Origin of the sequence: uncultured Photobacterium sp., assembly GCF_947502415.1 — a bacterium.
GTDB lineage: Bacteria > Pseudomonadota > Gammaproteobacteria > Enterobacterales > Vibrionaceae > Photobacterium.
In genome coordinates, this window is sequence record NZ_CANMZV010000006.1 from 1 (window position 1) to 55,408 (window position 55,408).

The following is a 55,408-nucleotide window of genomic DNA, read 5'->3' on the forward strand; positions in this document are numbered from 1 at the left end:
CTGAAAGTACTTTACAACCCGAAGGCCTTCTTCATACACGCGGCATGGCTGCATCAGGGTTTCCCCCATTGTGCAATATTCCCCACTGCTGCCTCCCGTAGGAGTCTGGACCGTGTCTCAGTTCCAGTGTGGCTGATCATCCTCTCAGACCAGCTAGGGATCGTCGCCTTGGTAAGCCGTTACCTTACCAACTAGCTAATCCCACCTGGGCTAATCCTGACGCGAGAGGCCCGAAGGTCCCCCTCTTTGCTCCGAAGAGATTATGCGGTATTAGCTATCGTTTCCAATAGTTATCCCCCACATCAGGGCATATTCCCAGGCTTTACTCACCCGTCCGCCGCTCGCCGCCCAACAAATCCCCCGAAGGTTCAATGTTGTCGCTGCCGCTCGACTTGCATGTGTTAGGCCTGCCGCCAGCGTTCAATCTGAGCCATGATCAAACTCTTCAATTTAAGATTTTGGTCGGCTCAATGAATACTGATAATTATCTATAAAAGATAAGAATTGACTGTGCCAAAATAACGTAAGCTATTTTGTATTGGTCACTCAGTTCACTGATGCCATATTTGCTTTCACTTCCCTGTTTATTTTCACTTTTAAAAGTAAAGACAAAAAGGAGTAAAAACAAAAGGTTTGACTAATCATTTCACGAGTGCCCACACAGATTGCATGGTCAAATTGTTAAAGAACAAACCATCAACAAGAAAATATTTGCTTTTCAGCATTTCACTCTCTTATTGACGAGGATGGCTATTCTAACCAATCAAGCTCCTGTGTCAAACACTTTTTAAACCTAATTGATTTAGCTTTTCATCCTGCCAACCAGCTCGCAACCCCTTGTTAGAAGCCGCTCTCCGTGTCGGTGATGCGGCATTATAGAGTGAAAATTACCATTAGCAAGCGACAACAAGAAAAAAAACATCAAGCGAACAACAAACGTACAACTCTCCTATTTCAGATTATTTGATCGACATCATTTTTAAAATATCACTTCCAGCGGCCTTCACTCTTCGCCAATCAGGTTGAAAGCAGCAAACGAATAATTCCTGACACATAGAAGTTAAGTAAGCTTTCCGGATGCGGTTATACTCCGCTTTGCCCGTTATCCACCGTAAATAGCCAGCAAGTAGTGCCAGCGGATTGTACTTTACCGCTCTTGAGTGTTTATTCAGGATCTGCCTCATTGCCTGTAGCCGCTTTTCATGATCACGACTAATCGCACCAGCCCTATCTGATGTGTAATGACAAAGGTTAGCTTTGATCACTCCTACCGGGCCCTGTACTGCAACTCTTAACCAAAGATCCCAATCAGATGCAGATCTTAAATTAGAATCAAATCCCTCGGTAGCTATTAACATCTGCTTCTTAACTATAACGGTACTGGTTCCAACTACATTTTCAGCAAACAAGATTGGTAAGAAATTAGTCAACACACTCAATCGCTGCTGTTTTTCCATTAATGCGTTAAAACGTGGCCAGAAGTCAAAACATCCAATAATAGATTCACCAGTGTCTGAAACATGCATATAGTCACTAAAACTAAAAACCACTTCTGGATGCACTTGATGCAATGCCAACTGTTGGGCCAACTTTCCCTTCATCCAATAGTCATCGGCATCAAGAAAAGCAACTAACTCATGGCTACAATGATGAATAGCCAAATTTCTGGCTTTTGAAGCCCCCATCCGCTGACTACAAATCAGTTTTATATCGCCTTGTTTCTCTAACCACTCTCTGGAGCCATCCGTTGAACCGTCATCGACAACAATAATTTCGGTATTCCCCCCCTGAATCCGCACACTTTCAATAGCCCTGGGTAATGTTTGCAAGCAATTGTAATTCGGAATCACCACACTAACGCTTTGAATCTCCTCCATCTCCAAACTCCTCAAATCACGATAATCCCTACGCTCAATGCAAGCACCACGCCAGACATTCTTGGCATCAAAATTGGAAGTACAAAAAGAATAAAAGAAATTGAAGATACAGATTAACCAGTCCTTGATAGGAAACCGCTATGAAAAAAATCGGTTATGTCATACCTAGCTTCCCAACCTTATCGGAAACTTTTGTGGGGGTCGAAATGCGTGCCATGATGGCACTCGGACATCAACTGCAACCCTATGCTTTCAATACCAATGAACACTTTCAGCCTGTCGATACCTATTTGAAAAGCTGCTGTACCTACCTGTCCGAAGCGCCAGTTTATCCTCTACGCAATATTTGGAAGCTTTATCGTTGCCATAACTTTATTTATAAACAGAAAGGATTCAGCTATCTATCTTTATTGCGACAAGGACTCCAACTGGCGTATCTGGCAAAAAGAGATGGCTGCGAACACCTTCATGCCCACTTTGCATGGCACAGCGCAGCAACAGCCATAGTGGCAGCCAAGTTATTGAACATTCCTGTCTCTTTCGTTGGCCACGGGGCCGATATCTACGCCGCACCGCAAGATCTTACCTGCAAACTACAAGCAGCTGACTTTATCTGTGCCGTCACAAAAGAAATGCAAAACGAACTGCAACTTGCAACAACAAAACCGGTATGCCACATCCCTTGCGGGATCCATGAGGCAGACTACCCACCACCATCTCCCCACTGGCACCCCACTAAAGACTTCTTATTCATCGGCCGTCTTGTCGAAAAAAAAGGGCTCGATACCCTTTTAAACGCTTTCAGCCTGCTACCTATGACAGCAACCCTGGATATTGTGGGAGACGGACCTTTGCTCACAGAACTAACCGAAATGGTCAAAGAGCTAGGGCTAAACAGAAGAGTGGCTTTCCACGGAAGTAAAGATGCCCATTGGTACCATCACCATGCAGGTGATTACAAAGCTCTTGTCGCACCTTTTACTATCGCACTCAATGGAGATAAAGATACTGGCCCTCTGGTTATAAAAGAAGCCATGGCTTTGGGGCTTCCTGTCATTACCAGTGATCTGGCTGGGTGCTGTGAAATCCTCGATGACAATAGCGGAAAACAAGTACCAATGGATGACCCCTACTCACTCCAATACGCAATGCAACAGCACCTTTCCCTGACTCCGACCGAATTGCACCAGCAACGTAAACATGCTTTTGAACGTGTCATAACCCTATTCGGAGCTTCTCGGCAAGCTTGTCTGTTATCAGCTCTAGTGGAGGCTCAATGAAACCTACACTGAACATAGCAATTTATGCTATCGGTCTTATCAGCAGCAAGCTGGTAGCCCTTGCTTTGCAACCTTTTGTCACCCAGTGGCTTGGCCCAGAGCAATTTGGCCGGTTAGATGTATTAATTACGCTTGGGATATTCCTTTCCCTATTCTTAGCTCTCGGGCTAACTGACGCTATTTACCGTTTTGCCCATGAAAATAAACACCAACAGGAAATCTTTAGCGGTGCATTATGGCTAATCATTCTATTTGGCGGCACCCTAACCCTATTGGCACAAATAGCGGCTCCAACTATTCAACAATACCTTCCCGGAAAGCCGCCACTTATTGCGCTACGTTGCCTACTCCTTACTTTATTTATTAATACGCTCTGCACCGTTCCCTTTGCCATTTTAAGGATCCGCGACCAGGCAAGGCAGTTTGTTATAGCCCAGGTTTTATTTGCATTAATTCAAGGCGGTGCCATTGTGCTGCTCGCTCCTAAATACGGAATCAGTGGCATAATGATCGCAGGGCTTGTGGCCCAGACTCTTCAGTTACTCATTCTATACAAGGTCTTTCCGACTCCGAAGCCTCGCCACCAGCAATTGATATTACGCTATGGCATGGCTATCACTGTATCGGGTGTTCTCGGGTTCATTACCCTTGGGGCCGAGCGCTGGGCTATCGCCCATTCACTGAGCCTTACAGAACTTGCTCCCTACGCCATCGCGATACAATGGGCAATGGCAGCCAGCCTACTCCTCGAGCCCTTCGCTCTGTGGTGGTTTCCCAAACGCTTTAGTCTGACGAGCACTAAGGAGGATCGCCAGAAAGCCGCTAACCTCAGTATCGTCGGCTGCCAGATCAGTTGCTTAATAACAGCCGGAGTCATCACTATCGGGCCGCGCTTCCTGACAGTTTGGCTTCCCCAAGACTTTCATGCCAGTGCCGACATTATCCCCTTTTTGGGAATAATGCTGATGTTCAAGCATGCTAGTACCTTGCTCAATATGGGCTGCTATCAACAACGCAATGGACAAAGCGTTATGCTCATCGGACTTATCAGTTGCATCATATCCCTGATAATCCTGTTTTTCATTCTGCCGAACTTAGGCCTCTACGCACTACTGTGGAGTGGGATCGTTTTACAGGTTTTACGTGTCATCCTCTTTTTCTTTTGGAGCCAACGTCGACTTTCTCTTCCTTACCCTTTGCCCCGACTTGGACTCAGCTATGCCCTGATAGCGCTGCTATTACTTACCCACGTTCGAGAAATGCTTATATATGAACTCATCATTTCCCTGATTCTCACCATCCAAATTACCTGGCCATGGCTCGGCAACAAACAAGTTCGTAAACTAATAAAAGTCTGACTCATAATGGATAGACAAAAACAGCTGCTCCTCGCCTTAACCAGCACCTTGCTAATATTCTTTTTCTGGATGAAGCAAGGAAACTTGGTGCTGGTAGTCAGCGTCTTGTTTGCCCTTCCTTTTGTCATAAATCAGGCATTCCTTATCTGTGTCGGCTTCATTATCTTTTCTTATTTCCGGATCCACGAAGCCTTCCCTGTTTTAGAACCACTTCGAATTCCGCAGCTACTGGCCTTGGCCAGCCTGGCTGGGCTCAGTTGGCAACTATGGCTGAAACGAGAAACTATCACCTGGCAGAAACTACATACCCAATTAGTTATCTTCAGTCTTTGGGTTCTACTCTCATGCATCATGGCCAGTAACCGAGGCGAAGCCTTCGCCAGCTTCAACGGCAATTTCATCAAAATATTTATCATGGTATTCGCCATCAGCTGGTTACCAACAAAAATTTCCCAACTCAAAATAATTCCGTTTTTTTTGTTATTTAGTGGGTTATGCATCGGGCTATTAGCGCTTTACAACAAAACCAACGGAATAGGGTTAGTCGAAGGTACCCGGGTAACCATCGGCCGGGACATTGGTTCAATGCTAGGCGATCCCAACGACCTAGCTCTCGTCTTACAATTTCCAGTATCCTTTGCCCTCGCCTACTCCTTCCATGGTAAGAAATGGCAACGAGGACTCACTGCCATCATATTGATCATTCTGATCATGAGCGTACTGGCGACCCAAAGCCGGGGCGGCTTGCTGGGCATCGCCTGTGTTACCTTTGCCATGACTCTAATAAAAAGCCGCTCGATCTTATTACCTGCCGTGATCAGCGGTATCGGTCTGTTCGCTTTAGTTCTACTTGCCGGGATCAGTGACCGAGCTTCCGGAGGGGCAGCCGAGTCCGGGATCGACGAATCAGCCATGGGGCGGATCTATGCCTGGCAAGCAGCTATCAATATGGCTATAAGCAACCCATTTACAGGGGTTGGGCTAAATAATTTTTATTATAACTACTACTTCTACTCTCCCCATTGGGACGGTAAGAACCATGCCGTACACAGCACCTGGCTACAAATCACGGCTGAAACTGGGTTGGCCGGGTTGGTACTGTTCCTGCTTATGGTGATTGGAGCCCTGAGAGTCAGCTTCCAGCTATTAAAACGATTAGAAAATCACGACATGAAGCCTCTCGCACAAGGACTGTGGCTCGGTATGCTGTCATTCTGCGTCAGTGGAACCTTCCTGACCCAAGGGACAACCTGGCCACTCTATATCTTAATAGGGCTACTGCTTGCCCTGGATCGATTGACTCTCACCCCGGAGGAGAACCATGCGCACCCTGATTAAACAGCACCTCAGCCAAAATCAAATTGCCCCGCTCAAAGCGTTGCTCCAGCAAATTCGCGGCTGGTATCTGCCTTCTATTCCACTCCTCCACCAAGGGCTATACCACCTGCACCTTGCGATCAGCCGCGGAATTCATTGCATTTTGCAAAAATGCTACTTCACGCCGATGTTCATCTCCCGACTCGAAAACCGTCCCCGGCAACTGCAGCTTGACTGTGGCATGCCGCAAATTCTCGGAGAGCTAAATATTCATTTAGGAGAACAATGCCGCCTTTCCGGTATCTCGACATTTTGTGGACGAGTATGGGGCAAACAAACACCACAACTAATTGTCGGTGACAATGTTGATATCGGCTGGCAAAACATTCTGGCTATTGGCACAAAAATTCAAATCGATAATAACGTCCGGCTGGCCAGTAAGATCTTCCTTGCGGGGTTCCCTGGGCACCCTCTCGAACCTCAGGCCCGCGCAGCCGGTAAACCGGATACAGAACAACAAATCGGGGACATCCACCTTTGTCGAGATGTCTGGCTGGGCACAGGGGTAATGGTTATGGCAGGCGTCACCATCGGAGCTGGCAGTATCGTTGCTGCGGGTAGTGTAGTGACATGCAATATCCCACCGGGAGTCCTTGCTGGCGGGAACCCGGCCCGGGTCATAAAAAAACTGGAGTACTGAAATGAAACATCTTGATATGGAATTTTTAGTCTTTGGTGAAGATTGGGGACGCCACCCCTCAAGCACCCAGCATATTCTGACCACTCAGTTCAAGAATTACGATGTCATCTGGATCAACTCAATTGGCCTGCGACAACCCACATTCAGCTGGCGTGATCTCAAAAGGATCAGCGAAAAAATACAGGCGAGTATCAAACCACCTTCAGACAAAGCCTTCACATCACTTCCGGCGCACAGCCTCAAACCGACAGCCATCATCAAGCCGTTAGTATGGCCCCTAGCCCAAAATGCTTTTGTTCAGGCACTCAATAATATGATTCTGAAACGCCAGCTTCGTCCCAAAAAAAAGGCTCGTGTTATCTGGGCCGCCTTACCCAGTGCCGTTGACTACCTAAAAATTTGCGACAGCGATCTGGTGATCTATTATTGCGGCGATGACTTTTCAGCCCTCGCCGACGTCGATCACGACTATGCAACCCAAGCAGAGCAAAAGCTTATTGCACGAGCTGATATTATCCTGGCCTGCAGCCCCTCTCTGAAAGCAAAGTTCCCAAAAGAAAAAACCTGGCTACTTCCCCATGGCGTATCATTATCGCAATTTGCAAAACCTGCTTCCAATCCCGAAGATATTGACAACTCACGCCCCAGCGTCGGTTTCTATGGCAGCCTAAATGACTGGCTAGACCAAGACTTACTGCTACGACTGGCCAAAGCTCGCCCTAACATCAACTTTTACTTACTGGGACCGATACAAACCAATACCTCTAAACTTCTTCAACGCCATAATATTCACCTGTTGCCAGCCAAGCCCCATCATCAACTTGCAAGCTACCTACAGCACTGGACGATGGCAATCCTACCTTTTAAGGACAACGCACAAATTCGCGCCTGTAATCCACTGAAACTAAGGGAATACCTCGCTGCCGGCTGCCCGATTATCAGTTCAGATTTTCCTGCTGTACGGTCATATCACCCCATTGCCAGTATCGCCACCAGCAATGAGCAATGGCTCTCTGCCATAGATCATTACTGTCACTTCAGTACCGATGAGCGACAAGCTTACGCCCAGCAGGCTCAAAATCGAGTATCTGAAGAAAGCTGGGAGCAACGTGCGAACCTCGTAACCCAGCTAATTAAAGAACAACTGATGTACAACAAATCAGACGTCAACTAACAATTATCCAAACTCTAGGCACTTTTTTTGCTACTACTCTTTATACGCATAGCAATAGAGAAACAACGCAATGAAAAGGATCACTAGCTTACTTGGCTGCCTACTCATCTGGGGATGTACCAGTACCAATCAGGTTCCGCACTCACTCACGCTATTCTTTAGCCCCGAGCAAATATCACTAACTGTCGAGCAACAAAGAAAAATCACAGATTACCTGAGCCAGAATCCATATCACCAGTTAACAGCCTTCGTTGCCCCGGCGGCATTGGACGATCCATTTAAAGCTCTAGTTCAGGGGCAAAAACGTATCCAAGCTGTTAGCAAACTGTCGGACGCCAGAGATATCCCACTGCGACTTGAATATGCGCCCCAGCAAACCGCTGATACGCTGATCCTGCAAAGGCAATAACCATTATGCGGCATAAATTATTTGCCAAGCTTTACCCGCTCCTCCACGCCTTATGGAGCCACAGGTACCTGATCCTGATTCCAGTGCTTGTCATGCCATTTCTAATGGCGGCGGGCGGTGCAGTCAAAGCAAAGCGATACTATGCCCAAACCACGATTCTGGTTCAGGAAGCGTCGATGCTGAACCCGTTTCTTGAAGATTTATCTATCTCAATGAATCTGAAACAGCGCATCAAAGCGCTACGCGTACTGCTTCATAGTCACTCTGTACTTGAGCCTGTGGTTGAAGAGCTGGAATTGGCACCAGTCAACAGCCGCGCCCAAGTTGAGCAAGTCATTAGCAAACTTAATAGCAGCGTGAGCGTAAATCTGGTAGGTAATGACGTTGTGCAGATTGGACTGAACTGGCCAACTCCCAAAGAGATGCCAGCGATACTCAACAAAATATCAGAAATCTTCCTCGATAAACTACGGGCTCCCGGACGCGCCTCCATTGACGGCTCTGAAATTTTCCTCCAAAAGCAACTTGAATCCACCCAACAAGATCTTGAAAAAGCTGAAAGCGAACTCGCCCAATTCAAGGCTGATAACGCCGATAACCTCCCCCAACTACAGGGGAGTAACGTCCAAAGTGATGCAAGGCTAAATGGTCTAATCCAGGAAACAAAACTCAAACTCCTGAATGCTCAAGCTAAACGCAACAACTTCTATCAACGCCTTGCCAGTACCAACCCTGTAGTCGGCATGCTGGAAGCAGAAATAGTCAAAGCAGAAGCCGAACTTGCCATGCTCCGTGCCAGCTATACCGATCGCCATTCATCCGTAAAAGCAGTGCTCCGCCGCTTAGGTCGTCTGAAGCAAGAGCGTTCTCGACTCGTCGAGCAGCAGCAATCCCTTAGCGCACAGGAAGTCAGTCAATTATGGCAGCGGGTTGCTAGCAATACACAAAGTGTTGATCGTAATAACCAGCCAATTTTACTAAGCCAATTCGAACAACTGCAATTGGCTGAAAGCCAGATCCAAGCACTAACCGAAGAACTGAAGCTTCTGGAGACCCAGGCCAACCTCCTTCAGGAACAGCGGGCCGAATTTGCCCAACTGGAAAAACAGCTCAAGATCCTGCAACGCAACTACGACGTCAAATCAAGGATCTATAACCAGCTTCTGGAACGTTATGAAATGGCCAAGGTCACCGGTCACCTTGGCCGCTTCGAAGAACCCGACAAGCTAAAAATCATTGACCGTCCCATCGAGCCAAGCAAACCACTAAACTGGCCCTGGTGGCTCAACTTTTTTCTAGGGATCGGGGCCGGGCTTGGACTCGGGCTTTCTCTGGCATGCGCTATGCAGCTACTAGATACCCGGTTATACCAAACAACCCAAATCACCCGGCTCACTAAAGCGCCTGTTCTGATCCGAGTGCCCAACTTCCCAGAGAGTTCGCCATGAATAACATAACTTTACAAGTCGTCCAGCACTTGCGCCCCGGCGGCATCGAAAGGCTTGTCCTCAACCTGCTACGCTTCGCCTCTCCTAACCACAATGTCTATGTTGTTGCACTGGAAGGTAAAAAAAAATCAGCTATAGAAGATTGGCCTGAATTACAACCTTTCAAATCCCAACTGTTTTTCCTTAATAAACCGACAGGCCGGGATCTGAAAACCGCTTTCAAACTCCGCTCCCTGATCAAAAGACTACGAGCCAATGTGGTCCACTCCCACCACCTGGGACCATTGCTTTATACTCGACTTGCTACCCTCGGCATGAAGCTTTCTCATATTCAGACTGAACATGACAGCTGGCATTTGCATAATGCCAAACAGCGCTATCTGACCCGCTGGCTTTTAAAAGGTACGAAGGTCAAATTAGTCGCGGATGCCCCACGGGTTGCAGATCAACTAGAGCAACTCGGGATCACAACCGATCGTGTCATTATCAACGGGATCGACACCGAACACTTCTCGCCAGGCAACCAACTGCTCTCACGCCAAATGAACCATCTTCCAACCAACAAGATCATCATCGGCTGTGCTGGCCGTCTGGTAACAGAAAAAGGAATTGATACACTACTCCAATCACTTGCCCTAATGCCTGACAACCTCCAGATCGCCATTGCAGGTCATGGGCCTGAGCTAAAAAACTTACGCCACATTGCCAATCAACTCGGCATCACCGACCGTGTTCATTGGCTTGGTCATTGCAGCAACATGCGAAGTTTCTATCGCGCTATCGATATTTTTTGCATGCCGTCACGTCAAGAAGGGCTACCGCTAGCACTACTGGAAGCCCAAGCCTGTGGCAAAACGGTCATTGCAACCAACGTCGGCGGAATTCCGGATTTACTCTGCCCGCAAAGCGGCAGCCTGATTGAGCCCAACCAGCCTGTTCGACTGGCCAGGGCCATTATGAAAGAGCTAAATAAAACAGCAGACCATAGCGAACAAAATGCCCAATACATCCGCTGCCTGGCAGATGTTCGGATAATGACTGCCACCTATGAAGCACTGGCGTATTAGCAAATGGAGGTATAACAATGGTTTTGCAATGGATGGTTCTGATTTTTCTTACTGTACTTATCATCTATCACCATGTCATCTATACCGGGTTGATGATCTGGCTTGGTCGGCGACAACCTGCAACGGCCAACGCCCAACAAGAAGCACCAATAGCACAACACCTAATAGGTCAAGAGCCAACTTTTCCGTCTATCGCTCTGGTTATGCCTGCTCATAATGAAGAAGCTTGTATCGAGGAGAAGCTGGCTAACCTTCTGATACAGGACTATCCGCCAGAAAAGCTATCAGTCTGGGTGTGCTGTGATGGCTGTAGCGATGAAACTGCCTCTATTGTCAAAAACTGGCAAAAACGATTTACAACAGCCGGAATTAAACTGCACTGTATTGAAGAAGAGATGAACCTCGGCAAGGTTGCCCGGCTCAACCAGATGATGCTCTTAGCCAAAGAGCAAGCAGAATTCATCGCCCTGTCTGATGTTTCAGCGTTACTATCGATGGATGCGTTAAGGCAGGCGGCGGCCAGCTTTATCAAACCACAAACAGGAGCTGTAACCTGTAGCTACCTTCTGGCCGAGGCAACGCAAGGAGAACAACAATACTGGCAGTGGCAAAATAATATCCGATATGCAGAATCCCGCCTGGGGAATGTTATGGGTGGCAACGGAGCCTTTTATATCATGCGCGCCAAACTCTTCGTCCCACTGCCCGAAGACACCATCAACGATGACTTCATGCTGCCAATGATGGTGATCAAACAAGGCTACCAAGTACAATTCAACCAACTGATCAACAGTATTGAACTGACTCCCTCCAACAACGAGCAAAACTATCAGCGTCGACAGCGCATTGGAGCCGGCAACTTACAACAGTTGATCCGCTGCCGCTTTATTTTCAAACGCCGCCACCACGGAGCCCGCTGGCTTTTTGCCTCAGGAAAAGGGCTGCGGACTCTGATGCCCTTTATTCTGCTAACCTACCTGCTGATCAGTGGTCAGATGGCAGCGCAAGGTTCATCGTTCGCACTCGGCCTTGTCACTCTCCAGCTCTCTGGGTATCTGCTAGCACTTCTACCAGCCATAGGCATCCGAACCCGACTGACGGATAAACTACACTATTTCATCAGCGGTTACGCGGCCTCGTTAATTGGTATGCTTCGCTACCTTAGCGGACAATTCCGCCACGGTTGGCGCCACCTTCCGCCACTAAGCCGCTACCAAACCCAATCAACCCTACTGCTAAAGCGAGTCAGCGATATCCTACTAAGCACTATCGGGCTGATAATCACCCTACCTTTATGGCCGATAATCGCTCTATTCATCAAACTCGATTCCCCCGGTACCATCTTATACCGTCAGCTTAGGGTTGGACGGATATCCGAAGAACAGGCAGAGTTATTCGAAGTCATCAAGTTTCGCACTATGGCCCATAACGCTGAATCCCTGTCAGGTGCCGTATGGGCCAGCCAAGACGATCCACGCATTACCCGTATTGGCCGTTTCTTGCGGGCAACCCGACTGGATGAACTCCCTCAGTTTATCAATGTGCTTAAAGGTGAAATGTCACTCATCGGCCCAAGACCTGAGCGCCCGGAGCTCTGTGGTGATTTGCAAAATGCATTGCCCTTTTACTTAGAACGCACCGCAGGATTGAAACCCGGGATAACAGGGTTAGCCCAGGTTAACCAAGGCTACGACTGCAATCTGAACGACGTCAAAAACAAAATCGCCTGGGATCATGCCTATGCCGTAGCCCTTAGCTCTCCGCTTCAATGGCTTAGAATGGATCTGTATATCATTTTCAAAACACTTTACATCATGGCCTGTAAACGAGGCCAATAATTGGCATATCACTTGTATTACTTCTGTACCGTTCTAACGACATTGAATGAGAGGTCTTTATGCAAGCGACAACATCTCCCGTTATAAACCTGTCCCTGCAGGATGAGTTTGATGCCCATATTGCACGACAGATGGAACCGGAGTTCGAATCCCTCAGCCAAACCGAGAAAGACGAGCTGGTTATCGATATGACTCAAGTTCAATTTATTGACTCCTGCGGAATCGGTGCCATTGTTTTCTTATATAAGAGATTGAAAAGCAGAGGCAAAAAATTACGCCTGCTCAACGTTAACGGCCAGCCTCGGCAACTGATGCAAATGTTAAGGATTGATAAGGTGATCCCTCTGATCACTTCAGCGGAGTTACAATGATATGGGAAAACTGCCAAGCTTACTTTTAATCCTGGCGGCCAGCGGGTGTACCACCTGGCCGACCACGGGTGATACTCCCTATAACCCGCCAGATATTGAACAGTGGCTTGAACTCGAACACCATGACTTTGAACTTCAGTTACTCGCAACCCGGGGAGCCAAGCTCTGTCTTCCCGGCCAATATCGGAAATTAGAAAACCTCTACCTCAAGGCCAGGCAGGAAGCCAAAGCCGGTTTTGCCGACGATGCTGACATTACTTTGCTGGAATACCAAACTCAGTTCGGCAAAATTCAGCGCCAGATGGACTGGCTGGAACACCACACCCAGTGCCTTAATACCCGTTATTCAGAAATAGAGCTCAGGGATCAATTTCTGCTGTTAATGCGAGTCGACAACCAGTTTGCCTTCAACCGAAGTAAACTACTGCCAGATTACGAAAAAGCCCTGCGGCGTGCCGCCTCTATATTAAAACGCCAGAATCACTGGCAACTGCAACTTACCGGCCATACAGATACTATCGGCTCTAAGCAAAGTAACTATCAGCTGGGAATGAGGCGAGCCGATACAGTGCGCCGTTACTTAGTCGAACAAGGCGTTGATACTAACCAAATATCAATAACCAGTGTCGGTGAATCCGAATCACTCGAAGATCCTCGCTCGCGAACTCAACGCCTCAGTAACCGTAAAGTTGAGGCCAGAGTATTAGTTGAACACCACACCCGCTCCGTACATCGGGTTTACTCCCTACAAGATTGGCATGCCGTCAAAGAGCAACTAACCAGGGAGCCACTATGAAAACACTCCTGCTGTTGCTGTTCGTATTCATGATAACACCGGCCTGGGGCGCAACCCTCACCGCCGGGGATCGGGTATACTTGCAGCTTCCCGGCGAGAGTGCTTTCGATGATCCCTTTACCATTGATGATCAGGGACAACTTCGGCTACCGGAAGTTGGCCTGATCACCGTAGCAGGATTAACAACAGAAGAAGCAGAGCAACAGATCAGGAAACAACTGAGTACCGTCTATCGCAACCTGGATGAGTTTAACCTTAGCATCATGGAGCACATGATTCGGATCCGGGTGCTCGGCTATGTTGCCGAGCCGGGCATGGTCTCACTCAAGCCCGGCAGCAATGTCCAAATGGCCATTGCCGCCGCCGGAGGGGCCAGACCCGGAGCCCAGCTTGATCAGTTTAAGCTGCTCCGCAATGAACGTTCCCAGATATTCAATTACAAGTCTTACCTAGATTCCGGTGAACCCTCACAGCTCCCAGCCCTTAAAGCCGGTGATACTATTTTTGTTCCCGCATCCCCCCTGCTGGGAAATATAGAAGTAAATTTTGACGCAGCTTCATTACGTGAAGGGGGGGATGCCGATGAAGAACAAGGGATCACTATCTTCGGTGAACTCCGTAACCCCGGCACCTTCAGTTTCAAACCAGGTATGACCGTCGTTGATGCACTAATGCGGGCAGACGGCGTCACCCGCTACGCTGATGTCACCAAGATACGGGTAATAACCGACAACATCCCTTACCAATTTGACCTTAAAGCCTATCTCGACACAGGCAAAACAGCGAATCTACCGCCAATCAAACCAGGAACAACTATTTTCGCCCCAATTGAAGTTGAGGACATCAACACTACTTCCCGCACCGTCTATGTAATGGGAGAAGTCAAAGCTCCCGGAGCCTATGAAAGCTCCCCAGGCACCGGATTTATCGACGTGCTGGCCAATGCCGGCGGTCCCACCCGTTTTGCCGATACCACTCATATCAAACTACTGAGTACAAGCAAACCAGCAGTCACCATTAATCTGGTGGAATATACCCGTTCACCGGACAACTTCCCTTTACCAGGAATCGAACCCGGTGATGTCATTTTCATCCCGGAAAAAACTGATGTAAACGAAAAATCATGGCTGAAAATCACCAATGATCGCGCCATTAAAATTATCGGAGCCGTCTATAGTCCAGGCCGATATGAATGGAACAATACCATGAGCTTCCTGGATGTTCTTGCCCATGCAGGAGGCCCGAAACAACAAGCGAATCTCAGCAATATCCGGCTTATCAAAGAACAACACAGCACACCAGAGAATGTCGTCTACATCGATCTGGAAAGCTTCATCAACGAGGGCGGTAACTTTACCCAACTCCCCCAACTAGATGCTGGTGATACCATCATCATCGACGAGCTGCCCCATGATCCAACCGACAACAAAGCCAGCTGGATCCGTCAGTCTGCCGACGACTCGATCTATGTTTTTGGCCAGGTAGGCGCACCAGGACGCTATGCCTTTAAACGCGATCTCGGTTTCCTTGATATCCTGTCTGCCGCTGACGGTCCAAGTGGTGATGCGGATCTTCGCCAGATCCGCATCAGCCACCGGGACGGAAACCAATCACGGATCACCAAACTGAATCTTTCATTATATTTTGAAACCGGCGACGAAAGCTTATTGCCTGAAGTCGTACCCGGTGATGTTATCTATGTTCCCAAAGAACAAGGGAACTGGCTCGACAAACCAGCCGAGCAGGTTGTCAGACTGATGGGCTCCGTCAATAAACCGGGCCGCTATACTTTTAACAGCCAAATGAATATTCTGGATTTACTGGCCGAAGCCGGCGGCCCTTCCGATAAAGCCTATATCGAGCGCATCATGATCGTAAATAGCTCCTGTTGCGGCGACCAGGCACAAACCTTCAACCTGCGTGACTATGTCATAGACCCAGCAAGTTATCCTTTGCCACTGCTACGCCCCGGCGATACTGTTTATGTACCAAATGTCAGTGACTCTATTGGAGAACAATGGCGGCAGGGGCTCCGAGATGTCCTAGGCCTATTTACACTCATTGCACTGGGAGCTGCCCTATGAAGCCCTGGCTCAGTGTGGAATACGATCAACTGTTCCACCAAATACACCAACTGGAAGCCCGCGTGATCACTTTTGCCGGCGCCAGCTCAGGCTGTGGTACATCAACTCACTGCAACTGGCTTGCCCGACGATGCGCCGAAGAGCAAAACAAGGTACTGTTGATCGACCTCGATCTTGGCGGATCAGGCCAAGGCTTCCCGGCTAAGTCGTGGATGTGTGATGGCAACGGTGAGTCAGAAGCTTTAATCCACATAACTGACCAACTCGATGTTCTCCCCCGACCCAGTCATGAACGTACAATACTGGATCTCCGCCAACGCCAGCTTCTCCTCAAAACACTCGAACGCTGGAAACAAGATTACCACTACATTTTTTGCGATGCTGGCACGATGAGCAATACCAACTGGCGAAACTTACCAATCACAGCCATCAGTCATGCCAGTGATGCCACCATCCTATGTCTTGCTGCTGCAAAAACGACAGAAAGCGAGCTATTGACCTGTATGAAAAAAATAGAACAAAGTGGGATCAGCCTGTTCGGGACTCTAATCAATGATCAAAACAATCCATCGTTAGCTAACGAAATCATCCGAGTACTTAATGGTAAAGCGCGCTGGCTACCTAATAAGCTAAAACACAAGCTAATCGACTACCTAGACACCAGCCCCTTATTACAAGGGAAATACCAATAAACAAAGCAGGTCCATCAATGTATCAGACCCTGTTTCAACGGCAATTTACTCTCAGCTACGAAAATCTGAGCCGGATCAGAACTGCACTCGACAACAAGTCACAAGCACTGCATCTTGAGCCTGAAGCCTTACAAAATATCAAACTCGTCTGCAGCGAATACTGTGCTAACTTACTCGAACATCAAGATGACGTGGCCAGCCAGGTAACCATCAGCTACGGCCGGTCAAACGGCCGATATATTTTTTCGATTCGTGATAATGGCTCTCCTTGGCATCAACTGACCCAGCAACTAGAAGCCGCAGAGCTACCCGATGTAGCCGTTGAAAATGGTATGGGACTTGCGCTCATCCGGGCGACCTTCCCCTCTTTTACCTATCACAACCTCCACGGCTACAACCAAATACGATTTCAGCTCCCCAAACAGAACCACCGCAAACAAATCATCATCGTCGACGATAGCCAAAGTCAACTTACCCTGCTCGCCCATTTCCTGAAGCAGGATTACCAGCTAGCACTTTTCAGCCAGGCTAGCGAAGCTCTCCAATGGCTAAAGAAAAATCACTGCGATCTGGTCCTGACAGATCTGCATATGCCTGATATTGACGGCTTTGATTTCCGCCGTCAGGTCGCAACTATCCAACGACACCGACTGCTGCCATTTATATTCCTGTCAGCTGATACCATAACTGAAACACTTTCCGCCGCAGCTCAATCAGGTATAGATGACTTTCTTGCCAAACCGATCAGCAAACCACACCTATCCGTGGTACTGGCTCGGGTACTCAAACGTCATCATCATCTGCTTTCTGCTTTTGAAGACAAACTACAGCAACAACTCAACACCCACACTTTCTATAACAATCTCTTACCTATTCATAACGGGCGGAAATTACTACTTAACCAAGAACCGCAAATCAGTGGTGATTTCGTCATGCAAAAGCAGCTAAACGATGGCTCTCAGCTATTACTCCTCGGCGATCAAATGGGACATGGAATGGCCGCAAAAACTAACGGAGCCGTTTATTTCGGGGTAATTCAAGGGCTTCTACACATGCCAGAAATCACTCCTCAGCTCCTGTGTCAGATACTGAATGACCACCTCTACCATGCAGGCAATAAATCCAGCCTGATTTGCCTGCTCATTCTTCATCTCAGTACTGATAATATGCTAACGGTTTATAACGCTGGTATGCCAACACCAATTTTGTTCTCAGACCAACATCAGCTCATCGAACCTTCAATGGGATTACTTGGACTCTTCAATACACTTGAGATCAACAGCTGGCAAACTCAGCTTTATTCAGGGGATAGCCTTCACTGTTACAGTGACGGCTTGTATGAATCACAATGGGCCAAAAAAGAACTCATGACAATCCAAGCCATGCAGCCAGAACAACGACATAAGTATCTATGGCAACGGACACCGCAAACCCCAGCCGATGACTGTAGTTTGCTATCAATTATTCTTACTGACACTCAGAGCTTGTAAGCTGATAGACCCGAGTGAGTTGAGGCCAGCGACTATCACCACTGAACTGCGTCATGATCTTACTCTGCAACTGACAGGACAAAGAACACCATTCATCATGAGTGAAGTTTTCTAACCGCTTAAGTAACCTCGATAGCCGACGCCACTGAGACTCTTTAACTAAACAATCAGCAGGTAGCAAACACGCTAAATCCCCTACATCTGTCGCCAAAACAAGTACACCATTGGCCATCGCTTCCAGTGCAACCATCGGCAAGCCCTCAGCTCGAGAGCTAATAACCAATACATCAAGGTGCTGCCAATACGAAGTCATCGATGAAACAGAACCATGCCAGCTAAGCGTCGATTTTCCCCTTACCAGCGGTGCCAGCTCCCCGTCTCCAAATACATGAAAATGATAATCAGCATGGGATTCGCTAAGGCGGAGAAAACGATCAATCCCTTTTTCGTGACTAAGACGCCCGACAAAACCGACCTGTAATGTTGAATGACGCGACCTTATCGGCAAGGGTAATTCGCTCAGTACAAAATTGCGCAGCAATTCGCAACTAAACGGCTGGCGCTCAAGAATAGGAGAACTCACCGCCAGATTATAAGAAAGGAAACCGGTATAAGCGTTCAACCATTCATAAACAGCTAACCTGCCAGTAAGCGATTCACCAGCGTGGAAAGTAGTGATTAAACGATAAGGAGCGAATAGACGAAATAATCGGGCCATGATTGAGGCTTTATAACCATGGGCATGAACGACATCATCTTTGGAAAGGCTACAAAAAAAACGGTGTGATGATGAATCAGATAGGAACCGAAACGGAATTTGGCTTTCCGTCAGCCGTTCATATTGGGGATGACCGGGACAACGCTGCAGATAAACAACCTCAACCTCAACATCGCGAGATTGAATCAGCAGAGCCAACTGGTGAATATGACTTTCAATCCCACCAAAGCCAGAACTGTCAATAAACAGATAAATCATGCTCAATCCTCCCTAAATAAGGGAAATTGATGCAAAAAAAAAGCCGAGTCATAGACTCGGCCTCTTTTTATTTAACGCGCTAGTGCTTATTCAGCAGCAGCTTCTTCCTGAGCTTCAGGACGATCTACTAGCTCGATATAAGCCATAGGGGCTTTATCGCCAGCACGGAAACCGCATTTCATAATGCGAGTGTAACCGCCTGGACGCTGAGCAAAACGTGGGCCCAGTTCGTTAAATAGTTTCGCAACAACTTCGTTATCACGAGTACGTGCGAATGCAAGACGACGGTTAGCAACACTGTCAGTCTTAGCTAGGGTAATCAATGGCTCAATTACGCGACGCAGCTCTTTTGCCTTAGGCAGGGTAGTCTTGATAAGTTCGTGACGTACCAGAGAGCCAGCCATGTTGCTGAACATCGCTTTGCGATGGCTGCTGTTGCGGTTGAGTTGACGACCACTCTTACGATGGCGCATGACCTAATCCTTCTAACTAGATATCAGTAACTATTAATCTTCAGCGATTGATGCTGGCGGCCAGTTTTCCAGGCGCATACCCAGAGACAGACCACGTGAAGCCAGCACGTCTTTTATTTCAGTCAAAGACTTCTTACCAAGGTTTGGCGTTTTAAGTAGCTCAACCTCAGTTCGCTGAACAAGATCACCGATGTAGTGGATCGCTTCTGCTTTCAAACAGTTAGCAGAGCGAACAGTTAGTTCAAGATCGTCTACAGGACGCAGTAGGATCGGATCGAACTCCGGCTTCTCTTCTTTCTCTTCAGGAACTCGTACATCGCGTAGATCTACGAACGCATCCAGCTGCTCAGCTAGGATAGTAGCTGCACGACGGATAGCTTCCTCAGGATCAAGTGTACCGTTAGTCTCCATATCGATAACAAGCTTGTCTAGGTCAGTACGTTGTTCAACACGTGCTGCCTCAACGGCGTATGCGATACGGTCAACTGGGCTGTAAGTTGCATCAACTAGCAGACGACCAATTGGACGCTCATCTTCTTCAGTGTGAATACGAGCAGACGATGGTACATAGCCACGACCACGTTCTACCTTGATGCGCATGCTGATGTCAGCATTGTCATCAGTTAGGTGGCAGATTACGTGTTCTGGGTTCGCAATCTCAACATCACCGTCGTGGGTGATGTCACCTGCAACAACAGGGCCTGCACCAGATTTGTTCAGAGTAAGGATAACTTCGTCTTTACCCTCAACCTTAACGGCTAGACCTTTAAGGTTCAGAAGGATTTCAAGAACATCTTCCTGTACTCCTTCTTTGGTGCTGTACTCGTGTAACACACCATCGATTTCCACTTCAGTTACGGCACAACCCGGCATTGAAGATAGAAGAATACGACGTAGAGCGTTACCTAGAGTGTGGCCAAAACCACGCTCTAGCGGCTCAAGAGTTACTTTTGCATGCGTCGTGCTAACTTGTTCAATATCAACAAGACGCGGCTTAAGAAATTCTGTTACAGAACCCTGCATTGTGTCCTCTCTTAACTATAGCCTTACTTAGAGTAAAGCTCGACGATCAGGTGTTCGTTGATGTCGGCAGACAAATCAGAACGTTCTGGAAGACGCTTGAACGTACCTTCCAACTTCTTGCTGTCTACTTCGACCCAAGTCGGTAGTTCACGCTGAGTAGCAACTTCTAGAGCTGCTTTGATGCGTGCTTGGTTCTTAGCTTTCTCACGAATGCTAACAACGTCGTTAGCCGCTACCTTGAAAGAAGGAACGTTTACGACTTGACCGTTAACTAGGATCGCTTTGTGGCTTACCAACTGACGTGCTTCTGCGCGAGTTGCGCCAAAGCCCATGCGGTAAACTACGTTATCTAAACGACCTTCTAGAAGCTGAAGCAGGTTTTCACCTGTGTTGCCCTTGATGCGAGCGGCTTCTTGGTAGTAGTTACGGAATTGTTTTTCTAGAACGCCGTAAGTACGACGAACTTTTTGCTTCTCACGAAGCTGAACGCCATAGTCAGATAGACGACCGCGACGAGCGCCGTGTACACCTGGTGCGTTATCAATTTTACACTTGGTATCAATCGCGCGTACACCTGACTTAAGGAATAAGTCAGTGCCTTCACGACGACTAAGCTTCAGCTTAGGACCCAAATATCTTGCCATGTTCTTTCTCCAGTTTTCCTAGAAACGTTATACGCGACGTTTCTTAGGTGGACGACAACCGTTATGAGGAATCGGAGTCGCATCAACAATGTTAGTGATACGGAAACCCGCAGCGTTTAGAGCGCGGATAGTTGACTCACGACCAGGACCTGGGCCCTTAACCATAACTTCCAGGTTCTTAACGCCATATTCTTTGGCCATTTCACCACAACGCTCAGCAGCAACCTGTGCAGCGAACGGAGTAGATTTACGAGAACCACGGAAACCAGAACCACCTGCAGTAGCCCAAGATAGAGCGTTACCCTGACGGTCAGTAATGGTTACGATTGTGTTATTGAAAGAAGCATGAATGTGCGCAACGCCATCAGCTACTTGCTTGCGTACGCGCTTACGAGCGCGAGTTGGTTGTTTTGCCATTGTACTCTACCTTATCCGATTATTTTTTGATCGGCTTGCGCGGACCCTTACGGGTACGTGCGTTGGTTTTAGTACGCTGTCCACGTAGTGGTAGACTGCGACGATGACGAAGACCACGGTAACAGCCAAGGTCCATTAGACGCTTGATGTTCATTGATACTTCACGACGTAGATCACCTTCTACAGTGTACTTAGCTACACCATCACGCAGTAGATCGATCTGCTCTTCAGTCAGTTCACTGATCTTAACATTTTCAGCAATACCCGCTTCAGCTAGGATAGCTTGAGAGCGAGTCTTACCAATGCCGTAGATCGCAGTAAGAGCGATTACAGAATGTTTCTGATCAGGAATGTTAATGCCTGCAATACGGGCCACTATTCACTCCTAGTACTTTTCAAGAATAACCGCTGCAAAGCCCGTGTAGGATACGCAGCGGTGGAACAATTCTTTTGCACACACAAAAGATTGGTTGGCTAATTTAGCCAACCTACCTTCAATTTGCAAGAAATATTTCTGCTAATTAGCCTTGGCGCTGTTTATGCTTTGGCTCACTGCAAATTACACGCACAACACCGTTGCGCTTGATAACTTTACAGTTACGGCAGATTTTCTTAACGGAAGCACGAACTTTCATTGCTAAACTCCGTAAATGGATAACCAGTCTTAACGGCCGTGACCTTTAAGATTAGCCTTTTTCAAAACAGACTCATATTGTTGAGACATCAAGTGTGTCTGAACTTGAGCCATGAAGTCCATAATAACTACAACTACGATTAGTAGTGATGTACCGCCGAAATAGAAGCGGACATTCCATGCAATCATCATAAACTCGGGGATCAGACAGATAAAGGTGATATATAACGCGCCTGCCAGTGTCAAACGTGTCATCACTTTATCTATGTATTTCGCGGTCTGCTCACCCGGGCGAATACCAGGTACGAACGCACCAGACTTCTTCAAGTTATCAGCTGTCTCGCGAGGGTTAAACACCAACGCGGTATAGAAGAAACAGAAGAAAATAATCGCAGCAGCATAAAGCATCACATAAAGTGGTTGGCCTGGGCTTAGTGCAAGTGAAATATCACTTAACCAGCCTAGGTTTTCATTCTGACCGAACCACTGAGCCAGTGTGCCCGGGAACAGAATAATACTTGATGCGAAAATCGCTGGAATTACGCCTGCCATGTTGATTTTCAACGGCAGATGAGTGCTCTGTGCAGCGAAGACACGACGGCCCTGCTGACGCTTGGCATAGTTAACGACAATACGACGTTGACCACGCTCCATGAACACTACGAAATAAATAACAGCGAAAGATATTACTGCAATTAACAGTAGAAGAAGTACGTGCAATTCACCTTGACGTGCTTGCTCTACGGTCTGTCCAATAGCCGGCGGCAAACCAGCAACGATACCAGTGAAAATAATCACTGAGATGCCGTTACCAATGCCACGCTCGGTAATCTGCTCACCCAACCACATCAAGAACATGGTACCGGTAACCAAACTCACTACCGCGACAAAGTAAAATCCTAGACCTGGATTAACTACCAGGCCTGGGATCATACTAGGTAACCCCGTTGCAATACCAATTGCTTGGAAGGTTGCCAAAACGAGCGTGCCGTAACGGGTGTACTGGCTAATCTTGCGACGTCCAGACTCCCCTTCCTTTTTCAACTCGGCCAAAGCCGGATGAACAACCGTCAGCAACTGGACAATGATCGATGCCGAAATGTACGGCATGATACCCAGTGCCAAGATAGAAGCACGCTCAAGTGCACCACCAGAGAACATGTTAAACAGTTCAATGACGGTGCCCTTTTGCTGTTCGAACAGATCGGCAAGTACAGCAGCGTCAATACCAGGAATAGGCACAAAAGAGCCCGCTCGGAAAATTAAGATAGCACCTAATACGAATAGCAGGCGAGTCTTAAGCTCTGCTAGGCCACCTTGTGCACTACGAAAATCTTGTCCTGGTTGTTTAGCCATCTGTACCTCATCCTCGAGTTAATTATTCCTCGATTTTACCGCCTGCAGCTTCGATAGCAGCTTTAGCGCCTTTAGTTACGCGTAGGCCTTTAACTGTAACAGAACGAGCAATTTCACCAGAAAGTACAACTTTCACGAACTCAATGTTCTTAGTGATAAGGTTCGCTGCTTTCAGCGTTTCAAGGCTTACTACGTCACCTTCAACTTTCGCTAGCTCAGCTAGACGAACTTCAGCTGTTACCAGGCTCTTGCGAGAAGTAAAACCGAATTTTGGTAGACGCTGTTTCAAAGGCATCTGACCGCCTTCGAAGCCTGGACGTACAGAACCACCTGAACGTGATTTCTGACCTTTGTGACCACGGCCACAAGTTTTACCCAGACCTGAACCGATACCACGGCCTACGCGCTTCGCAGAAGGCTTAGAACCAGCAGCCGGTGATAGAGTATTCAAACGCATACTGATTACTCCTCAACTTTAACCATGTAGTAAACTTTGTTGATCATGCCGCGTACGCAAGCAGTATCTTCAAGTTCTACAGTGTGGTTGATGCGACGAAGGCCTAGGCCACGCAAAGTAGCTTTATGCTTCGGTAGACGACCGATAGAGCTCTTTGTCTGTGTTACTTTAATAGTCTTAGCCATGTCGATTACTCCAGAATTTCTTTAACAGAAAGACCACGCTTAGCTGCGATCATTTCTGGAGAGTTCATGCCACTCAAACCATCAATAGTTGCGCGAACAACGTTGATTGGGTTTGTTGAGCCGTATGCTTTAGCTAGTACGTTACGGATACCCGCAACTTCTAGCACTGCACGCATTGCACCACCGGCGATGATACCAGTACCTTCTGATGCAGGCTGCATGTACACTTTAGAACCAGTGTGGCGACCTTTAACAGCGTGGTGTAGAGTACCGTCGTTTAGCGCTACAGTAACCATGTTACGGCGTGCTTTTTCCATCGCTTTCTGGATTGCAGCAGGTACTTCACGTGCCTTACCGTAACCAAAACCGATGCGACCGTTACCGTCACCAACTACAGTTAGTGCAGTAAAGCTGAAAATACGACCACCTTTAACCGTCTTAGACACACGGTTAACTGCGATCAGCTTTTCATTCAAATCTGATTGAGTTTTTTCGTTAGCCATCTTCCGCCTACCTTAGAATTTCAGACCAGCTTCACGAGCAGCTTCTGCTAGTGCAGCTACACGGCCGTGGTATTGGAAACCAGAACGATCGAATGCAACGTTAGAGATGCCTTTTTCAATCGCGCGCTCAGCAATAGCTTTACCTACAGCTGTAGCAGCGTCTTTGTTGCCAGTACTCTTAACCTGCTCGCGAATCGCTTTTTCTAGGGTAGAAGCGGCAGCGATAACCTCAGAGCCATTTGGTGCGATTACCTGAGCGTACACGTGACGTGGAGTACGGTGTACAACTAGACGAGTTGCGCCCAGTTCAGCAATCTTACGACGTGCTCGGGTCGCACGACGGATACGAGATGCTTTCTTATCCATAGTGTTACCTTACTTCTTCTTAGCTTCTTTAGTACGCACGACTTCGTCGGCGTAACGAACACCTTTACCTTTATAAGGTTCAGGGCTACGGTAAGCGCGAATATCAGCCGCTACCTGACCAACAACCTGCTTATCAGTACCAGTTAGTACGATTTCAGTTTGTGAAGGACATTCAGCTTTAATACCGGCTGGCAATTCGTGCTCAACTGGGTGAGAGAAGCCTAGAGTTAGTGCTACAGAGTTGCCTTTGATGGCAGCACGGTAACCTACACCCTTAAGAGTAAGCTTCTTAGTAAAGCCTTCAGTAACACCAACAACCATGTTGTTCACTAGTGCACGAGCAGTACCTGCTTGTGCCCAAGCGTTAACAACACCTTCGCGTGGACCGAAAGTGATAGTGTTCTCTTCCTGGGACAATACAACTGCTTCGTTGATAACGCGAACTAGTTCGCCTTTACCACCTTTAACAGTGATTTCCTGACCGTTAAGTTTAACTTCTACGCCGGCAGGAATAACTACAGGTGCTTTTGCAACACGAGACATTTCCTACTCCTATTATGCTACGTAGCAGATAATCTCACCGCCAAGACCCGCTTTGCGAGCAGCGCGGTCGGTCATAAGACCCTTGGAAGTGGATACAACAGCAATACCAAGGCCACCCATCACTGATGGTAGAGCATCTTTTTTCTTGTAGATGCGCAGACCAGGACGTGATACACGTTGGATTTGCTCGATAACTGGGTTTGCTTCGAAGTACTTAAGAGTAACTTCTAGCTCAGGCTTAACTTCACCAGAAACAGTGTAGTCAGCCACGAAACCTTCTTCTTTTAGAAGAGCTGCGATTGCAACTTTCATTTTTGAAGATGGCATTTTAACAGCAACTTTTTTCGCTGCCTGACCGTTACGAAGACGGGTCAGCATATCCGAAATCGGATCTTGCATGCTCATAAGTCAATACTCCGTGATTCTAATTTGGCAACTAATTACCAGCTAGCCTTACGTAGACCCGGAATCTCGCCTTTCATGCAAGCTTCACGAACCTTGATACGGCATAGACCGAACTTACGTAGGTAGCCGTGTGGACGTCCAGTCTGGTTACAGCGGTTACGCTGACGAGATGAACTAGAATCACGTGGTAGTGACTGAAGTTTAAGCACTGCATTCCAGCGATCTTCTTCAGACGCATTCACGTCACTAATTAGAGCTTTAAGTGCTGCACGCTTTTCAGCGAACTTTACTACAAGCTTGGCACGTTTAGCTTCGCGTGCCTTCATTGATTCTTTAGCCATTTGTAACCCTTACTTTTACTTACGGAATGGGAAGTTAAAAGCAGATAGTAGAGCGTGAGCTTCTTCGTCAGATTTAGCAGAAGTAGTGATTGTGATATCAAGACCACGTACACGATCTACTTTATCGTAATCGATTTCTGGGAAGATGATCTGCTCACGAACGCCCATGCTGTAGTTACCACGACCATCGAAAGATTTCGGGTTTAGACCACGGAAATCACGAATACGAGGTACAGCAATTGAAATTAGACGCTCGAAGAAATCCCACATGCGTTCGCCACGTAGGGTTACTTTACAGCCGATAGGGTAGCCCTCACGGATCTTAAAGCCAGCAACAGACTTACGAGCTACAGTGATAAGCGGCTTCTGACCTGCAATAGCAGTCATGTCAGCAGCAGCATTCTCAAGAAGCTTTTTGTCGTTGATCGCTTCACCCACACCCATGTTAAGTGTGATTTTTTCGATCCTTGGGACTTGCATGATACTCTTGTATTCAAACTTTTCAGAAAGTTCTTTTACTAGAGTCTCTTTGTAGTAATCATGCAGTTTCGCCATAGTGTACTACTCCAGAATTACTTGATAGTTTCGCCAGTCGATTTGAAGAAACGAACTTTTTTGTCGTCTTCGAATCGGAAGCCTACACGGTCCGCTTTACCTTCACCGTTAACGATTGCAACATTTGAGGCGTCGATCGCAGCTTCTTGCTCTACGATGCCACCCTGAACACCCATTGCCGGAACTGGCTTCTGGTGTTTCTTAACCATGTTGATACCTTCAACGATAACTTTACCGGTTGCTAGGACCTTAGTTACTTTACCTTTCTTACCTTTATCTTTGCCGGCAAGAACGATAACTTCGTCGTTACGACGGATTTTAGCTGCCATTTTAGTCGCTCCTTACAGTACTTCAGGCGCTAGTGATACAATCTTCATGAATTTCGCGTTACGAAGTTCACGAGTCACTGGGCCGAAGATACGAGTACCGATTGGTTGCTCACTTGTGTCGTTCAACAGTACGCAAGCATTACGGTCAAAGCGAATGACAGAGCCGTCTGGACGACGAACGCCTTTACGGGTGCGCACAACCACCGCTTTCAGTACATCACCTTTCTTAACTTTACCGCGAGGAATTGCTTCCTTCACAGTAACTTTGATGATGTCACCGATATGTGCATAGCGACGGTGAGAACCACCCAGAACCTTAATACACATTACGCTACGAGCGCCGGAGTTATCGGCTGCTTCTAGCATACTTTGCATTTGGATCATGTTAGTGCTCCGCTGTTTTTAAACATCTAGACCCATCTCGGGTCGATTTGCCTTTTCTTCAAAGGCGGCGAATGATAACACCATTTTCGCCCGATGGGTAGACAAAAAATAAACGGCCCCAAAAGTTTTCGGGGCCGCTCTGTTATATCGTAGTTAAGTTCGCTTAGATGCGAGCTTTTTCAACTACGCGTACCAGTGTCCAAGATTTAGTCTTAGACATTGGACGACACTCACGAATTTCAACTGTATCGCCTAGGCCACACTCGTTGTTTTCGTCATGTGCGTGAAGTTTAGTCGTGCGAGTGATGTACTTACCGTAGATCGGGTGCTTCACTTTACGCTCGATTGCAACAACAATAGACTTGTCGCCTTTGTCGCTAACAACACGACCAAGCTGAGTACGAATTTGTTCGCTCATTATGCGCCAGCCTTCTCAGTCAGAACGGTTTTAACACGTGCGATATCGCGACGTACAGCTTTTAGAGTGTGAGTCTGCTGTAGTTGACCAGTCGCAGCCTGCATGCGCAGGTTGAACTGTTCACGTAGCAGGTTCACAAGCTCAGCATTCAGTTCTTCAACGCTTTTAGCGCGCAGATCTTGTGCGTTCATCACATCACCGCCTTAGTTACGAATGTAGTCTTGATAGGTAGCTTACGTGCAGCAAGGTTGAATGCTTCACGAGCTAGTTCTTCAGGAACACCATCCATCTCGTATAGAACTTTACCTGGTTGAATCTGTGCTACCCAGTATTCTACGTTACCTTTACCTTTACCTTGACGAACTTCAAGAGGCTTAGATGTAATAGGTTTGTCTGGGAATACACGAATCCAGATTTGGCCCTGACGTTTGATATGACGAGTCATAGCACGACGAGCTGCTTCGATCTGGCGAGCAGTAATACGGCCGCGGCCAACTGCTTTAAGACCAAATGAGCCGAAGCTTACGTCAGTACCGTTCGCTAGACCGCGGTTACGACCTTTAAAGGTCTTGCGGAATTTAGTGCGTTTTGGTTGCAGCATCAATAAACTCCTTATTTACGGCTTTTGCGCTGCTTCTTAGGCTTGTCAGCCTTAGGCTCAGCAACTGGCATACCGCCTAGAACTTCACCTTTGAAGATCCAAACTTTAACGCCGATTACACCGTATTGGGTGTGAGCCGAAGAAGTTGCGTAATCAATGTCAGCACGAAGAGTGTGTAGAGGTACACGACCTTCACGGTACCACTCAGAACGTGCGATTTCAGCACCGCCTAGACGGCCGCTTACTTCAACTTTGATACCTTTAGCGCCAAGACGCATAGCGTTCTGAACTGCACGCTTCATAGCGCGACGGAACATAACACGACGCTCTAGCTGAGACGAAATGCTGTCTGCAACTAGCTGACCGTCTAGCTCTGGCTTACGTACTTCAGCGATGTTGATCTGAGCTGGAACACCAGCGATCTTAGCAACGCGAGCGCGTAGTTTTTCTACGTCTTCACCTTTCTTACCGATTACAACGCCTGGACGAGCAGTGTGAATAGTTACACGGATGCTCTTAGCAGGACGCTCGATAACGATGCGTGATAGAGACGCTTTTTTCAGTTCTTTAGTAAGAAACTGACGTACCTTGAAGTCGCCGTCTAGGTTGTCAGCGAACTCTTGGCTGTTAGCAAACCAAGTGGTATTCCAAGGCTTAACGATGCCTAGACGAATACCATTAGGATGTACTTTCTGACCCATTGCTTTCTCTCCTAATCTCTTAGCGGTCTGCTACAACAACAGTGATGTGGCTAGAACGCTTCAAGATGCGATCGGCACGGCCTTTAGCACGAGGCATAATACGCTTCATGGTAGGACCTTCGTCAACGAAGATTTTAGCAACATTAAGATCATCAATGTCTGCGCCTTCGTTGTGTTCTGCGTTAGCGATAGCAGACTCTAGAACTTTCTTGATTAGATCAGCAGCTTTTTTGTTGCTGAACTGAAGAATTTCAAGAGCTTGAGCAACTGGCTTACCGCGCAGTTGATCTGCAACCAAACGAGCTTTCTGCGGCGAAATGCGAGCAAAGCGATGTTTAGCGATAGCTTCCATTACCTACTCCTTAGCGCTTCTTAGCTTTCTTATCCGCAGCGTGGCCGCGGTAAGTGCGTGTTGGTGCAAATTCGCCTAGCTTGTGACCGATCATTTCTTCAGAAACGAAAACAGGAACGTGCTGACGACCATTATGGACAGCGATGGTCAAACCGATCATCTGAGGGATGATCATTGAGCGACGGGACCAAGTCTTAACAGGCTTTTTGTCACCGCTTTCCAACGCTTTCTCTACCTTCTTCAGCAAGTGTAGGTCAATAAATGGACCTTTCTTGAGAGAACGTGGCATGGCGTATCCTCTTTATAATTACTTGTTACGACGACGTACGATGTACTTGTCGGTACGCTTGTTCTTACGAGTCTTGTAACCCTTAGTAGGAACACCCCAAGGTGTAACTGGGTGACGACCGCCTGATGTACGACCTTCACCACCACCGTGTGGGTGATCTACTGGGTTCATTACAACACCACGTACAGTTGGACGAACACCGCGCCAGCGTGAAGCACCAGCTTTACCTAGCTCACGTAGCATGTGTTCTGCATTACCAACTTCACCTAGAGTCGCACGACCTTCAGCAAGAACTTTACGCATTTCACCAGAACGTAGACGTAGAGTCACATATGCGCCTGCACGTGCAATGATCTGAGCGTATGCACCAGCTGAACGAGCCAGCTGAGCACCTTTACCAGGCTTAAGTTCAACACAGTGTACAGTTGAACCTACTGGGATGTTGCGCATTGGTAGAGTGTTACCAACTTTGATAGCAGCATCTGCGCCAGACATGATTGAATCACCAGCCTGGATACCTTTAGGTGCGATGATGTAGCGGCGCTCACCGTCTGCGTACAGAACTAGAGCGATGTTTGCGCTACGGTTTGGATCGTATTCTAGACGCTCAACTTTCGCTGGGATGCCATCTTTAGTACGTTTGAAGTCAATGATACGGTACTGGTTTTTGTTACCACCACCGATGTGACGTACTGTGATACGACCGTTATTGTTACGACCACCTGACTTAGATTTTTTCTCTAGAAGTGGTGCGTACGGCTTACCCTTATGCAGGTCAGAGTTAACCACTTTAACTACGTGGCGACGACCTGGGGAAGTCGGCTTACATTTTACAATAGCCATTCTTCTTTGCTCCTAGCCTTACTCTGCACTACCAGCGAAGTCGATGTCTTGACCTTCTTTCAAGATAACGTACGCTTTCTTCACGTCTGAACGACGGCCTTGGCGCATACCTTGACGTTTGGTCTTACCCTTAGTGATAAGAGTATTAACAGACTTAACTTCAACTTCGAACAGTTTTTCAACTGCTGCTTTGATCTCTTTCTTAGTTGCTGTCATAGCTACTTTGAATACGATAGTGTTACCGTTTTCTGCAGCCATAGTCGCTTTTTCAGAGATGTGCGGAGCACGTAGAACTTTTAAAATACGCTCTTCAGTGATCATGCTAGCATCTCCTCAACTTGTTTAACTGCGTCAGCAGTCATCACAACTTTATCGAAAGCAATCAAGCTAACTGGGTCAATTGCCTTAGCATCACGTACGTCTACTTTGTATAGGTTACGTGCTGCTAGGAATAGATTTTCATCTAGTTCGCCAGTTACGATTAGCGCATCAGTCAGCTCAAGCTCTTTCAGCTTAGCAACTAGCGCTTTAGTTTTAGGTGCTTCTACAGAGAAGTTATCAACAACGATTAGACGCTCTTGACGAACTAGCTCAGAAAGAATGCTCTTCATAGCACCACGGTACATTTTCTTGTTAACTTTCTGGCTGTGGTCCTGTGGACGAGCAGCGAAAGTTACACCACCGGTACGCCATAGTGGGCTACGGATAGTACCTGCACGAGCGCGGCCTGTACCTTTCTGGCGCCATGGCTTAGCGCCACCACCAGAAACGTCAGAACGATTCTTCTGAGCACGTGTACCTTGACGAGCACCTGCTGCGTAAGCAACAACTACCTGATGTACAAGCGCTTCATTGAAATCACGCCCAAAAGTAGTTTCGGAGACAGTTAGCGCGTCAGCGCCTTTGACTACCAATTCCATTACTAACTCCTCGACGTTACGCTTTAACAGCTGGTTTAACGATCACGTTGCCACCTGTAGCACCTGGTACTGCACCTTTGATAAGAAGCAGATTGCGCTCAGCGTCAACACGTACGATCTCTAGGTTCTGAGTCGTTACACGCTCAGCACCCATGTGACCAGCCATTTTCTTGCCTTTAAATACGCGACCTGGAGTCTGACACTGACCGATAGAACCAGGAGCACGGTGAGACAAGGAGTTACCATGGGTCATATCTTGAGTACGGAAGTTCCAGCGCTTAACGCCACCCTGGAAGCCTTTACCCTTAGATGTACCAGTAACGTCTACTTTTTTAACTTCGTTGAACAGCTCAACAGTTAGCTCAGCGCCAACAGCGAACTCTTCATTGTTCTCTAGACGGAATTCCCAAAGACCGCGACCAGCTTCAACACCTGCTTTCGCAAAGTGGCCAGCTTCTGGCTTAGAAACACGGTTAGCTTTCTTAGTACCAGTAGTTACCTGGATTGCGTTGTAGCCGTCAGTTTCAACAGATTTAACCTGAGAAACGCGGTTCGCTTCAACTTCAACCACAGTTACTGGGATAGAAACGCCATCTTCGGTAAATACGCGGGTCATGCCCACTTTACGACCGATTAGACCAATCATTCTCTTATCTCCCCTTAACCTAGGCTGATCTGAACATCAACGCCAGCAGCTAGGTCTAGACGCATAAGAGCGTCAACAGTTTTGTCTGTTGGCTCAACGATGTCGATAAGGCGCTTGTGAGTACGGATTTCGTACTGGTCACGTGCGTCCTTATTAACGTGAGGAGAAATAAGAACAGTGAAACGCTCTTTACGAGTAGGTAGAGGGATTGGACCCTTAACCTGCGCGCCAGTACGCTTAGCTGTTTCAACGATTTCCGCAGTTGACTGATCGATCAGACGGTGATCGAAAGCCTTTAGGCGGATACGAATACGTTGGTTCTGCATGAGACAGAGCTCCAATAATAAAAATTACACAAACAATATCGCCACTCAAGCTCGTTAAGACGAGAGAATGCCGATTGATTTATGTGAACGTAGTGTCCCAATTGGACACATTGTCAGTCAATTTAATGACTGCGAACATAAGTCAGAGTATACATTCCTAAGCTGAAATTCAGCTTCTTCCTCAATGCTTATTGGTTCACAACTGCAGTTACGAGAACTTATCGTCTCAGGCAGTGGCGAGCATTATACAGATCACACTTTCAAGCGCAACCCTTTGTCGGAAAAATCATCAAAATTTGATTAGGAGGTGACATAGTATGTCACCCATCCCTACTAAGGATCATGTGAAAACTGTTTCAATTTAATGGAAAAGCAGCGCATAGGAGGGTTCGGCAAGACATGCGCTACACAGAAAGGAAAGGCTAACTGGCTTTTTTGAAGGCAACGGCAACCGTCTCTTCAATCACTTCTTTGGCGGTACGAATACATTTACCACATTGCGACCCCAACGGGGTGACTTTACGGATACCACGAATATCGGTGATACCGTGCTCTAAAGTCAGCTTGGCAATTTTTTTATCGGAAATAGCGTGGCAAAGGCAAACGTACATTTTGAACCCATCTTTGTTGTGTCCACGGCAATATAAACAAGAATGGTTTTCATTACCAGCAAATTCATCAGCCAGGTTAGATGGTTTAGCTATTTATTTGAGGAAGATCTTTGCCTAAAGGAATATAAAGACAACAATGTTAAGATTATCAGACAATTTCATCTAAAAAAGAGCAGGATGCTGTAGGAAATGGGATCAAAAAAGGGAGCCGAAGCTCCCTTTTTTTAGTGTCATTAGACTATTGCAAATTAAGCAACGATCTTAGCAACAACACCAGCACCTACTGTACGGCCGCCTTCACGGATCGCAAAGCGTAGACCTTCGTCCATCGCGATAGGAGCGATTAGAGTAACAACCATCTTGATGTTGTCACCAGGCATTACCATTTCAACGCCTTCTGGTAGCTCGATAGTACCAGTTACGTCAGTTGTACGGAAGTAGAACTGTGGACGGTAGCCTTTGAAGAATGGCGTGTGACGGCCACCTTCGTCTTTAGACAGAACGTATACTTCTGACTCGAAAGTAGTGTGAGGAGTGATTGAACCTGGCTTAGCAAGAACCTGACCACGCTCAACTTCGTCACGCTTAGTACCACGTAGAAGAACACCAACGTTCTCACCAGCACGGCCTTCGTCAAGAAGCTTACGGAACATCTCAACACCAGTACAAGTAGTTAGCGTAGTTTCTTTGATACCTACGATAGCAACTTCGTCACCTACAGTGATGATACCCTGCTCAACACGACCAGTTACAACAGTACCACGGCCCTGGATTGAGAATACGTCTTCGATTGGAAGAATGAACGGACGGTCGATCGCACGCTCTGGCTCTGGGATGTAGTTATCTAGAGCTTCAGCTAGTTCAACGATCTTGTCTTCCCACTCTTTCTCGCCGTTTAGAGCGCCAAGAGCAGAACCCATGATTACTGGGCAGTCGTCACCTGGGAAGTCGTACTCAGATAGAAGTTCACGAACTTCCATTTCTACTAGTTCTAGTAGCTCTTCATCGTCAACCATGTCACATTTGTTCATGAATACGATGATGTATGGGATACCAACCTGACGGCCTAGTAGGATGTGCTCACGAGTCTGAGGCATTGGGCCATCAGTTGCAGCAACAACTAGGATACCACCGTCCATCTGCGCAGCACCAGTGATCATGTTTTTAACGTAATCGGCGTGTCCTGGGCAGTCTACGTGTGCGTAGTGACGAGTTGGAGTATCGTACTCTACGTGAGAAGTAGAGATAGTGATACCACGCTCGCGCTCTTCAGGAGCGTTATCGATAGATGCGAAGTCTTTAGCTTCACCACCGTACACTTTTGAAAGAGTAGTACAGATAGCAGCAGTTAGAGTAGTTTTACCGTGGTCAACGTGGCCGATAGTACCAACGTTAACGTGCGGTTTCGTACGTTCAAATTTTTCTTTAGACACGATCGTGTTCCTTCCTAGTTAAGATACGCCCCCTACTAGGTCAGGGGGCGCGTCCGAAGCATGTATTCTATGCGTCAACGAAGCTTGACGCAATATTCAAATTAACAGCGTTCAGCAATAATTCGGTCTGCAACATTCTTAGGAACTTCAGAGTAATCACTAAATTCCATAGAATAAGATGCACGACCTTGAGTAGCTGAACGTAGATCTGTTGCGTAACCGAACATCTCAGATAGCGGTACCTGGGAACGGACAATCTTCAGGCCAGCAGGGCCCTCATCCATTCCTTCGATCATGCCGCGGCGACGGTTAAGGTCACCAACAACATCACCCATCCAATCTTCTGGAGTCGTTACTTCAACTTTCATCATTGGCTCAAGAATTACTGGGTTTGCGTCTAGCGCACCCTTCTTGAAGGCCATTGAACCTGCGATCTTAAATGCCATTTCGTTGGAGTCAACGTCATGGTAAGAACCGTCGAACAGGGTCGCTTTGACATCCAGAACCGGATAGCCAGCCAGAACACCGTTGTTCATCTGCTCTTCAATACCTTTAGATACAGCACCAATATATTCTTTTGGTACTACACCACCCACGATGTCATCCACGAAGACAAAGCCTTCGCCTGGTTCCGATGGCTCAAGTTTAAGCCATACGTGACCATACTGACCGCGGCCACCAGACTGACGTACGAACTTGCCTTCAACGTCCGTCTTACCACGAATGGTTTCACGGTATGCAACCTGAGGTTTACCCACGTTACAATCAACGCTGAATTCACGTTTCATACGGTCTACGATGATATCCAGGTGAAGCTCACCCATACCAGAAATCAATGTCTGGCCGGTTTCATCATCGGTTTCCACACGGAAAGATGGGTCTTCTGCAGCTAGTTTACCCAGTGCAATGCCCATTTTTTCCTGGTCAGCTTTCGAACGAGGTTCTACAGCGATCTGGATTACTGGCTCAGGGAATTCCATACGTTCCAGAATCACTCGATGGTCTAGATCACACAGGGTATCACCTGTGGTCACGTTCTTCAGACCGATTGCCGCTGCGATATCACCCGCACGAATTTCCTTAACTTCTTCACGCTTGTTTGAGTGCATCTGTACGATACGACCGAAACGCTCACGTTTTTCTTTTACTGAGTTGTAGACGGTATCACCGGAATTTACAACACCAGAGTAAACGCGCATGAAGGTCAAGCTACCAACGAATGGGTCGGTTGCGATTTTGAACGCAAGCGCTGAGAATGGTTCTTCATCGCTTGAGTGGCGCTCAATCTCGTTACCGCTTTCGTCTTCACCACGGATAGACTTAACTTCCGTTGGCGAAGGCAGGAATTCAATCACTGCATCTAGTACAGCCTGAACACCTTTGTTCTTAAATGCTGAACCACAAGTGGCAAGCACTATTTCATTTGCCAGCGTACGCTGGCGAAGACCTGCTTTGATTTCTGCTTCAGACAGTTCACCTTCTTCAAGGTACTTATCCATTAGCTCTTCAGAAGCTTCAGCAGCAGATTCAATCAGGTTCTGACGCCATTCCTCGGCAAGGTCTTGCATATCAGCTGGAATATCTTCATAGGTAAATGACATACCCTGATCTTCTTCATTCCAGTTGATTGCCTTCATCTTGATAAGGTCAACAACGCCTTTAAATTCATCTTCAGCACCAATGTTTAGCTGGATTGGCACTGGAGTCGCGCCAAGACGGGTCTTGATCTGGTCAACTACACGTAGGAAGTCGGCACCAGCACGGTCCATCTTGTTCACGAATACCATACGAGGCACTTCGTATTTGTCAGCCTGACGCCACACAGTCTCAGACTGAGGCTCAACACCAGAAGAACCACAGAAAACTACAACTGCGCCGTCAAGAACACGCAGAGAACGTTCTACTTCGATAGTAAAGTCAACGTGTCCCGGGGTATCGATGATGTTAACGCGGTGCTCTGGAAACTGAGCTTCCATACCACGCCAGAACGTAGTAGTAGCAGCAGAAGTGATAGTGATACCACGCTCCTGCTCCTGCTCCATCCAGTCCATGGTAGCAGCGCCGTCGTGAACCTCACCAATCTTGTGAGACAGGCCTGTATAAAACAGAATGCGCTCGGTAGTCGTTGTCTTACCGGCGTCAACGTGAGCACAGATACCGATATTACGGTAGCGCTCGATAGGCGTTTTACGAGCCACGGCTGTATCCTCTTACTAAGGTGAACCTTAGAGTATGGTTTAGGCGCGACAGGCCAAGCCTGCCGCGCCCAGACGGTATTACCAGCGGTAATGTGCGAACGCTTTGTTCGCGTCTGCCATACGGTGAACGTCTTCACGTTTCTTAACAGCAGAACCTTTGTTGTCAGCCGCGTCTAGCATTTCTGCAGCAAGACGCTGAGCCATAGATTTTTCACCACGCTTACGCGCAGCTTCAACCAACCAACGCATAGCTAGTGCGTTACGACGTACTGGACGTACTTCTACAGGCACCTGGTAAGTTGAACCACCCACACGGCGAGATTTAACTTCTACCGCTGGACGAACGTTTTCAAGAGCTTTTTCAAATACTGCTAGGTGTTCTTCACCTGACTTCTCAGCCATTGCATTAAGTGCAGTGTAAACAATTTTTTCAGCAGTAGATTTTTTACCGTCAACCATTAGGATGTTAACGAATTTTGCCAGCAGTTCAGATTTGAACTTAGGATCTGGAAGGATCTTACGCTGACCGATTACGCGACGACGTGGCATGGATATTCTCCGTTGTCTTCTTCAGGTTATCCAAAACTTTTCAGTTTCTTCAAAATTAAATAATTTAAATGTTTGGCCTTACTTAACGGAATCCATTAAGACTTAGGACGCTTAACACCGTACTTAGAACGACCTTTCTTACGGTCGTTAACGCCTGCACAGTCAAGTGCACCACGAACGGTGTGGTAACGCACACCTGGTAAATCTTTAACACGACCACCGCGGATAAGAACAACTGAGTGCTCCTGAAGGTTGTGACCTTCACCGCCGATGTATGAAGTAACTTCAAAGCCGTTAGTTAGACGAACACGACATACTTTACGTAGTGCGGAGTTCGGTTTCTTAGGAGTAGTAGTATATACGCGAGTACATACACCACGTTTTTGTGGACACGCTTCTAGTGCAGGCACGTTGCTTTTAACAACTTGCTTTTCACGTGGCTTGCGTACCAACTGGTTAATAGTTGCCATTAAATAGCTCCTGAAAATTACTTTCGTAAATGTGAAAAATCCGCCTCCCAACAACAGGAGGACGCGAAATTTTAGGCATCGCACTAAGGGGTGTCAAGATCTATACAACGATCAATGGGATGATCATTTCTTAAACAGTCAGAAAAACCTGAAACTGATATCAAACAGACACTGTTTTTATGCCCATTTCATCTGTGTTTCATGCTTTACCGTCAGCGCAACAAACCCTTCAAAATCAATAACTTCAAATGCATCATTAACTTTTCCGGACAAACCTCTGGCAGCTATATCGGCAGCCAGTAAATAAATTTTTACACCCGAATCTTTTATAGACTCGCACCAGGTATTTTTTTCAATACCGGCAATGACGGCATCCTGAACCAACAGAATTTCATCATCTTGGCTTATATAGCGTAGACAACGCTGAAGGGCCTGAGTCTGAAAGGGCGATGTTGAGATGGTATGGAGCATGTCTCGACCTCAGTAGCTTAGAATTCGCTGGCATTGGTGTAGCTTGGCAGTAATATCGTCCTGTTCCAGCACTTCGACATCAATCAGCAACTGACTGCTATCTATTCCCCGCTCATTCAGCGACTGCTGGCAGACATACACATTTTCGATATCGTATAACTCAAGCATTTTAAATGTTGCAATGTAATCGCGGCACAAAATCAGCTCGGGTTGCTGGGCTTTCAGCAACTGAAGCACACCATCACCTACAAAGAAGACATTAATATCTTCGCTATATGCCGAAGTAGCCAATACAGCATCCAGCCCTTCACGACCACTGCTGGTGCCATGCGGGGCACTGTGAAAAACAAAACCTAACGATTTCATGGGGGTCTCTTGAGTGGTAGTGACTTTAGAACTGAATGACACGATCAGCGGTCAGCATGGCTTCAGCCAGCCCCCCTAACCCGGCTTGTTCAAAGCCTGATGCCAGGTTATTGCCCGGTAGCTGGTTTTGCAGTGCTTCTTGCTCACTAACGATCCCGCGGCGCAGTGCGGCGGCAACGCAAGTTTGTAACTCAACCTGATGTTCACCTGCAAGTTGTTGCCAACCGGCCACCAAATCAAACTCGTCAGAGGCAGGTGCCGCCAACGCCGAACCATTCTGGACACCATCCTGGTAGAAGAACACACGTGACAGCTTGTGCCCCTGGCCGATCAAGGCCAGGGCAAACTGATACGCCAACCGGGCTGCCTGAGTGCCGTATGCCGGTCCGTCAATAACCAGCACATAATTCAGACTCATTTATCGCCGTCCTCAGTCTTACGCTGACGGATATAGAGGTAAACTGTGTGTTTGGAAATATTCAAGCGATCAGCAACACGGTTGATTGCATCTTTAATATCAAAAATTCCTTTGTCGAACAGCTCCATCACAATCTGACGGTTTTTAGCATTGTTCGAAACATTTTTGTCAGCATTTATCTCTTCGATAGTACGCTCAACAGTCTGATCCACCAGCTCATCAACATCACTGGCAAAGTTCACGCTCGATGCCGCCTGCTTGGCTTCGTCAGTTGGCATAAACGACTGCAGGATCTGCGCAAAAGGGGCATCCAAATTGATATTAATACACAGCAGGCCGATGATACGGTCTTCACCGTTGCGAATAGCAATGGTGATCGACTTCATCAGATCACCACCCTTGGCGCGGGTGAAATAAGCACGCGAGAAATTACGCTCGGAACCTTCAATGTCCCGAAGCATACGCAATGCCAGATCCGTGATCGGTGAACCAACCTTGCGACCAGTATTCTCACCATTGGCGATCTTAATTGCCGAAGTATTCAAATCTGCCAGTGAATGCAGCACGATCTCACAAAATGGGCCGATCAATGCCGCCAGGCCATCAACCACCGCCTCGTAAGAGCGCAAAATAACGTAATCATGCTCGCTAAATGCACGCGGCTCGATTATGTCACTTTCAACCATCACCTCAGAACTATAGTTATCTGTAGATACCACTTTTCACATCTTCCTTGCTAAAAGCCATTATATTTAGTTTCACTGCTACCGAAGCTCGTGAAAATAAATAGAACGGATAAAATTTAAAATCTTTGTAGTAAGTTTATCAGAATATTGACAGCTGCCTGAAATTTTATATGAACAAGGTCTACTCCCCTTGTTAGCTCAGATCAAACAAATATAAAAAAACCCGGCATAAGCCGGGTTTCATTTATATCAAAGACGGTTTAAGGCCGAAATTCGGCACTAGCCCCGAAACTTACTGAGTAGTGTCAGTTTCTGCAACTTTTGCAGGCTTAACGATATCAAGTAGTTCTACTTCGAATACCAACGTTGAGTTAGCCGGAATGCTTGGGTTCGCCTGAGAACCGTATGCCAACTCTGGCGGGATAACAAATTTGAACTTAGAACCAACAGGCATTAGCTGAACACCTTCAGTCCAACCAGGAATTACCTGATTCAGCGGGAATGTCGCAGGCTGATTACGCTTATATGAGCTGTCGAACTCAGTGCCGTCAGTCAGCATACCCTTGTAATGAACCTTAACGGTATCAGTTGCTGCCGGCTTATCACCTTCGCCCTGAGTTTCCACTTGGTACAGAAGGCCAGACTTGGTCTTCATTACACCTTCTTTTTTCTCGAACTCAGCACGGAACTCTTCGCCGGCCTTAATGTTCTTCTCTGCTTCAGCTTGTGCTTTTGCCGTAACGATTTCAGATACGCGCTTGTCCAGATCCTTAAGTGTCTGCTGAGTTTCTTCTGGGGTCAGGCGGCTCTGATCAGCAAAAACATCACGTACACCGGCCAACACATGTTCACGCTCCAGGTTCAGGCCTAGCTCTTTTTGCTGATCAAGGTTCGCAGCCAGGTACTGTGCCAATGATGCACCGATCGCATAAGCTGCCTTCTCATCTTCAGAAGCAAATGCTGCAGGCACTGCGGCTTCAGACGCCACCTGCTCTACTTTTGCAGGCTCTGCAGTTTTTGTATCAGCTGCTTTTTCATCTTGGCAGCCTACCGCTAGCAGGATCGTTGCAGCCAAAACAGACATCTTTAGAACAGGTTTCATGTATTTCTCCATCATTCGCTGAGGGAATGCCTCATTTTTTATATTCGGCTTTCCACGACTAGTGTGAAAAGCTCGCGATATCAATATACTAATACCAACCGCATTAAAAAACTGCCAAATACTCACTGTTATTTAGTTAATTGATGCGATTGATGCTTTCTTTGCCTTATACCTAGCAGAACAAACCGGAACCAGACCTTAATGCACAAAAAAATACAATGGCTTAGCATTATTTTGGCACTGTTCACCCTAACAGGCTGTTTTTTTTCTGATTCAGAAGTCAAACGCTGGGATCTCGCCCCCGAAGGCGCCACCAGTTTCAGCCTGAGCAGAGACGGCCGCTTTGCTCTATTCTGCTCAACACAACAAGGTATCGTGCTCTGGGATTTACAGCAAAACAAAAGGTTAGCTGATTTCGGTTCTCAAGATCCATATCACAATACAGTGATCACCAGCAAAATCTCCGACAACAACCGCTATGCCATCACTGCGACGGCACAGAATTTTGCTGTCTGGGATCTAGCCTGGGGTCAATCAGAAGGACTATGGTCTATCTCGGATGGCATCATCCGCGATGCCGATATAGCAAGTAACGGCCAGCATGTCTTGCTCGCCCTGTCGAATGGCAAGGCACTGTATGTCGACTTGGGCAGCGGAAGACGGCTAGAGTTCCTTGCCCACAGAGAAAAAGTTAATTCCGTTGCATTATCAGCCAACGGGCAATTCGCCCTGTCCGGCGGCAACGATCACTTTGCCTACCTGTGGGATACCAGCAACGGCCAGATCCTCTATCAGTTTGAACACACTTCCCGGATCAGCCGAGTCGCTCTACAACGCGATGGCAAACTGGCCCTGACTGCCGATGGCGGTAACGATGTTTTTATCTGGGATCTTAACCGTGGCGATAAACAAGCCTCACTGGCCGTACGCCTGCGCCAGCAGAACCTGTCCAGCGCCCGTTTCTCTGATGATGGCAGCCGATTGGTAACCGGTACCCCATCCCGACGTATCGAGCTCTGGGATAGCTCCAGCGGTGACAACCTAGGCCGCTGGGAGGCCGCAGCCAAACAAGATACTCGACCACCAGCAGCAGTGGTGTATGATGTCGCCATCAGTCCTGACGGCCATGTCATCTCAGGCAGCTCTGCCGGCATTGCCCAGGCTTGGACTACCGATTAACACTGGACACATTCGCCTTATGACCGAAATTGAAAAATTACAGGCTCAGATTGACGAGCTGGAAATGAAACAGGCTTTTCAGGAGCAGACAATCGAAGATCTGAACCAGGCCCTGACCGCGCAGCAGTTTCTGATCGACAAAATGCAGGTACAGTTGAAATTTATGGTCGGCAAGGTCAAAGGTATGGAGCCATCCAACCTGGCCAGCGAGTCGGAAGAAACGCCGCCGCCGCATTATTAATGCTTTTTGTGCGATGCAGCATAACGATTAAAAAAACGGGAAGCCAAAGCTTCCCATTTTTTATGCTTTATTAAGAAGAATGCTTCTTAGTGAGAACAGCCACAGCCGCCTTTCTCTTCACCACCACAGCAGCCACCTTCTTCAGCGTGGTCGTGACCGTGGTCATCACCACAGCTACCACCACCGCAGCAACCGCCACCCTGGTGGATGTGACCGTGAGCAACCTCTTCTTCAGTCGCCGCACGTACAGCAACAACTTCCGCGTTGAAAGTCAGAGTTTGGCCAGCAAGCATGTGGTTACCATCAACAACAACATGGTCGCCGTCAACTTCAGTCACTTCTACAGGGATTGGGCCCTGATCAGTATCAGCAAGGAAACGCATGCCTACAGTGATTTCATCAACGCCCTGGAATACATCTGCAGGAACACGCTGAACCATCTCGGCAATGTGCTCGCCGTATGCTTCTTCAGGAGCAACAATCACTTCAAATTTGTCGCCAGCTTCACGACCTTCAAGTGCTTTCTCCAGACCAACAATCAGGTTGTTGTGACCGTGAAGGTAATCAAGAGGCGCTTCAGCTGTTGACTGATCAACAACTACGCCGTCTTCCGTTTTAACCTGGTAGGCAAGGCTTACTACGATGTCTTTAGCGACTTTCATGTTTACTCCGATATTGAGATAGTACCGTTTCAGCGAGATATTGGCGTAATGCACTACCCCGGTGAAACGGTACCTTGTTTTAATCTTCCTGCATAATAACGGATAACGGCACCCAGATGCCAATATCTGCTCGTTATTCTGGCTTGAAGATGCCAATCACTTGATCTTTGGTATGCTGCGCAAGCTGTTTACTATCCTCCACCGACTTAGGAGCCAGGCGGTCGGTATAGTCACAGGCCACGCACTCGACCATTTCGATCTCATTTTCCTTCCACCAGCGCAAAGTATCCTGATTATTGCATTCTGGACACACTGCGCTGGCAATAAATCGTTTTTTTTCCATCAGGCTCTGTCCTTCTTCTGCAGGGAAAGACTATTTCCCCATGGTTAATCCCAACCATTATGCCGGTCACGTTCACCACGCATCTCGCGGTCAAAAATCTCTTCCAGCTCCTTGCGTGCTTCTTTGGCCCGGGACGCCAGATGAACATCTTCAGAATGCTGCGGTAATAGGTCCCGCAAGGCCGTAGTATCAAGCTTACGGAAATATGCCTCGGCCCGCTTGGCTTTATACGGGTGCATACCCAGAGATATGAGGGACTTGCGTCCTAAATCAAGTGCCGAGGAAAAAGTTTCCCGGGAGAAGTCTTCCACACCATGGCTAAGTAATTGATGCGCCTCTACCCGGCTACGCGCCCGCGCCAGAATTTTCAGTTTAGGGAAATATTGCTGGCACAAGGTAACGACTTCCATCACTTCGTCAGGTTCATCGGTACAGATAATGATAGCCTCGGCTTTATCCGCTCCGGCTGCCCGCATCATATCCAGCTGGGTCGCATCGCCATAAAAAACCTTGTAGCCGAATTTACGCAAAAACTGGATCTGACTCGGATCCCGTTCAAGCACCGTAACCCGGATTTTATTAGCAAACAGCAACCGGCCAACCACTTGGCCGAAGCGACCAAACCCAGCAATAATCACCCGAGGCTCCCGGTTTATAACATCCGATTCAAGCTCCTGTTCTTCTTCTCGGAAGGTACGGGCATACCATTTTTCCTGTAACTTTAGTAACAAAGGCGTCGTCACCATCGAGAGACTGACAACCACCAGTAAAAACGCCGACAATTCACCGCCCAGTAGTCCCTCGCCCATTGCGGCAGTAAAGAGTACAAACGCAAACTCGCCCCCTTGACTGAGGATCGCTGCCATCTGACTACGGGACTTAGAACGAATGCCGAACAACCTTGCCAGGCCATACAACAACAGCCCCTTAACGGAAATTAACGCCATGACTGCCAGCAATATTTGTAACGGGTAATCCAGTAGCAGGCCAAGATTGACCGCCATTCCGACCGAAATAAAAAACAGCCCAAGCAGTAATCCCTTAAACGGCTCGATGGCAATTTCCAACTCATGACGATATTCGCTCTCAGCCAAGAGCACCCCGGCAAGGAAAGTTCCCAAGGCCATTGATAGTCCCAATGACTGCATCCCCAAGGCGATACCAATTACCAGCAGCAAAGCCGCCACATTGAACAGCTCCCTCACTCCGCTCATCACAACCCAGCGGAACAATGGCCGCAGCAGGAAATGCCCTCCGACCAGCAAAGCGAGGATCCCCCCAATCATCCAGGCAAAATCAACCCAGCTCCCGCCACCACCACCCGCCAATACCGGCAAGATCGCCAACATAGGGATCACGGCAATATCCTGAAACAGCAGCACCGCAAATCCTGACTGGCCTGTCTCACTGCCATCGAGGTTCTGCTCCTCTATCACCCGCAATGCGATCGCTGTCGATGACAGAGCAAGCCCCATCCCAACAACGAGGGCATCACGCCAGGTAATAGACGGCAGCAGCGAACTGCACGCCATCACAATCACTGTAATCACCAGGCTGGTTACCACAACCTGGCTGCCACCAAGCCCCAAAATAGGTCCCCGCATCTGCCACAGCTTTTTGGGGTTCAGCTCAAGGCCAATTAAAAACAGCAGCAGCACCACCCCAAATTCAGAAAAATGAAGAATCGCATCAACATCGGAGATCAATCTCAGCCCCCATGGGCCAATCACAATACCCGCCAAGAGGTAGCCCAATACCGAACCCAATCCAAGCCGCTGAGCGATGGGCACCGCCACAACCGCTGCCGCCAAGAACACTACGCTAATTGAGAGGACATCACTGGCCATAATCTGCCTCCTTACCTTCACCATCTTTACCCTCGGTAAACGGTGCCTGCAACCACTCACGGTAAAAACGGACATGGGCTGCCAGCTCATGCGCAGGTATACGCCGAGCCCAGTGCAACACCAATGGTTCAAGCCACTCCATCTGGCATAGTGCCGCCGATAACTCGAAAGGCTTGAGAATATCGGCGAGACTGCAACGGTTATAACCGTCCGGGGTATATGCCTCAGCCGCACCACCGGTGGTGATCACTGAGCGCCAATACTTACCCTTGGTTTCAATCCCGTCTCCATGGGCAAACCCTTTGCTAAGCACCACATCCATCCACTCCTTGAGCAGAGCCGGGCAGGAATACATATAGAGGGGGTGTTGGAAAACAATGATGTCATGCTGACGGAGCAGCTCGCGCTCATGGTTAACATCAATAAAAAAATCAGGATAGGCAGCATAGAGATCATGCACCGTCACATGCTCAAGTGTCTCTATACCTTTTAGCATCGCGCAATTCGCCACCGATTCTTCGGGATCCGGATGGGCATAAATTACCAATACTTTTAGCTGTCCTTGTGTGGTCATAATTTCCCTTACAACACCCCTCAGGCTCTCCTTCGCAGGACAGCGTGTATCATCACTCCAGTGCACATCATACATAAATGTGATAACAACGGATCGTCTCTGGTAAAAATTCACCGCCGCTATGATTAAATCTAGCCATGGAATGATAGCCTGGTTAGCAGTCAGAGACTGTTTGGTATAGACTGCCGCTCATTTCGTGTACTTTATTTTGCGGAGCGGGGCTGCCCCCGACACTGTCGATGATTACCTTTTCGGACATTCAACTACTACGAGGCGGTAAAGTCCTTCTCGATAACGCCACAGCAACCATCCATCCCGGAGACAAAGTCGGCTTGGTCGGCAAGAACGGCTGCGGCAAATCTACCCTGTTTGCCATGCTCAAAAGCGAGCTAAGCGTCGATGCTGGTAACTGTCAGTTTCCAGCCAACTGGGAACTGGCTTGGGTAGCCCAGGAAACCCCGGCTCTAGAGCGCAGTGCGATTGAATACGTCATCGATGGTGACCGAGAATACCGCCAACTGGAGCGTGACCTTTCCGCAGCCGAAGAAGCGAACAACGGCAACAAAGTTGCCGAACTCCACGGCAAACTGGAGACCATCGGTGGCTACAGCATCCGTGCCCGCGCAGCCGAGCTGCTAGACGGCCTGGGCTTTTCCCAGGAACAGATGCAGTGGAACCTGACACAGTTCTCCGGTGGCTGGCGGATGCGACTCAACCTGGCCCAGGCCTTATTGTGCCGTTCTGACCTGTTGCTGCTCGACGAACCGACCAACCACCTGGATCTCGACGCTGTGATGTGGCTCGAAAAGTGGCTGCAAAACTACCGGGGAACACTGGTGTTGATCTCCCACGACCGGGACTTCCTCGATCCGGTGGTGAACCGCATCATCCATATCGAAAACCAGACCCTGAACAGCTATACCGGCAACTATTCATCGTTTGAAAACCAACGAGCAGAAAAAATGGTATTGCAACAGGCTATGTACCAGAAGCAGCAGAAACAGATGTCGCATATGCAGTCATACATCGACCGCTTCCGCTACAAAGCCAGCAAAGCCCGCCAGGCACAGAGCCGAATCAAAGCCCTCGAACGAATGGAAAAAGTGCTACCGGCGCAGTTCGATAACCCGTTCAGCTTTGAGTTCCGTGAACCAAGTGCCCTGCCTAACCCTATCCTGATGATGGATCAGGTCGCAGCCGGTTACGACGATAATCTGATTCTGGAAAAAATCCGCCTGAATCTGGTACCGGGCAGCCGCATTGGCCTGCTGGGCCGAAACGGAGCCGGTAAATCAACCCTGATCAAACTGCTTTCCGGAGAGCTGCCTGCCAAGGCTGGCGATCTGGCCTACTCTCAGGGCGTAAAAATCGGCTACTTTGCCCAGCACCAGCTGGAAACCCTGTACATGGATGACACACCGGTACAGCACATGGCCCGTATTGCTCCGCAGGCAACCGAGCAACAACTTCGCGATTACCTCGGCAGCTTCGGTTTTATCGGCGACAAAGCACTGGAAAAAGTCGGCCCATTCTCCGGCGGCGAAAAAGCACGTCTGGTACTGGCACTTATCGTCTGGCAGCGCCCTAACCTGTTGCTGCTCGATGAACCAACCAACCACCTCGACCTCGACATGCGTCAGGCACTGACTTTGGCCCTGCAGTCTTACGATGGTGCCATGGTGATTGTCAGCCACGACCGTTACCTGCTGCGTGCTACCACCGATGACCTTTACCTGGTCCACGACCGCAAAGTAGAACCGTTCAACGGTGATCTGAACGACTACCACAAATGGCTGACCGAACAGCAACGCAACGAACGCCGGGAGCAGCAGGCAGAAAAACCGGAAACCAACAAGGACAACAGCGCCGCATCTCGTAAAGAGCAAAAACGCCTGGAAGCCGAGTTCCGCAAACAAACCGCCCCGCTGCGCAAGCAGATCGACAAGCTGGATAAAAAGATGGAAAAGCTCGGTGCCGAAGTTGCCGATGCCGAAACCCAACTGGCCGATCCGTCGATCTACGAAGCAGAAAGCAAGGCTCGCCTCAATGAGCAGCTTAAACGCCAAGGCGATGCAAAATCGGCGCTTGAAGATATCGAAATGGAATGGATGGAATTGCAAGAACAACTTGAGGCCATGGAAGCCGAGTTCCATGTCTGATGGAGTGATCTTTGAACCATGCCAGTTCTGGCAATTCAGCCTGGGCGATTATGCCCAGGCTGGTATCGAGCCTAAAAAAGGAAACTCAGCCGATGATACCCTTTGAGCCTGCCCGCGGGCTGCGTAATGCCCACCTGCAAACCCTGCTGCCTCGTTTTCTCCGCCGCTCACCGCTTTTTACACCGATAGAACAACGGCTAGATACACCAGACGGTGATTTCCTCGATTTGGCCTGGACCGCCCCCGCCGAGGAATATCCGCCCAATCAACCAATAATGATCTTATTCCATGGCCTGGAAGGCAGTTTTCGCAGTCCCTATGCCAACGGACTCCTTAATGCAGCCAAGCAACAAGGCTGGCTCGGCGTGATGATGCATTTTCGCGGTTGCAGCGGGGAAATCAACCGCCTGGCCCACGGCTACCACTCCGGCGAAACCTCGGATGCAACCTTCTTCCTGACTTGGCTGCGCCAGCAATTCCCCCAGAATCCGTTTTGGGCCGTCGGCGTCTCGCTCGGTGGCAATATGCTGGTGAACTACCTGGCAGAAAATCCGTCAAAATCCGAAATTGAAGCAGCACAGGTCATTTCACCACCACTCAGCCTCTCCTCTTGCTCGGAACGGATCCAACAAGGTTTCTCCCGGGTCTACCAGCAATACCTGCTCAGTTCAATGAAGAAAAACCTCAGCCAAAAAATTGCAATCCTGCCGGATAAAATGCCGCTGACGGCCAGTGAGGTTGAGCAAATCCGAACACTGTGGCAGTTTGACGAGCAAGTCACTGCGCCGCTGCATGGCTTCAAAGATGCTGCTGACTACTACCTGCGCTGCAGCGGGATCAGCAAGCTACAACAAATCACAACTCCACTGCGGATCATTCACGCCGCAGACGATCCCTTTATGACCAATGCAGTGATCCCAACCGAGCCTCTTCCCGGCAATATCGACTACCACCTCACACCCAACGGCGGCCATGTCGGCTTTGTCTCTGGAACATGGCGCAACCCGGAGTTCTGGCTGGAAAAAACAGTACCGGAGTGGTTTGATAAAATCGCCTGCTCCTAATTTCGAGGATAATACCCATAATCACGCTCTACAATTAATGAAACTGCCAATATAATCCTTCCACCACCCGTAATTTTAGAAACCCACAATGATTATTCCCTGGCAGGAAATCGATCCGGATACCCTGAATAACCTGATTGAACATTTCGTACTGCGCGAAGGCACCGATTATGGTGAAAACGAGCTGAACATGTCACAAAAAGTCGAGCATGTTCGCCAGCAACTGGCAGCAGGAGAGGCCGTGATTGTTTTCTCCGAACTGCATGAATCAGTTGATATCAAGCTGCGCCGCGAATTAGGAAGCTAATCCCTCCGGCAACCCGGCAGCCATATCTGTCTGCGGTATCATTTTTACCTTTCGGCTCCGGGTTCTGCTTGACCTTACCTTACCAGCCTGTTAATAACTCTTGTTGTAAATGTTAACGACAGGGTTTGTCATGTCTGCAAAACATCCAATCATTGCAGTAACAGGATCTTCAGGAGCTGGAACATCTACGACTTCCGAAGCTTTTCGCAAAATGTTCAATATGATGGGCATCAATGCCGCCTGGCTGGAAGGAGACAGCTTCCACCGCTTTACGCGGCCGGAAATGGACGTCGAGATCCGTAAGGCAAAAGAACAGGGACGCCATATCAGCTATTTCGGCCCCCAAGCCAATGATTTTGCCCAACTGGAAAGCTTCTTCCGTCAATACGGTGACGACGGCAGCGGCAAGTTCCGCCGTTACCTGCACACCTTCGACGAAGCAGTGCCGTATAACCAGATGCCGGGAACCTTTACCCCATGGCAGGACCTGCCGGAAAACACCAGCCTGCTCTTTTACGAAGGCCTGCACGGTGGCGTGGTCGACGGTGATACCAATGTAGCCCAGCATGTCGATCTACTGATCGGCATGGTACCTATCGTTAACCTTGAGTGGATTCAGAAGATCGTAAGGGATACTCGTGATCGCGGCCATTCCCGGGAAGCGGTTATGGAATCAATCGTCCGCTCAATGGACGACTACCTTAATTACATCACCCCGCAGTTCTCGCGCACCCACATCAACTTCCAGCGGGTACCCACAGTCGATACCTCCAACCCGTTCAGTGCCAAGGCTATCCCGAGCCTGGACGAAAGCTTCGTGGTGATCCGCTTTCGCGGAATCAAAAACGTCGACTTCCCCTACCTGCTCTCAATGATCCAGGGCTCCTTCATGTCACGCCATAACACCCTGGTAGTTCCGGGCGGCAAAATGAGCTTTGCTATGGAGCTGATCATGCGACCGTTAATCCAGCAGCTGATCGATACCGGGAAGATCGGGTAGAGAACACATATAAAAAGAGGTAACCGAGTAACGCAACACGAGGTGTTCGTTACTCGACACTTTAATAGCAAGATCTTCTAAGCCTTAACAACCTCATAAGAATGCGTCATCTCAACACCTTCACCCAGCATCAAACAAACTGAACAATATTTTTGCAGCGAATCTGCAACGGTTTTGGCTACCACCCCTTCATCCAAATCATGACCTGTGACCACAAAGTGCAGATTGGCTGAAATAAAAATACGCGGCGCCTGCTCACGACGGACAGAGGATATCAGTGCTTCGCAGGCTGTAATTTTTTGCCCAGCAGATTTCAGGCCGTCAACCACATCCACCGAGCTACAGCCCCCCGCGGCCATCAAAACCATTTCCATTGGACTTGGCGCTTTTTCGCCACTATTACCATCCATAACAATGCAGTGCCCCGAATTTGACTGTCCTAAAAAGGTCATTCCCTCGACCCATTTCACTCGCGATTGCATGGCTTTCTCCTTACTAAAATCAGGTGGTTTCGGCACATGATCACAACTGTGTGATCATGTGCACACTAATGATTACAAAATGGCCTTTTCTGATAGATCAATATCAAGAAATACGTGCCGAAAAAAGATAAACTTTGAAACTAATTATTCAAGTGAGCTTGCAGCCCAGCTGCTGACTGAATATCCTAGATGGCAAACAATTTTATTGTTAAGCCCAGCTTCAATTTTTAGGGATGTCGTTGTTGGGCAACAAACGCAGAGGAAGTTAGTAATATGGTTCCAGGTAAACCTCAAACAGATCCAACTCTAGAGTGGTTTCTTTCCCATTGCCACATTCACAAATACCCTTCAAAGAGCACTTTGATTCACGCTGGTGAGAAAGCAGAAACCCTCTACTATATCGTCAAAGGTTCTGTTGCCGTATTGATCAAGGATGAAGAAGGCAAGGAAATGATCCTGTCTTACCTAAACCAAGGTGACTTCATCGGTGAGCTTGGTCTATTTGAAGAAGGTCAAGAACGTACCGCTTGGGTTCGCGCCAAAACACCTTGTGAAGTGGCAGAGATTTCATTCAAGAAATTCCGCCAGCTAATTCAGGTTAACCCTGACATCCTGATGCGTCTGTCAGCTCAGATGGCAAGCCGTCTACAGGTAACTAGCCAGAAAGTAGGTGATCTCGCATTTTTGGATGTTACCGGTCGTATCGCACAGACACTGCTGAACCTTGCTAAGCAGCCAGATGCGATGACTCACCCAGACGGTATGCAAATCAAGATCACCCGTCAGGAAATCGGTCAGATCGTTGGCTGTTCACGTGAAACTGTTGGTCGTATTTTGAAAATGCTTGAAGAGCAGAACCTGATTTCGGCACACGGTAAAACTATCGTTGTCTACGGTACGCGCTAAGCAAACCGTACACAAATAACAAAAAGCCGCTGATGCGGCTTTTTTTGTCGCTGCGATCATCCCCTTAAGGAATAACAGCAGAGTTATCAGACATAATTTGCTACCTAGCTCACTCTCCCGGCTCTTGAAGTCCGACCCATTAATGCTACATTGTGCATATCTAATTGGCATCACTCTGCTCCAATTCCAAGATGAAAGGAAAACATCAGGCTTGGGCAGACAATAAGGAACGTCATGATATGGATATCGAACGCTTTGCCCCTAACGCCGGAACGACCATCCCCTCGGTTATCGCCACCCTGCCCCCAACTGTAGAGCTGACCGGTTTCAGTGATCAGCGCCACTATCTGGAGCAGCACGCTATCTTCACCAGGCAGTGCCGACGAACCACAACTAACAGCGAGTTTGACTGTCCTTCACTCGACAGCCACCTCTGCCGGTGATTTATATAACGATAAAACAAAAAGCCCCACCGTCTCAGCAACTGTGGGGCTTGTTATACTTGTTTATAAAAGACTAACTAACACCTTCGTGATTAATAGCCGGTAAGAGGGGGCTGGCTATTGGTGCTTTCAAATATTTTATCGGCAGAAGCAGCCACAAATCCCTGATACAATTCACCGTCTTCCTTCGGATAACGCTTGGCAAACTCATAAAAACCACCCGGAATAGTGTGCATGCCATCAAGAAATTGTACCGACACCTTATCCGCCATAGTTGAAGACTGCTCCAGCATTTCTTCCGGACTCCCCTTCACTTCCCCGCCAGATTCATTAATCACAAAACCGTTGTGGCGCAGCAGGTGGTTTACCTCATGGATTTCAGTAAACTGCTCCAGCTGGTTAATACTGACGGTAAAATGATTAGCTCCAAAACCGTGAGCTGCCAACCACCCCGCATATTCACTCTCGGCAGCCAACAACTCATAAGTTGCAAAATCTAAGTCCCACAACCGGCCACCATAAAGGAAAGACGGATCATGCATGGCAGACTCAGGAACCTGAACCACAAGCTCGCGAACCGTTTCCTGTAACAGGGAAGAAAACTGTCCGACCATCAGTTCACTGATAAACACCTTAGGCGCTAAAGGATTGGGATGCTCAAAATGCTCAGCATAAAGCTTCTTTGCCTCAAAATGGTATTTACCACACGGCTTGTAACCGATAGCGATAAACGGGGCTGCCAGCCTATCAAGCCCTACCTGAGGCAAATTAAACGTTCGCAGGGCAATATGGTCATTGAGCAAGGACTCATCTTCTTCTAGTAAGTCATGCACTTGCGCTGCTGAAGGACAGAGCCGCTCGGTATAGTCCTTCCACAATGCATTAAATAGTTGTTCGACCCTTTCCATGATGGCGCTCCCTTTTCTCTTTTGTCATTCCAAAGTAATACCCGGCGACAACTGCGTCGGCAGCTCGGTTTGTTCACCTTCCATCGACGCCATCGGATAGGCACAATAATCAGCAGCATAATAAGCACTAGGCCTTAGGTTGCCCGACGCTCCCGGACCACCAAACGGCGCATCGCCGCTGGCACCCGTTAGCTGGCGGTTACGATTGACGATTCCGGCACGGATGTGATCGATGAAGTATTGCCACTCATCATCTATCGTCGAAATCAAACCGGCCGACAGGCCATAGCGGGTATCATTCGCCAGCTCAACCGCCTGATCTAAATCCCGGTAACGGACAACCTGCAATAGCGGGCCAAAATATTCTTCATCAGGTAGAGCTGCAATCTTGCTGACCTCAATAATCGCCGGAGTAACTATCGCCCCCTGGCCACGCTTAGCTTCCAAAAGCGCTTCGCCACCCTGCTTTAGCAAATCAGCTTGGGCCTTGATAATATTATCTGCCGCCGCCTCGGAGATCTGTGGCCCCATAAATGGCTGGGGGTCGGCAAACGGGCCGTCAATCTTCAGCTTCGCCGTTGCCTCGACCAACCGAGCCAACAACGCATCCCCCTCTTCACCTTGAGGCAAGTAAAGGCGACGGGCACAGGTACAGCGCTGGCCGGCACTGATAAAAGCAGATTGAATAATAGTGTAGACAGTCGCATCAAGCTCGCCATAGTGTTTCGAAATAACCATCGGGTTATTTCCCCCCATCTCAAGTGCCAGCATTTTGCCGGGATGGCCCGCAAACTGGCGATGGAGAATATGGCCGGTATTGGCACTGCCGGTAAAGAGCAGCCCATCAATTCCCTGAGATCCAGCCAATGCCTCACCGGTTGCCCGACCACCTTGGACTAAATTGATCACGCCATCAGGTAACCCGGCCTCCTCCCACAATCTCATGGTTTCTTCAGCCACTTTCGGAGTCAGCTCAGACGGTTTGAAAACGACAGTATTACCCGCCAGCAAGGCCGGAACAATATGGCCATTAGGCAAGTGACCCGGGAAGTTATACGGGCCAAAAACCGCCATAACTCCGAGAGGGCGATGACGCAACACCGCCTGGCTTCCGGCCACCTCTTTCTGCCGAAAGCCGGTTCGTTCTTCATAAGCCCTCAGCGAGATGGCAATTTTTCCCACCATCGCAGCGGCTTCAGTTCGGGTTTCCCACAACGGCTTACCGGTCTCTTCAGCAATAGTACGCGCGATATTTTCACTGTTAAGTTTTATCTGCTGGGCAAAACGCTCAACAATAGCCTTACGTTCAGCAAAGCTCAGCTTTTGCCAGCCCAACAACGCCTGACGCGCACTGGTAACGGCCTGCTCAACCTGCTCGGGCGCCGCGCCCTGTCCACGCCAGATCACATCGCCGGTAAACGGGTTCAGTGACCGCATTACCTCGCCTTTACCGGCTTGCCAACTACCCGCAATCCACTGTGTCATGCTCATCTCCCGTCATACTTTTGTAGAATCAGGCGAACCGGATCACCGTTTTTGACCTGTAACGCCTTAGCTGCTTCTGCGCTAATCTGGGCAACCTGATTTTCATCATCCAGACCAACTTTGGCTGCGACCGCACGGAATCCAGTAAACGAGGCATTACTGACAAGACAATCCTGACCTTTGCCCGGCTCACCAATCACTACCGTACAACGCTGAGAATGGCGCACCGATTCGATATTTCGCACATCGCATTCAACCGTAGGTCCTGCATCAAAAATGTCGACATATCCACGGCAAGTGAATCCTTCCTGCTCCAACAAGCGTATGGCCGGACGAGTTTTTTCATGCACCTGTCCAATAACCGTCTGCGCTTCTTCGCTCAGCAAGTTGACGTAAATTGGCAGTTTCGGCATCAAATCGGCAATAAAGCCTTTCTTGCCAATCCCTGTCAGGTAGTCAGCCAGCGTAAAATCAATCGAGAAGAAATGCTCTTTCAGCCAATCCCAAAATGGCGAGTTACCTTCCTCATCGGAAACACCCCGCATTTCGGCTATCACAGTCTTATCAAAACGATCCGGGTGCTCCGCCATCATCAAGAACCGGCACTTAGATAACAGGCGACCATTGGGGCCTTTTCGCCATTCGGGGCGCAAAAACAGCGTGCACAGCTCACTCACCCCGGTGTAGTCATTACCGAAGGTGAGAACTTTGACCACATTATGGACATTGAGGCGGCGAGATGAATGAACAACGGTACTGAGGTGATAAGTATAGAAAGGGTTATCCAACCCGATTGCTGCCTCTATTGCTGTGGTACCTGCCACCTCGCCGGTCTCGGTATCTTCTGCCACCATCAGGTAACCTTCCGGTCCCGGCTTTGTGACATCTTTGGCAAAGCTCTCGATTGAATGGGTGA

At 48.3% G+C, this 55,408-nt stretch carries 70 protein-coding genes and 1 rRNA gene (1 of these 71 cut by a window edge); 22 read left to right on the plus strand and 49 right to left on the minus strand.

Features of this window, described 5'->3' with window-relative positions; all coding sequences use genetic code 11:
- Positions 1-452: ribosomal RNA gene (locus Q0852_RS07880) — 16S ribosomal RNA — on the minus strand; the annotation flags it as partial.
- 507 nt (positions 453-959) lie between these two features.
- Positions 960-1,877 (minus strand): glycosyltransferase family 2 protein, encoded by a 918-nt coding sequence (locus Q0852_RS07885; RefSeq protein ID WP_299016390.1) that lies wholly within the window; start codon positions 1,875-1,877, stop codon positions 960-962.
- A 140-nt stretch (positions 1,878-2,017) separates the two neighbouring features.
- Here Q0852_RS07885 and Q0852_RS07890 point away from each other — a divergent pair, with 140 nt between their 5' ends.
- The 14 genes from Q0852_RS07890 (at position 2,018) to Q0852_RS07955 (ending at position 17,901) form a co-directional block, all read left to right on the plus strand.
- The gene (locus Q0852_RS07890; protein ID WP_299016392.1) at positions 2,018-3,157 is read left to right on the plus strand and encodes a glycosyltransferase family 4 protein; all 1,140 of its coding nucleotides are present in this window, start codon (positions 2,018-2,020) and stop codon (positions 3,155-3,157) included.
- Positions 3,154-4,515 carry a lipopolysaccharide biosynthesis protein gene (locus Q0852_RS07895; protein WP_299016394.1) on the plus strand — a complete coding sequence of 454 codons (1,362 nt, stop codon included), beginning with the start codon at positions 3,154-3,156 and terminating at the stop codon, positions 4,513-4,515. Before Q0852_RS07890 ends, Q0852_RS07895 begins: the two co-directional genes overlap by 4 nt.
- A gap of 6 nt (positions 4,516-4,521) precedes the next feature.
- The gene (locus tag Q0852_RS07900; protein WP_299016397.1) at positions 4,522-5,853 is read left to right on the plus strand and encodes an O-antigen ligase; all 1,332 of its coding nucleotides are present in this window, start codon (positions 4,522-4,524) and stop codon (positions 5,851-5,853) included.
- Positions 5,837-6,532: an acyltransferase gene (locus Q0852_RS07905; protein WP_299016398.1), complete on the plus strand. Its 696-nt coding sequence runs from the start codon at positions 5,837-5,839 to the stop codon at positions 6,530-6,532. Before Q0852_RS07900 ends, Q0852_RS07905 begins: the two co-directional genes overlap by 17 nt.
- A 1-nt stretch (position 6,533) precedes the next feature.
- Positions 6,534-7,706, plus strand: coding sequence for a glycosyltransferase (locus Q0852_RS07910; RefSeq protein ID WP_299016400.1), 1,173 nt, complete (start codon positions 6,534-6,536; stop codon positions 7,704-7,706).
- A 70-nt stretch (positions 7,707-7,776) separates the two neighbouring features.
- Positions 7,777-8,115, plus strand: coding sequence for a hypothetical protein (locus Q0852_RS07915; protein ID WP_299016402.1), 339 nt, complete (start codon positions 7,777-7,779; stop codon positions 8,113-8,115).
- Between the two features lie 5 nt (positions 8,116-8,120).
- Positions 8,121-9,563 carry a sugar transporter gene (locus tag Q0852_RS07920; RefSeq protein WP_299016404.1) on the plus strand — a complete coding sequence of 481 codons (1,443 nt, stop codon included), beginning with the start codon at positions 8,121-8,123 and terminating at the stop codon, positions 9,561-9,563.
- Positions 9,560-10,630: a glycosyltransferase gene (locus tag Q0852_RS07925; RefSeq protein WP_299016406.1), complete on the plus strand. Its 1,071-nt coding sequence runs from the start codon at positions 9,560-9,562 to the stop codon at positions 10,628-10,630. The genes Q0852_RS07920 and Q0852_RS07925 overlap by 4 nt, the downstream gene beginning before the upstream one ends.
- Positions 10,631-10,647: 17 nt before the next feature.
- On the plus strand, positions 10,648-12,468 hold the full coding sequence (locus tag Q0852_RS07930) for a sugar transferase (RefSeq protein ID WP_299016408.1): 1,821 nt from the start codon (positions 10,648-10,650) through the stop codon (positions 12,466-12,468).
- A 59-nt stretch (positions 12,469-12,527) separates the two neighbouring features.
- A complete protein-coding gene (locus Q0852_RS07935; RefSeq protein ID WP_299016410.1) occupies positions 12,528-12,839 on the plus strand; it encodes an STAS domain-containing protein in 312 nt (103 codons plus the stop codon).
- A gap of 1 nt (position 12,840) precedes the next feature.
- A complete protein-coding gene (locus tag Q0852_RS07940) occupies positions 12,841-13,635 on the plus strand; it encodes an OmpA family protein (protein ID WP_299016413.1) in 795 nt (264 codons plus the stop codon).
- The gene (locus Q0852_RS07945; RefSeq protein WP_299016416.1) at positions 13,632-15,719 is read left to right on the plus strand and encodes an SLBB domain-containing protein; all 2,088 of its coding nucleotides are present in this window, start codon (positions 13,632-13,634) and stop codon (positions 15,717-15,719) included. Before Q0852_RS07940 ends, Q0852_RS07945 begins: the two co-directional genes overlap by 4 nt.
- The gene (locus Q0852_RS07950; protein ID WP_299016419.1) at positions 15,716-16,411 is read left to right on the plus strand and encodes a hypothetical protein; all 696 of its coding nucleotides are present in this window, start codon (positions 15,716-15,718) and stop codon (positions 16,409-16,411) included. The genes Q0852_RS07945 and Q0852_RS07950 overlap by 4 nt, the downstream gene beginning before the upstream one ends.
- 17 nt (positions 16,412-16,428) lie before the next feature.
- A complete protein-coding gene (locus Q0852_RS07955; RefSeq protein ID WP_299016422.1) occupies positions 16,429-17,901 on the plus strand; it encodes a response regulator in 1,473 nt (490 codons plus the stop codon).
- Here the strand turns inward: Q0852_RS07955 and Q0852_RS07960 are convergent.
- From Q0852_RS07960 to fkpA, 39 genes are all read right to left on the minus strand, one after another.
- The gene (locus Q0852_RS07960; protein ID WP_299016425.1) at positions 17,879-18,877 is read right to left on the minus strand and encodes a glycosyltransferase family 4 protein; all 999 of its coding nucleotides are present in this window, start codon (positions 18,875-18,877) and stop codon (positions 17,879-17,881) included. The genes Q0852_RS07955 and Q0852_RS07960 overlap by 23 nt on opposite strands.
- 86 nt (positions 18,878-18,963) lie before the next feature.
- Positions 18,964-19,350 carry a 50S ribosomal protein L17 gene (gene rplQ / locus Q0852_RS07965; protein ID WP_007468807.1) on the minus strand — a complete coding sequence of 129 codons (387 nt, stop codon included), beginning with the start codon at positions 19,348-19,350 and terminating at the stop codon, positions 18,964-18,966.
- A 33-nt stretch (positions 19,351-19,383) separates the two neighbouring features.
- A complete protein-coding gene (rpoA, locus tag Q0852_RS07970; protein ID WP_299016436.1) occupies positions 19,384-20,373 on the minus strand; it encodes a DNA-directed RNA polymerase subunit alpha in 990 nt (329 codons plus the stop codon).
- A 23-nt stretch (positions 20,374-20,396) separates the two neighbouring features.
- Positions 20,397-21,017, minus strand: a complete 621-nt coding sequence (rpsD, locus tag Q0852_RS07975; RefSeq protein ID WP_299016438.1) for a 30S ribosomal protein S4 — start codon at positions 21,015-21,017, stop codon at positions 20,397-20,399.
- A 27-nt stretch (positions 21,018-21,044) separates the two neighbouring features.
- The gene (gene rpsK / locus Q0852_RS07980) at positions 21,045-21,434 is read right to left on the minus strand and encodes a 30S ribosomal protein S11 (RefSeq protein WP_005370963.1); all 390 of its coding nucleotides are present in this window, start codon (positions 21,432-21,434) and stop codon (positions 21,045-21,047) included.
- Between the two features lie 19 nt (positions 21,435-21,453).
- Entirely contained in the window at positions 21,454-21,810 is a 357-nt protein-coding gene (rpsM, locus tag Q0852_RS07985; RefSeq protein WP_299016470.1) for a 30S ribosomal protein S13, read from the minus strand.
- Positions 21,811-21,955: 145 nt separating this feature from the next.
- Positions 21,956-22,069, minus strand: a complete 114-nt coding sequence (rpmJ, locus tag Q0852_RS07990; protein WP_000868186.1) for a 50S ribosomal protein L36 — start codon at positions 22,067-22,069, stop codon at positions 21,956-21,958.
- A 29-nt stretch (positions 22,070-22,098) separates the two neighbouring features.
- A complete protein-coding gene (gene secY / locus Q0852_RS07995; RefSeq protein WP_299016630.1) occupies positions 22,099-23,424 on the minus strand; it encodes a preprotein translocase subunit SecY in 1,326 nt (441 codons plus the stop codon).
- Between the two features lie 22 nt (positions 23,425-23,446).
- A complete protein-coding gene (gene rplO / locus Q0852_RS08000; RefSeq protein WP_299016633.1) occupies positions 23,447-23,881 on the minus strand; it encodes a 50S ribosomal protein L15 in 435 nt (144 codons plus the stop codon).
- A 5-nt stretch (positions 23,882-23,886) separates the two neighbouring features.
- A complete protein-coding gene (gene rpmD / locus Q0852_RS08005) occupies positions 23,887-24,066 on the minus strand; it encodes a 50S ribosomal protein L30 (RefSeq protein WP_005302823.1) in 180 nt (59 codons plus the stop codon).
- Positions 24,067-24,071: 5 nt separating this feature from the next.
- Positions 24,072-24,569 (minus strand): 30S ribosomal protein S5, encoded by a 498-nt coding sequence (gene rpsE, locus Q0852_RS08010; protein WP_107349865.1) that lies wholly within the window; start codon positions 24,567-24,569, stop codon positions 24,072-24,074.
- Between the two features lie 12 nt (positions 24,570-24,581).
- Positions 24,582-24,935 carry a 50S ribosomal protein L18 gene (gene rplR, locus Q0852_RS08015; RefSeq protein ID WP_299016643.1) on the minus strand — a complete coding sequence of 118 codons (354 nt, stop codon included), beginning with the start codon at positions 24,933-24,935 and terminating at the stop codon, positions 24,582-24,584.
- A 9-nt stretch (positions 24,936-24,944) separates the two neighbouring features.
- On the minus strand, positions 24,945-25,478 hold the full coding sequence (rplF, locus tag Q0852_RS08020) for a 50S ribosomal protein L6 (RefSeq protein WP_299016645.1): 534 nt from the start codon (positions 25,476-25,478) through the stop codon (positions 24,945-24,947).
- A gap of 12 nt (positions 25,479-25,490) precedes the next feature.
- Complete coding sequence (rpsH, locus tag Q0852_RS08025; RefSeq protein ID WP_036816282.1) at positions 25,491-25,883, minus strand: 30S ribosomal protein S8; 393 nt, start codon at positions 25,881-25,883, stop codon at positions 25,491-25,493.
- Between the two features lie 35 nt (positions 25,884-25,918).
- Positions 25,919-26,224, minus strand: a complete 306-nt coding sequence (gene rpsN / locus Q0852_RS08030) for a 30S ribosomal protein S14 (protein ID WP_299016652.1) — start codon at positions 26,222-26,224, stop codon at positions 25,919-25,921.
- Positions 26,225-26,239: 15 nt separating this feature from the next.
- Complete coding sequence (rplE, locus tag Q0852_RS08035) at positions 26,240-26,779, minus strand: 50S ribosomal protein L5 (RefSeq protein WP_299016655.1); 540 nt, start codon at positions 26,777-26,779, stop codon at positions 26,240-26,242.
- 17 nt (positions 26,780-26,796) lie between these two features.
- Positions 26,797-27,108, minus strand: a complete 312-nt coding sequence (rplX, locus tag Q0852_RS08040; RefSeq protein WP_299016658.1) for a 50S ribosomal protein L24 — start codon at positions 27,106-27,108, stop codon at positions 26,797-26,799.
- Between the two features lie 12 nt (positions 27,109-27,120).
- Complete coding sequence (gene rplN / locus Q0852_RS08045) at positions 27,121-27,492, minus strand: 50S ribosomal protein L14 (RefSeq protein ID WP_299016660.1); 372 nt, start codon at positions 27,490-27,492, stop codon at positions 27,121-27,123.
- 163 nt (positions 27,493-27,655) lie between these two features.
- Entirely contained in the window at positions 27,656-27,910 is a 255-nt protein-coding gene (rpsQ, locus tag Q0852_RS08050) for a 30S ribosomal protein S17 (RefSeq protein WP_036816268.1), read from the minus strand.
- Complete coding sequence (gene rpmC, locus Q0852_RS08055) at positions 27,910-28,101, minus strand: 50S ribosomal protein L29 (RefSeq protein WP_007469134.1); 192 nt, start codon at positions 28,099-28,101, stop codon at positions 27,910-27,912. The genes rpsQ and rpmC overlap by 1 nt, the downstream gene beginning before the upstream one ends.
- The gene (gene rplP, locus Q0852_RS08060; protein ID WP_299016674.1) at positions 28,101-28,511 is read right to left on the minus strand and encodes a 50S ribosomal protein L16; all 411 of its coding nucleotides are present in this window, start codon (positions 28,509-28,511) and stop codon (positions 28,101-28,103) included. The genes rpmC and rplP overlap by 1 nt, the downstream gene beginning before the upstream one ends.
- Before the next feature lie 11 nt (positions 28,512-28,522).
- A complete protein-coding gene (gene rpsC, locus Q0852_RS08065; protein WP_299016676.1) occupies positions 28,523-29,212 on the minus strand; it encodes a 30S ribosomal protein S3 in 690 nt (229 codons plus the stop codon).
- A 19-nt stretch (positions 29,213-29,231) separates the two neighbouring features.
- Entirely contained in the window at positions 29,232-29,564 is a 333-nt protein-coding gene (gene rplV, locus Q0852_RS08070) for a 50S ribosomal protein L22 (protein ID WP_255389251.1), read from the minus strand.
- A 10-nt stretch (positions 29,565-29,574) separates the two neighbouring features.
- Positions 29,575-29,853 (minus strand): 30S ribosomal protein S19, encoded by a 279-nt coding sequence (gene rpsS / locus Q0852_RS08075; protein ID WP_005302795.1) that lies wholly within the window; start codon positions 29,851-29,853, stop codon positions 29,575-29,577.
- An 18-nt stretch (positions 29,854-29,871) separates the two neighbouring features.
- Positions 29,872-30,696 carry a 50S ribosomal protein L2 gene (gene rplB, locus Q0852_RS08080; RefSeq protein WP_299016683.1) on the minus strand — a complete coding sequence of 275 codons (825 nt, stop codon included), beginning with the start codon at positions 30,694-30,696 and terminating at the stop codon, positions 29,872-29,874.
- Positions 30,697-30,714: 18 nt separating this feature from the next.
- Entirely contained in the window at positions 30,715-31,017 is a 303-nt protein-coding gene (rplW, locus tag Q0852_RS08085; protein WP_299016685.1) for a 50S ribosomal protein L23, read from the minus strand.
- Positions 31,014-31,616: a 50S ribosomal protein L4 gene (gene rplD / locus Q0852_RS08090; RefSeq protein WP_299016688.1), complete on the minus strand. Its 603-nt coding sequence runs from the start codon at positions 31,614-31,616 to the stop codon at positions 31,014-31,016. The genes rplW and rplD overlap by 4 nt, the downstream gene beginning before the upstream one ends.
- A gap of 16 nt (positions 31,617-31,632) precedes the next feature.
- The gene (rplC, locus tag Q0852_RS08095) at positions 31,633-32,262 is read right to left on the minus strand and encodes a 50S ribosomal protein L3 (RefSeq protein WP_299016691.1); all 630 of its coding nucleotides are present in this window, start codon (positions 32,260-32,262) and stop codon (positions 31,633-31,635) included.
- 14 nt (positions 32,263-32,276) lie between these two features.
- Complete coding sequence (gene rpsJ, locus Q0852_RS08100; RefSeq protein ID WP_002541412.1) at positions 32,277-32,588, minus strand: 30S ribosomal protein S10; 312 nt, start codon at positions 32,586-32,588, stop codon at positions 32,277-32,279.
- A 422-nt stretch (positions 32,589-33,010) separates the two neighbouring features.
- Positions 33,011-33,199 carry a (2Fe-2S)-binding protein gene (locus Q0852_RS08105; protein ID WP_299016760.1) on the minus strand — a complete coding sequence of 63 codons (189 nt, stop codon included), beginning with the start codon at positions 33,197-33,199 and terminating at the stop codon, positions 33,011-33,013.
- A 248-nt stretch (positions 33,200-33,447) separates the two neighbouring features.
- On the minus strand, positions 33,448-34,632 hold the full coding sequence (gene tuf / locus Q0852_RS08110) for an elongation factor Tu (protein ID WP_299016763.1): 1,185 nt from the start codon (positions 34,630-34,632) through the stop codon (positions 33,448-33,450).
- 101 nt (positions 34,633-34,733) lie between these two features.
- Positions 34,734-36,830, minus strand: coding sequence for an elongation factor G (gene fusA, locus Q0852_RS08115; RefSeq protein ID WP_299016766.1), 2,097 nt, complete (start codon positions 36,828-36,830; stop codon positions 34,734-34,736).
- 78 nt (positions 36,831-36,908) lie between these two features.
- Positions 36,909-37,379: a 30S ribosomal protein S7 gene (gene rpsG / locus Q0852_RS08120; RefSeq protein ID WP_299016769.1), complete on the minus strand. Its 471-nt coding sequence runs from the start codon at positions 37,377-37,379 to the stop codon at positions 36,909-36,911.
- Between the two features lie 95 nt (positions 37,380-37,474).
- Positions 37,475-37,849, minus strand: a complete 375-nt coding sequence (gene rpsL, locus Q0852_RS08125; protein ID WP_128785183.1) for a 30S ribosomal protein S12 — start codon at positions 37,847-37,849, stop codon at positions 37,475-37,477.
- A 177-nt stretch (positions 37,850-38,026) separates the two neighbouring features.
- Positions 38,027-38,320, minus strand: a complete 294-nt coding sequence (tusB, locus tag Q0852_RS08130; protein ID WP_299016779.1) for a sulfurtransferase complex subunit TusB — start codon at positions 38,318-38,320, stop codon at positions 38,027-38,029.
- A 9-nt stretch (positions 38,321-38,329) separates the two neighbouring features.
- Positions 38,330-38,686: a sulfurtransferase complex subunit TusC gene (gene tusC, locus Q0852_RS08135; protein ID WP_299016782.1), complete on the minus strand. Its 357-nt coding sequence runs from the start codon at positions 38,684-38,686 to the stop codon at positions 38,330-38,332.
- Positions 38,687-38,711: 25 nt separating this feature from the next.
- Positions 38,712-39,104, minus strand: a complete 393-nt coding sequence (tusD, locus tag Q0852_RS08140) for a sulfurtransferase complex subunit TusD (protein WP_299016785.1) — start codon at positions 39,102-39,104, stop codon at positions 38,712-38,714.
- On the minus strand, positions 39,101-39,823 hold the full coding sequence (locus Q0852_RS08145) for a transcriptional regulator (RefSeq protein WP_299016788.1): 723 nt from the start codon (positions 39,821-39,823) through the stop codon (positions 39,101-39,103). The genes tusD and Q0852_RS08145 overlap by 4 nt, the downstream gene beginning before the upstream one ends.
- Positions 39,824-40,082: 259 nt before the next feature.
- Positions 40,083-40,892 (minus strand): FKBP-type peptidyl-prolyl cis-trans isomerase, encoded by an 810-nt coding sequence (fkpA, locus tag Q0852_RS08150; protein ID WP_299016791.1) that lies wholly within the window; start codon positions 40,890-40,892, stop codon positions 40,083-40,085.
- Positions 40,893-41,093: 201 nt separating this feature from the next.
- Here fkpA and Q0852_RS08155 point away from each other — a divergent pair, with 201 nt between their 5' ends.
- Complete coding sequence (locus Q0852_RS08155; RefSeq protein ID WP_299016793.1) at positions 41,094-42,071, plus strand: hypothetical protein; 978 nt, start codon at positions 41,094-41,096, stop codon at positions 42,069-42,071.
- A gap of 19 nt (positions 42,072-42,090) precedes the next feature.
- Positions 42,091-42,312 (plus strand): SlyX family protein, encoded by a 222-nt coding sequence (locus Q0852_RS08160; RefSeq protein WP_299016795.1) that lies wholly within the window; start codon positions 42,091-42,093, stop codon positions 42,310-42,312.
- Positions 42,313-42,398: 86 nt separating this feature from the next.
- On the opposite strand, the gene slyD is transcribed toward Q0852_RS08160, so the two are convergent.
- The 4 genes from slyD to kefG form a co-directional block, all read right to left on the minus strand.
- Complete coding sequence (gene slyD, locus Q0852_RS08165) at positions 42,399-42,974, minus strand: peptidylprolyl isomerase (protein ID WP_299016798.1); 576 nt, start codon at positions 42,972-42,974, stop codon at positions 42,399-42,401.
- A gap of 133 nt (positions 42,975-43,107) precedes the next feature.
- On the minus strand, positions 43,108-43,317 hold the full coding sequence (locus tag Q0852_RS08170) for a YheV family putative zinc ribbon protein (protein WP_299016800.1): 210 nt from the start codon (positions 43,315-43,317) through the stop codon (positions 43,108-43,110).
- 44 nt (positions 43,318-43,361) lie between these two features.
- Complete coding sequence (gene kefB / locus Q0852_RS08175; protein ID WP_299016802.1) at positions 43,362-45,164, minus strand: glutathione-regulated potassium-efflux system protein KefB; 1,803 nt, start codon at positions 45,162-45,164, stop codon at positions 43,362-43,364.
- Entirely contained in the window at positions 45,154-45,738 is a 585-nt protein-coding gene (gene kefG / locus Q0852_RS08180; protein WP_299016805.1) for a glutathione-regulated potassium-efflux system ancillary protein KefG, read from the minus strand. Before kefG ends, kefB begins: the two co-directional genes overlap by 11 nt.
- A 239-nt stretch (positions 45,739-45,977) precedes the next feature.
- Between kefG and Q0852_RS08185 the strand changes: the two genes are divergently transcribed.
- The 4 genes from Q0852_RS08185 to Q0852_RS08200 all read left to right on the plus strand — a co-directional run bounded on the left by Q0852_RS08185 (position 45,978) and on the right by Q0852_RS08200 (position 50,268).
- Positions 45,978-47,897 (plus strand): ABC transporter ATP-binding protein, encoded by a 1,920-nt coding sequence (locus Q0852_RS08185; RefSeq protein WP_299016807.1) that lies wholly within the window; start codon positions 45,978-45,980, stop codon positions 47,895-47,897.
- Positions 47,898-47,989: 92 nt separating this feature from the next.
- A complete protein-coding gene (locus Q0852_RS08190) occupies positions 47,990-48,961 on the plus strand; it encodes a hydrolase (protein ID WP_299017386.1) in 972 nt (323 codons plus the stop codon).
- 88 nt (positions 48,962-49,049) lie between these two features.
- Positions 49,050-49,268 carry a YheU family protein gene (locus Q0852_RS08195; RefSeq protein ID WP_299016809.1) on the plus strand — a complete coding sequence of 73 codons (219 nt, stop codon included), beginning with the start codon at positions 49,050-49,052 and terminating at the stop codon, positions 49,266-49,268.
- 130 nt (positions 49,269-49,398) lie between these two features.
- A complete protein-coding gene (locus Q0852_RS08200; protein ID WP_299016812.1) occupies positions 49,399-50,268 on the plus strand; it encodes a phosphoribulokinase in 870 nt (289 codons plus the stop codon).
- Between the two features lie 77 nt (positions 50,269-50,345).
- Here the strand turns inward: Q0852_RS08200 and Q0852_RS08205 are convergent, their stop codons facing one another.
- Positions 50,346-50,750, minus strand: a complete 405-nt coding sequence (locus Q0852_RS08205; protein ID WP_299016815.1) for an OsmC family protein — start codon at positions 50,748-50,750, stop codon at positions 50,346-50,348.
- A gap of 273 nt (positions 50,751-51,023) precedes the next feature.
- On the opposite strand from Q0852_RS08205, the gene crp reads away from it, so the two are divergent.
- Together crp and Q0852_RS08215 are read left to right on the plus strand one after the other, a co-directional pair.
- Entirely contained in the window at positions 51,024-51,656 is a 633-nt protein-coding gene (crp, locus tag Q0852_RS08210) for a cAMP-activated global transcriptional regulator CRP (protein ID WP_036801200.1), read from the plus strand.
- Between the two features lie 191 nt (positions 51,657-51,847).
- On the plus strand, positions 51,848-52,099 hold the full coding sequence (locus Q0852_RS08215) for a hypothetical protein (protein ID WP_299016835.1): 252 nt from the start codon (positions 51,848-51,850) through the stop codon (positions 52,097-52,099).
- A 92-nt stretch (positions 52,100-52,191) separates the two neighbouring features.
- On the opposite strand, the gene Q0852_RS08220 is transcribed toward Q0852_RS08215, so the two are convergent.
- The 3 genes in view from Q0852_RS08220 to astA are tightly spaced (at most 24 nt apart) and all read right to left on the minus strand, a layout consistent with a single transcriptional unit that may run on beyond the window.
- Positions 52,192-53,007 carry a DUF1338 domain-containing protein gene (locus Q0852_RS08220; protein ID WP_299016837.1) on the minus strand — a complete coding sequence of 272 codons (816 nt, stop codon included), beginning with the start codon at positions 53,005-53,007 and terminating at the stop codon, positions 52,192-52,194.
- A gap of 24 nt (positions 53,008-53,031) precedes the next feature.
- Positions 53,032-54,492 (minus strand): succinylglutamate-semialdehyde dehydrogenase, encoded by a 1,461-nt coding sequence (astD, locus tag Q0852_RS08225; RefSeq protein ID WP_299016839.1) that lies wholly within the window; start codon positions 54,490-54,492, stop codon positions 53,032-53,034.
- Between the two features lie 2 nt (positions 54,493-54,494).
- Positions 54,495-55,408, minus strand: the 3' portion of a protein-coding gene (gene astA, locus Q0852_RS08230; protein ID WP_299016841.1) for an arginine N-succinyltransferase. The gene runs 118 nt beyond the window's last position; 914 of the gene's 1,032 nt are visible here — the last part of the coding sequence; its start codon lies beyond the right edge, outside the window; its stop codon occupies positions 54,495-54,497.

Coding starts and splice junctions, on each gene's coding strand:
- Q0852_RS07885 (WP_299016390.1), bottom strand. CDS start 1,877: ATGGAGGAGATTCAAAGCGTTAGTGTGGTGATTCCGAATTACAATTGC.
- Q0852_RS07890 (WP_299016392.1), top strand. CDS start 2,018: ATGAAAAAAATCGGTTATGTCATACCTAGCTTCCCAACCTTATCGGAA.
- Q0852_RS07895 (WP_299016394.1), top strand. CDS start 3,154: ATGAAACCTACACTGAACATAGCAATTTATGCTATCGGTCTTATCAGC.
- Q0852_RS07900 (WP_299016397.1), top strand. CDS start 4,522: ATGGATAGACAAAAACAGCTGCTCCTCGCCTTAACCAGCACCTTGCTA.
- Q0852_RS07905 (WP_299016398.1), top strand. CDS start 5,837: ATGCGCACCCTGATTAAACAGCACCTCAGCCAAAATCAAATTGCCCCG.
- Q0852_RS07910 (WP_299016400.1), top strand. CDS start 6,534: ATGAAACATCTTGATATGGAATTTTTAGTCTTTGGTGAAGATTGGGGA.
- Q0852_RS07915 (WP_299016402.1), top strand. CDS start 7,777: ATGAAAAGGATCACTAGCTTACTTGGCTGCCTACTCATCTGGGGATGT.
- Q0852_RS07920 (WP_299016404.1), top strand. CDS start 8,121: ATGCGGCATAAATTATTTGCCAAGCTTTACCCGCTCCTCCACGCCTTA.
- Q0852_RS07925 (WP_299016406.1), top strand. CDS start 9,560: ATGAATAACATAACTTTACAAGTCGTCCAGCACTTGCGCCCCGGCGGC.
- Q0852_RS07930 (WP_299016408.1), top strand. CDS start 10,648: ATGGTTTTGCAATGGATGGTTCTGATTTTTCTTACTGTACTTATCATC.
- Q0852_RS07935 (WP_299016410.1), top strand. CDS start 12,528: ATGCAAGCGACAACATCTCCCGTTATAAACCTGTCCCTGCAGGATGAG.
- Q0852_RS07940 (WP_299016413.1), top strand. CDS start 12,841: ATGGGAAAACTGCCAAGCTTACTTTTAATCCTGGCGGCCAGCGGGTGT.
- Q0852_RS07945 (WP_299016416.1), top strand. CDS start 13,632: ATGAAAACACTCCTGCTGTTGCTGTTCGTATTCATGATAACACCGGCC.
- Q0852_RS07950 (WP_299016419.1), top strand. CDS start 15,716: ATGAAGCCCTGGCTCAGTGTGGAATACGATCAACTGTTCCACCAAATA.
- Q0852_RS07955 (WP_299016422.1), top strand. CDS start 16,429: ATGTATCAGACCCTGTTTCAACGGCAATTTACTCTCAGCTACGAAAAT.
- Q0852_RS07960 (WP_299016425.1), bottom strand. CDS start 18,877: ATGATTTATCTGTTTATTGACAGTTCTGGCTTTGGTGGGATTGAAAGT.
- rplQ (WP_007468807.1), bottom strand. CDS start 19,350: ATGCGCCATCGTAAGAGTGGTCGTCAACTCAACCGCAACAGCAGCCAT.
- rpoA (WP_299016436.1), bottom strand. CDS start 20,373: ATGCAGGGTTCTGTAACAGAATTTCTTAAGCCGCGTCTTGTTGATATT.
- rpsD (WP_299016438.1), bottom strand. CDS start 21,017: ATGGCAAGATATTTGGGTCCTAAGCTGAAGCTTAGTCGTCGTGAAGGC.
- rpsK (WP_005370963.1), bottom strand. CDS start 21,434: ATGGCAAAACAACCAACTCGCGCTCGTAAGCGCGTACGCAAGCAAGTA.
- rpmJ (WP_000868186.1), bottom strand. CDS start 22,069: ATGAAAGTTCGTGCTTCCGTTAAGAAAATCTGCCGTAACTGTAAAGTT.
- secY (WP_299016630.1), bottom strand. CDS start 23,424: ATGGCTAAACAACCAGGACAAGATTTTCGTAGTGCACAAGGTGGCCTA.
- rplO (WP_299016633.1), bottom strand. CDS start 23,881: ATGCGTTTGAATACTCTATCACCGGCTGCTGGTTCTAAGCCTTCTGCG.
- rpmD (WP_005302823.1), bottom strand. CDS start 24,066: ATGGCTAAGACTATTAAAGTAACACAGACAAAGAGCTCTATCGGTCGT.
- rpsE (WP_107349865.1), bottom strand. CDS start 24,569: ATGGCTAACGAAAAAACTCAATCAGATTTGAATGAAAAGCTGATCGCA.
- rplR (WP_299016643.1), bottom strand. CDS start 24,935: ATGGATAAGAAAGCATCTCGTATCCGTCGTGCGACCCGAGCACGTCGT.
- rplF (WP_299016645.1), bottom strand. CDS start 25,478: ATGTCTCGTGTTGCAAAAGCACCTGTAGTTATTCCTGCCGGCGTAGAA.
- rpsH (WP_036816282.1), bottom strand. CDS start 25,883: ATGAGCATGCAAGATCCGATTTCGGATATGCTGACCCGTCTTCGTAAC.
- rpsN (WP_299016652.1), bottom strand. CDS start 26,224: ATGGCTAAAGAATCAATGAAGGCACGCGAAGCTAAACGTGCCAAGCTT.
- rplE (WP_299016655.1), bottom strand. CDS start 26,779: ATGGCGAAACTGCATGATTACTACAAAGAGACTCTAGTAAAAGAACTT.
- rplX (WP_299016658.1), bottom strand. CDS start 27,108: ATGGCAGCTAAAATCCGTCGTAACGACGAAGTTATCGTTCTTGCCGGC.
- rplN (WP_299016660.1), bottom strand. CDS start 27,492: ATGATCCAAATGCAAAGTATGCTAGAAGCAGCCGATAACTCCGGCGCT.
- rpsQ (WP_036816268.1), bottom strand. CDS start 27,910: ATGAGCGAACAAATTCGTACTCAGCTTGGTCGTGTTGTTAGCGACAAA.
- rpmC (WP_007469134.1), bottom strand. CDS start 28,101: ATGAACGCACAAGATCTGCGCGCTAAAAGCGTTGAAGAACTGAATGCT.
- rplP (WP_299016674.1), bottom strand. CDS start 28,511: ATGCTGCAACCAAAACGCACTAAATTCCGCAAGACCTTTAAAGGTCGT.
- rpsC (WP_299016676.1), bottom strand. CDS start 29,212: ATGGGTCAGAAAGTACATCCTAATGGTATTCGTCTAGGCATCGTTAAG.
- rplV (WP_255389251.1), bottom strand. CDS start 29,564: ATGGAAGCTATCGCTAAACATCGCTTTGCTCGCATTTCGCCGCAGAAA.
- rpsS (WP_005302795.1), bottom strand. CDS start 29,853: ATGCCACGTTCTCTCAAGAAAGGTCCATTTATTGACCTACACTTGCTG.
- rplB (WP_299016683.1), bottom strand. CDS start 30,696: ATGGCTATTGTAAAATGTAAGCCGACTTCCCCAGGTCGTCGCCACGTA.
- rplW (WP_299016685.1), bottom strand. CDS start 31,017: ATGATCACTGAAGAGCGTATTTTAAAAGTTCTACGTGCTCCGCACATC.
- rplD (WP_299016688.1), bottom strand. CDS start 31,616: ATGGAATTGGTAGTCAAAGGCGCTGACGCGCTAACTGTCTCCGAAACT.
- rplC (WP_299016691.1), bottom strand. CDS start 32,262: ATGATTGGTCTAATCGGTCGTAAAGTGGGCATGACCCGCGTATTTACC.
- rpsJ (WP_002541412.1), bottom strand. CDS start 32,588: ATGCAGAACCAACGTATTCGTATCCGCCTAAAGGCTTTCGATCACCGT.
- Q0852_RS08105 (WP_299016760.1), bottom strand. CDS start 33,199: ATGTACGTTTGCCTTTGCCACGCTATTTCCGATAAAAAAATTGCCAAG.
- rpsG (WP_299016769.1), bottom strand. CDS start 37,379: ATGCCACGTCGTCGCGTAATCGGTCAGCGTAAGATCCTTCCAGATCCT.
- rpsL (WP_128785183.1), bottom strand. CDS start 37,849: ATGGCAACTATTAACCAGTTGGTACGCAAGCCACGTGAAAAGCAAGTT.
- tusB (WP_299016779.1), bottom strand. CDS start 38,320: ATGCTCCATACCATCTCAACATCGCCCTTTCAGACTCAGGCCCTTCAG.
- tusC (WP_299016782.1), bottom strand. CDS start 38,686: ATGAAATCGTTAGGTTTTGTTTTTCACAGTGCCCCGCATGGCACCAGC.
- tusD (WP_299016785.1), bottom strand. CDS start 39,104: ATGAGTCTGAATTATGTGCTGGTTATTGACGGACCGGCATACGGCACT.
- fkpA (WP_299016791.1), bottom strand. CDS start 40,892: ATGAAACCTGTTCTAAAGATGTCTGTTTTGGCTGCAACGATCCTGCTA.
- Q0852_RS08155 (WP_299016793.1), top strand. CDS start 41,094: ATGCACAAAAAAATACAATGGCTTAGCATTATTTTGGCACTGTTCACC.
- Q0852_RS08160 (WP_299016795.1), top strand. CDS start 42,091: ATGACCGAAATTGAAAAATTACAGGCTCAGATTGACGAGCTGGAAATG.
- slyD (WP_299016798.1), bottom strand. CDS start 42,974: ATGAAAGTCGCTAAAGACATCGTAGTAAGCCTTGCCTACCAGGTTAAA.
- Q0852_RS08170 (WP_299016800.1), bottom strand. CDS start 43,317: ATGGAAAAAAAACGATTTATTGCCAGCGCAGTGTGTCCAGAATGCAAT.
- kefB (WP_299016802.1), bottom strand. CDS start 45,164: ATGGCCAGTGATGTCCTCTCAATTAGCGTAGTGTTCTTGGCGGCAGCG.
- kefG (WP_299016805.1), bottom strand. CDS start 45,738: ATGACCACACAAGGACAGCTAAAAGTATTGGTAATTTATGCCCATCCG.
- Q0852_RS08185 (WP_299016807.1), top strand. CDS start 45,978: ATGATTACCTTTTCGGACATTCAACTACTACGAGGCGGTAAAGTCCTT.
- Q0852_RS08190 (WP_299017386.1), top strand. CDS start 47,990: ATGATACCCTTTGAGCCTGCCCGCGGGCTGCGTAATGCCCACCTGCAA.
- Q0852_RS08195 (WP_299016809.1), top strand. CDS start 49,050: ATGATTATTCCCTGGCAGGAAATCGATCCGGATACCCTGAATAACCTG.
- Q0852_RS08200 (WP_299016812.1), top strand. CDS start 49,399: ATGTCTGCAAAACATCCAATCATTGCAGTAACAGGATCTTCAGGAGCT.
- Q0852_RS08205 (WP_299016815.1), bottom strand. CDS start 50,750: ATGCAATCGCGAGTGAAATGGGTCGAGGGAATGACCTTTTTAGGACAG.
- crp (WP_036801200.1), top strand. CDS start 51,024: ATGGTTCCAGGTAAACCTCAAACAGATCCAACTCTAGAGTGGTTTCTT.
- Q0852_RS08215 (WP_299016835.1), top strand. CDS start 51,848: ATGAAAGGAAAACATCAGGCTTGGGCAGACAATAAGGAACGTCATGAT.
- Q0852_RS08220 (WP_299016837.1), bottom strand. CDS start 53,007: ATGGAAAGGGTCGAACAACTATTTAATGCATTGTGGAAGGACTATACC.
- astD (WP_299016839.1), bottom strand. CDS start 54,492: ATGACACAGTGGATTGCGGGTAGTTGGCAAGCCGGTAAAGGCGAGGTA.